The organism is Moritella sp. 5, assembly GCF_018219455.1.
Taxonomy (GTDB): Bacteria; Pseudomonadota; Gammaproteobacteria; order Enterobacterales; family Moritellaceae; genus Moritella.
This window is the reverse complement of record NZ_CP056122.1, coordinates 3,228,296-3,285,966: the sequence shown is the minus strand read 5'-3', so window position 1 is coordinate 3,285,966 and position 57,671 is coordinate 3,228,296. Positions and strand designations below refer to the sequence as shown.

Here is a 57,671-nt window from a genome sequence, read left to right as displayed (position 1 = left end):
GCTGTGATGTGTTAGAAAAGAATCCTAATAGTAAAATTCTTATTATTGTCCCTAACCCTCTTTTAGATAACTGGGTTCGTGAGTTTAGTTTTTTTGCTCCGAGTATTACTCCTTATCTACATTATGGTAATCAACGAAGAGGTGTGGCTTCTGCATTCGATAATAGCAACGTGATTATTACACCATACACAACGATGTCTTCAGATATAACGATGTTTGAAGACATGTACTTTGACCTAGCACTGTTTGATGAGGCTAGTATGTTAAAGAACCCTAAATCTGGTCGTTCACTTTCCGCTAGACGTTTAGATATTGGTGTTACTGTCGCAATGTCGGGTACTCCTGTTGAAAATAGTCTGATGGATGCATGGGCATTAACAGATCTAGTATTTAAAGGTTTCCTTGGTTCTGAAAGCAATTTCAAAAATACCTATGTTCATTCAGATATATCTGAAACATTAGATAAGAATTTGGAAGAGTTGGAAAATAGCCTTCGACAAATTACATTACGCCGAATGAAGAAAGATGTATTAAAGCAACTACCTGAAAAATTAGATATTCACAAAGCAGTATCGCTTGGTGAAAAAGAGGCTAATAGCTATGAATCGATCATTGATGAAATGAAGAGCGATGCTAGTAATGGTGGCGGTGGGATCCTTCCTTTAATTAACAAGCTTCAGCAGTTTACTGCTCATCCAGCACTGCTTGATTCATCGATCCGCCATGATGTGAGAACTCTCAAGTCTCATAGCGCTAAGTTTGAATTGTTAATTATTCTGCTTGATAAGATTGTGAACGCAAATGAAAAAGTGATTATCTTTGCCACGTTCCAGAAGACGATTGATTTAATAAAAGGTGCAATCAAAGAAAGGTATAAATTATTACCAGGGGTTATTGATGGTAGAACTCCTAATGCAGATCGCCAATCTTTGATTGATGATTTTTCTGCATCGAAAGGGTTTGATGTATTACTCTTGCATCCTAAAACTGCTGGTATGGGATTAAATATTACAGCTGCAACAAATGTAATTCATTACAGTCGGCAGTGGAATCCAGCTCTTGAAGAGCAAGCTACTGCTCGGGCATGGCGAAATGGTCAAGATAAGATTGTGAATGTTTATTACATGTACTACGCGAATACAATAGAAGAAAAGATTGATGAACGTATTCGCTTGAAGCAACAGCTTAGTGATCGCGTTGTTTCAGTGACAGATGATAAAGAAACAGACAAGCAAATCATGCTTGCATATTTGGAAGCGCTATAAATATGAATCAAAAGATAGAACTACCAGAGGAAGACGACTTCCGTCCATCTGCTGCTCGATTGGTTGAGAGCCTACGAGATACAGGCTATAGCAAAGAAGCTGCATTTGCCGACATCATTGATAATTCCATTGCAGCAAATGCTACTCGAATTGAAGTTGAGCTTCAATATATGATGGGGGAGTTTAGGGTTATTATCACTGATAATGGTGATGGTATGTCAGAGGATGGGTTGAGAAGTGCGATGCGATATGGCTCTCCGAGACGAAATAACCCGAAATCTTTAGGCAAGTTTGGTATGGGGCTTAAAACCGCATCGACCGCATTTTGTCGTCGTCTAGTCGTATTGTCCCAGCAGAATAACAACAATGTTGGTCGCGCGTGGGATATAGATAAAATTATTGCCTCTGATCGGTGGGAACTTGAAACTCCTGATGCTGATGAGTATTACGATGACTTTGAGGCTCTCTCTGAATTCTCTGAAACCAATGGAACTATGATTATTTGGGAAAACATAGACCGTTTAGTAAAATTGGGCAGTGATAAGCAAATGCGGGATCAGATAAAGTCTCTCGGTAAAGAACTGTCTTTGGAATTAAGTGCGGTATTCTTTAAATTTTTGGAAACTAAAGAAGTTACCATTTCAATGAAGGTTGGGGATGCCCCTGCGGTAAACCTAAAAGGTTGGGACCCACTCTGTTCTGACTTGAATAAATCAAGTGATGGTATACGTTCCCGAGTGCTGAAGGAAAAATCGGTACCTATTGAAGTAGAAGGTAAAACTTTACCATTTACAGTTAAAGGGGCTATTATTCCATCTCAGAACGATCTTGATTCGAATGAAAGAGATTACGTCCGTTATAGCCTTGATAATCAAGGGCTCTATATCTACCGAGAGGGGCGCCTTATTTGGCATGACGGCTGGCCCCAGCGAATGTATAAAAAGGAAAGTAAGATTACTCGTCTTAGAGTTGAGCTTAACTTTGACCATAAACTCGATGATGTTTTTAGCATCGATTTTCGAAAGAGCCGAGTCATAATTCCAGTTGATATTCGAGAAGAACTTAAAAGATTGATTGCCCCTTGGAGACAGGAACTGCTCAAAGGTCAGAATCGTTTAGTGGCGGCAAATACAAAGCGTGCTCACGGTCCTGCGGATAAGGCTATCGATAAACATAAGAAACATACTAAAAACTCAGAGATCAAAGTGGACGGTGACACGGTAACTATCCGCAATCAAAACCAAATGAAGCCTACAGAAATTGAAGGTATTCGAGTTTATGAGGATAAAACTGTTCGAGTACATGAAGAGGACTCCTTACTCGGGGATGAATTGTGGGAGCCTTCATGTGACGATGAGGGAAATACTTGTGTAACGCTGGGTAAATCACATCCTTATTTCCATAAAATGTATAACGTTTGTAAAGATAATGACGAAGCGACGAAGGCTCTCGATATGTTGCTATGGAGTTTATCTAACGCTGAACATGGTGAGTATTCAGAAACTAACCAACATACTTTAAAAGGGTTCCGACAAAAAGTAAGCCAAACATTACGCTATCTGAGTATTGAGCTACCAGATGCAGAGGAAGACGAATGAGTTATCAATACGATCTATCAGACTTTAAGCGTTATTTAAATAATAAAAATGCTAAATATCGAGTTGATGGACTGATCTTTTGGCAGAATCGAATTCCCTTGCCTATCGATTTATTTAACCGTATTTTCAACGAATCAGATCAGATTGTGATTGATTATGTCTACCAAGTAGTAGCAAGTTCTGTTGTATTTAGTGAGCGTTTATCTTTCGAAAATACCTTCAGTATTACTGTAGTAGAGCTCCCTAATAAGGACTTAAAGAAACAGGCTTTAGTGCTAGATGCTTGGTTACAAGAGCGTTTACCTACAAATTCTACCGTCATTCGTATGGCATATGAAGTAGCTGATATATTAGGGCTTGATGGTTTTGAATTCTCTAGTAATAAAGTCGCAGAAGCACTTCAACATCAAGGTAAGAAATATGCTCGAATTTTTATGCCGCGTGAGGTAAAGAAAGAGTTTGATGCGATATCTGGTTGCAACGCAGTCGGGCAAGACAATACGGATATGTTTGGCAATATCATTGCCGACCGTTATAACATTTATCGTTCAGGCTTCAGTGACGCTTTAGTAATTATATTTAACGCGCTTTTAGAGTTTCGTATCTTGTGCTCTGGTCGCGGGGTTCATTTGCAACAGATCCGTGTTATTCCTCCGATGATTGATGATATAGATGTTCGAGTTGGAAAAACATCAGATGGCTCACTTTGGGAACCTGGCTATGAGGATGACCATTACATTACTCTAAATCGTGAACATCCTTTAGTTCGTCATCTATCTGAAGAAGAGTCTAAGCCGTTAGCTGAAGTCCTGTTTTTTCTTGGTGAGTTTGAGAATGGACAGTTTTCTGAAACAAATAAAAAACTGATTGAAAATCTGCGCCAAGAGGTTTCACGCAGCTTATGGATTAAGCACGACTAATAACAAACAGCCGTTCATATAGCGGCTAAATTTTTCAAGATAGAGATACTCATGCTTTCAGAATTAAATATGGTTGGTAATTGGTTCAAAAATGAACCAGAAAATGGATGGCGATTTGATGAAGTTGAGTTTGATGATGAGGCTAAACGTGCTATTGAAGATCTCGATCTAGATATTGAAGTATTCGCATACTCAGCGCGGGTCGATGTCGCTAGCAACAGCAATCATTGCTATATACCAAGCCATTACTTCTTATATGCTCTAAAACTTCTGCCTTTGGTGGTTTTAATAGATAAGTACATGTGTATTTTCGATGAAGTTGCGGCAACTTTAACATCGGCTAATGATTTTGATGCGTTGGTCAATAGTGGGGCTCCTTCTAATATTGTAACTTCTAGGTTAGACACCTATAGTTGTGATAATTTTTTTAATGTATTCCGCGATAAATCTTATAGACTTGAAGCAAAGAATATAATAAATAAGGATGGGCCAGTAAATAAAAAGTATCGGTCAACAGATGACTTTGCTCGATCAATTATGCTGAAAGCTTTACCTGTGCCAGATGCTAGTTCTGGAATGCTGGGTAAGTTAATATATGCTTTTTCAAAGAATCTTAATTCATATCAGACTTTGTTTAATAAGTACTGCTCCAATATTCCCTATTTATTTAATTCATCTAACGGTGATGAACTGATTTTAATGATCTTTTCTTGCTTGGGTTGGCAAGGTAAACTAGAGTCATTGTTAGGTAATGATCCTACGGCTAGGCTCATAGTTTGGGAGGATGTTACTGACGCATTTCTTTTGAGTCCTACCCCTGTATCAGGCAATACACAATACATCGACAAACCAGTTCACTATTCAGTGTTACTAAAAAAGTATGTTCATATTAAGAAAGGTTTGTTAGATTCGGATGAGCTAATCGTAATAATATCCAAACTTATCTCGCATCTTTGGCCAAGCATGTCTATTCATAAAGGTGATGGGGAGTTTTTATTTAGATCATCTGGTCTTTCAACTACTAGTGCGCTTGTTTTTGAAGGTGCAACTAACAAGATATTTTACGGAGCACCAGGAACAGGAAAGAGCCACAAAATTCTTACCGAAGAATGTAAAGATGCAGAGAAAGTAGTTACTGTTTTTCACCCAGACACACAATACAACGATTTTGTTGGTGCACTGAAGCCCATGATGGAAAAAGATAGTAACGGTAATGCGGTTGTTACTTACCAGTTTCGTCCTGGTCCATTTACCAATGCTTTAGTTAAAGCAAAATCTCAACCAGACAAGCACATTTGCTTAGTCATTGAAGAGATTAATCGTGCTCCAGCAGCTGCTGTGTTTGGGGAGCTTTTTCAGTTGCTAGATAGAAATGAAAATGGAGCTAGTACTTATAAAGTTGATGCTGCAGACCCAGATATGCTCATGCATATCAACGAGCAGTTGCGAACGGCGGGTGTATCTGAGTTAACGCTGCTTGAAATACCTGCTAACTTGTCGATTATTGCAACTATGAACAGTAGTGACCAAGCTGTTATGCCGCTTGATACCGCGTTTAAGCGTCGTTGGAGTTTTGAGTACTTGGAAATCGATTTCACGAACCCAGCAGTTCCTAAAACTACAATTGAACTCCGAACTAAAAATGGGTTGTTCTCAATTGAATGGCCAGCCTTAGCTGAGATCATCAATGACGAGCTAAGTGAAAAAGGTATTACAGAGGATCGTTTAATTGGACCATTTTTCTTAAATCCTAAAGAGCTCGGTAACTCTACTTCGGCTAAAGATGCAATAAACGGCAAGTTATTTGTCTACCTTTGGGACGACGTATTACGTCACTTGGGTCACCATAACGTGTTTTCTTCAGCATATAAAACATTTGGTAAGCTTTCGAGAGCTTTTATTAAAAATTGGGCTGTATTTAGTCCATCAATTGAAAAAGAAATTGAAGTGAAAGGAACAAAAATAGAGGTAGTTGAGGCATCAAAAGATGGAACAGAGTAATATCCTCTATTTATCTGATCGTTCTTTTTTATCAGATAAAACTATTCCAACTTCTTTACTAGATGAGATGCGTTTTTTAGGTCTTATTGCACCTGATATGCTAAAAATTAATTTTTGTGGTGTGGTATCTTATTGTGATGGTTTAGCTGTTTTTTTACCGAGAAATCATAATTCTTCACTGGAAAGAAGTGGTGCAGCTGGTCACCATCTTCTTCAAGCGTTATTGAAATATTACCAAAGTAAAGACAGCGGTATTTATGCTCAAGAAGGTGGGGAAGAAGTGATCGGTGGTCGATCACTTTCTTTAGGTATCTCACTGCTTAATGATTATCGTGCTAATGGCTTATATGTACGTAGGCTCAAAGAACGTACTATTAATGCTGGTAAGGTTAATTGGTCAAGGACTATAACTCGAAGTACGTCTTATCCAGCAGCAAATGGACCAATGTATTTTGACTTGTCTACTTCTCGCTCCCGCTATATTTCAAACTGTGAGACAGCAAAGATTCATGCTCAAGTCATAACAGAGTTATTTGATGATTATGGCTTACTATGGTTAGGGTTATCTAGTTATTTTGATGAACGTCTTGAGTTGATGCCAAAGCCGCTCGGTAGCACTGAAGTTCAAATTGCATATCTGCAGCGTGAACTACAAGTGAGCTATTCTGAACGGGATATTTTTTTAATCAAAGGACTTATCCAATATCTCCGAGTTAAGAAAGGCTCTAATACAAATAACGTACTAATCGGTGTTCGCAAGTTTCATAACCTTTGGGAATCGATGTTGGATGAGTGCCTAATTGGCAAATACCCTATAAATAATAAGTTACCTGTTCCTGTCTATCAAACTGCAGATGATGGGTTTATTTCAGTAGCTCAGAAAGGGCAAAGAACGGATACAGTACTCAAACATCCCGAAGAACATAGGATTGCAGTTGTAGATGCTAAGTACTATGAAGCTAGCTCACCAAGGACTGCGCCTGGTTGGCCTGATTTAGTAAAACAATTTTATTATCAGAAAGCATTGTGCCTTTTAGAGGGGGATAGCGCGGTGGTATCCAACCATTTTATATTCCCTGGGAGTAAAAAGCAGCTTGAAGCAGCCCATGTTGCAGAACGCGAAGTCACAGTAAAATCAAAAGATGATTGTTTAAAAGAGTACTCAATGATTCATTGCCATTACCAAGACCCTATAGAGTTACTAAAAGCTTATGTGAAAGGTGAAAAGTTGACTAAGTTAACAGACGAAATCTTTGAGCTTAATAAAAAAGGCACATAATCTGGCTTTTAGTCATAGAGTAAAATAGCGCTCTAGCTCCCCCCGAATGCGGACATGCTTATTACTAGCAAGTTAGCCCGTATTCTCCACGGGGAAACTGTCAAACCTATGCTTTATCAGTTGAGGTAAAGTATCGTCGATATAAAGCGTAGAAACGACTTTTTTCTCATCGACTGTCCAGTACATGTGACCATGATTATTCAAGGTGACCGAGACTGTATTCACACCTTGCTTAAAATGCGTTGCTGGCAAATGAACGTCTAGCCCATAAACACGCTGTATTTTAATTCCGTTAATATATAAATGAGCGTGGCCTTCGATAAAGCCTGTCTCTTGATCGCGTGTAGCCGACATTAATTCAGACATACTCACCACTCCTTCTGGCGGTGGCATTAGCTGGTAGCGTGCGAGTTGCAAATGCAAGTTATACCCAGACATAGTATCTTTGGTTAATGATAAACTCAGTGCTGGTTTAGGCGCATTACTCGGTGCCGCAATGGGTAAATGTGAATGGTCCATTGTCATCTTCATCATGCTACTTTGTTTATTGGATTCGGTCTGAGCACTCACGTTATTCGTTATAACGGTTAGCGTCATCAGTGCCAAAATAAAATGTTTTTTCATCATATTCACCTTTTCTCTGTGGTGAAAGTGGTATTCAGGCCCACTTCCACCGCTCATATTATTAACGTCTTGGAGGCGGAGACATACCACCCGAAGCGCTACACTGGCTTATTGAATTACTCGCGAGTTGGCCTTTAAAATTGGGACCTATGGTATACGGGAATGCGGGTTCCAGCTTACCATTCTGCGCTTGTGTTAAGGTGATATGGTAGTGATAGCCTTTACCATCATGAGTATCGTGACCGTTGTTCTGGTCAAGCTGAGCCCCTTCAACAGTTGCACCTGCGTAGTAGTGATCTTCATAGAAGTAACCATCGGTTGCAGCGAGTGTGTTACCAGATAAAGTCGTTACGTTTTCGCCGATATCCGGGCCGTTCGACACAGCTTTAACGCCTTTGGATACATCATAAGGGTCTACTAATACACAGCTTCGTTGACCTTCGGTATCACAACCGCCTTGGCTGGCATTTGCACCATAATCACGTACTTTCCAACCACTCACTGCCAGTGTGTTCTCACTTTCGTAAGGACCGTAAAGCGGATAACCATCAGCGGCAAACCCATAAATAGGAGAGTGAGTACTGCCATCGTCGCCCACTAAATTCGCTAAACAGCTAGTATAGAAGTGATGATGATAATCACCCGCGGCAGCATGACCGCCACAAATATCTACGTCGTACTGTTCTGCTACAGGGGCTAAGGTATACCAAAGGTTGTCACCTTCACTCATGCCATCACCCCAGTTATAAATACTAGTGCCATTGACCATCAGGCCAATTTTCCCCAGTCCTGTTTCGCAACTTTCTTCACCGTCTTCAATGTTAGATGGTTCTACCGGAAAGTAGGCTTGTTTGTCTTGCTGGGTCGGACACCCAGGACCTGGCGGCCAATAACCTTCGCCACCTGTCGTCGAGCAGTTTTCTTGGCTGCTGTTATAGCCAATGTCTTCACCAAAGGTAACCACTTGTCCTTCAACCGCAAAGGTGCTGCCTGTTAGAAAGTCGGAATTGGCTCTTGGTCGTTGATTCAGTTGTTCAACCATAACCTGGGTCATTGTTACGTCGTATTTAGGTATCCCGGTTGTTTCAACATAAACATAACCAACGTCTAAGTTGTTTTCATCTAGATTTACTATTTCAGCGACTTGTACATTTTCGAGCGTGCTTCCTGTATCTGAGTAAATATAATTGGATGTTGTTTCATTGTTCATTATCCAATTTTCAGTTTGGGCAGAGTCAGCGGGAACACTGGTATCTGCAGCATCTGTAACCTCAACAGAGTCCCTCGTATCGCCTTCGCCACAAGCGGTCAGCCCTAAAATAGGGAACATAAATAAGGTTATCATCGATTTTTTCATGCGTTCTCCTGCTAACTGTATACTGTTGTTGATGTTTGATAGGTGGCAGGTTAGCAAAGAGTAGGTGAATTTTAGGTGAACGCAGCCCTATGGAAGGGGATAATAAGAGCTGCGTAAAGAACTGATTCTAAAAATAAAACGTATGATTAATCACGTTTTTGTTTACTTGGTATTTCGTCCTTAGTGAGAAAACCATCTTTGTTCTTATCTAGTCGCTTAAAGTCCTCTTTTAATGGACCTCTTGCTTCGCTGAACGAGATTTTGCCATCGCCATTTGTGTCCATCATTGTTAATGGAGACTTGTTCATCGGCATCTCAGATGTCGACTCAGTGCTCATGTTCTCTATTGTCATGGCTGCTCGTGCTTGATATTCAGGGGCCTCATTAAACGTCACGTCACCACCACTCACGCAGCGAACCATATTGTTTATGCGGATAGAATCACCTTGAGGGCCTTTACCTTGTGGATATTGGTTCGCATCGCCAACTTTAGGGTCGCTTCGTTGTGACCCCGCGCCATGTACGTCTAACCATTGGCCATTCATAAAGCCTGTTGCACGGCCAAATGAAACATACGTCGCGTTTTCGCCATCTTTCAGGTTAACGTGTGTTGTGCTGCTCCAGTAGTTGGCATAATCTTTTTTGCCACCTTCATTGGTGATCGCAGTGCTATTAAATAATGGGTCTATCGCGGCAGACGCAGAGGTGTCTGGAGAGCGCGTGTAATCCACAATCGATTGCAGTTCTTTTACATTTGGTAAGCGCCAATTGTTATTACCTGATACCGATAAGCTTTCACAATAGCCAAGTGCATCGCTAAAGTTCATTGTCGTTGCGCTGTCATTTTGCTGCCATACTAGGCTTGTTGCTTGGTCAACAATAGTGCCATCTTCGCCTTTGACAAAGTCATTCTTGCCGTAGTCTGGGTTGTCTCGTACAGCAAGTACATAGAAGGTTTTAACACTGCCGTCTGGCATGCTTGTTCCATAGCCTTTAATGCGTCCGTCAATAAAGTTAACACCAAAAACAGTGTCATCACCGTGCATGGTTGTTGACACATATTTCGTGCTGGTGACAAATTGGCTATCAATCAAGCGCTCACCAGATTTGGTATCACCGGTATTAACACCAAATATTTCGTGATCAATAAAGGGAATAAGTTGAGATTTACCCGTGTTTAATTTCACACCACTCGGGTCTTGTCCATCAAACAAGGTCAGGGAATAAAGCTCTTTAATGGTCGGTAGTCGCCAATCGCTGTAGCCTGCTAGTTTTAGATTTTTAATATAGTTAACAGCTTCTTCGAAGGTGAGCTTATCTTGGGCATTGATTTTACCGTCACCGTTTATATCGGTTGTTTGTGACCACATAAGACCTGTCACCTGATCAGACACAGTACCATTGTCGTGTTTTATGTAGCTTGGCTGGTTGCCTTGGTATTGTGCATCCTGACCAAACATCGCTTCTGTTGCTGACGGACATTCCTCTTGATCTGTAGTACCGAAACACTGTGATTGATTGGTATCGACGATTGCATATGATGGGCTAACTTGCTTGCCATCGATACTCGCAACTGCGGTGTTGATATTGCATAAAGCGGTCACAACCGAAAGGGCGATGAGGGTGAGTTTAGATGCTTTTGACTTGATCATATCGTCTCCAAATATTACTTAACGTGCGTTGTTGCTGATGAGGCATCCTAACAATCGATAGGTGAAGTTTAGGTTAAGACCTCTAAGGTGGGTTATACAGTAATGATGAAGTTAACAAATTAAGGGTGAATTTTAAGTGAATGGACGATTTTCGTGTAAGTTATACTAAACCTGAGAGGGCATTAGGATTTAAACAAAAGGGAGTGCTTAGTGGTTGTACTTGTGGTCGAAGATAATAGCGCGTTAGCTGCCAACATGATTGAGTTTCTAGAAGCGCATGGTTTTGAATGTGATTATGCAGGGAATGGTAATTTAGGCTTGAGCTTGGCAATGAGTCAGCCATTTAACGCCATCGTGCTCGATATTATGTTGCCAGGCAAAGATGGTATGAGTATCTGCACAGCGTTAAGAGAAGCGGGTATTAACACGCCGATCCTAATGCTGACCGCAAGAGATACCTTAGATGATAAATTACAAGGATTCCAAGCTGGCACCGATGATTATTTAGTTAAGCCTTTTGACTTGCCCGAACTGGTTGCACGCCTGCAAGTACTGACTAAACGTATTAGTAAGCGCGATGTAAAATTGAGTGTTGGTGATTTGGTGATGGATGTTAATTTAAGAAAAGTCACCCGTGCAGGTCAGGTTATTGAGCTAAATAAAGCCTGTTGGCAAATATTAGAAGTGTTATTAAAAACCAGCCCCAAAGTCGTTACCCGCCAACAAATAGAGCACATTATTTGGCCGGACCAATTGCCTGATTCTGATGTGCTTAAATCCCATATATATAAATTACGACAGCTGGTGGATAAGCCATTCGATAAGCCGTTGATTCAAACGGTGAGGGGCGTTGGGCTTGTATTAAACGGTGGGCAAGATGAAGCATAGAAATAGCTTAAAATATCAGTTTAAGAAACAGTTAGCGATCAGCATAGGTTTACTGGTTATTGTGTTTTCATTCTTACTGTATCAGCTTTTTTTTGTTGCGGTTGGTACCACTATGCATCGTACTATGATGCCGATGGCTAGCCATTATGCTAAGCAGGTTGAGCTAAACCAAAACGTGCCGTTACCTAGGGATGGTGCTTATTCTGTTTTTGTTGGTCGCGAGTCGATTCCCAGCGAGATAGCCAGTTTGTTTGATATTGATGGCATGAAGGACTTTGGTCTTTCAGTGAATGATGGTGATCAACTGGTCAAGCTTTCTCGTCCTGACGCTGTCTATTTTTTGCTTGTTCACCCGATAACGAATTCCACAGACAAACTTTATTTACTTTATAACGACACGCCTCAAAAGGGGTTAGCGGGTGCTTCAAAACGAGCACCGTTATTAAATGTGCCATTTTCCATCATCTTTATTACCTTGTTAGCCATATTTTTAGTGTATTGGGTAGCGCGGCGTTTAATCAGTAAGGTGTTGAACCCATTGCATGAGCTGTCTGTGATGGCAAAAAGCCTTGATGAGAGTAACCCGGAACTGTCGTTTGCGGTCATGAATGATAAGACTGAAATTGGTGAAGTGGCGAATACATTGCACCAGACTATGGGGCGTATCCATCAATACCATCAAAGGGAGAAGCAGTTTTTACAAAACGCCAGTCATGAGTTACGCACGCCCATTGCTGTGGTGTCTTCTGCCTTAGATATTATTGATTTAAGAACGGCCCAAGGTAAGACAAATGTTGCTGATCAATACATGCATATTCGACGCGCCAATAAAAATATGGCGGAGATGACCGAAGCGCTGTTATTACTAAGCCGGAAAAGTGGTACGCCAACGCAGCTAGAAACAGTAAATCTTGAGCAATTAGCTACAGTGATTATTGATGAACACAAGTATTTGTTGAAAGGAAAAGACGTTGACGTTGAGCTTGTCGTTGATGACAGCCCATCACGTGAATTACCTTTGTCACTGTGTCGAATTGTGTTGAGTAACCTGATACGTAATGCATTTGAGCATACTTTATCAGGCATAGTGCGGGTGCAGCTTTCGGGTCTTATTGTGTCAATTACGAATACGAGTGCTGGTTTAGCTGATTATGAGCAAAATGCTACTGAACGTGGCGTGTCTCAGGGGCAAGGGTTTGGCATTGGTTTAGATATAGTCCAAAAAATTGTAGCGCAGCAAGAATGGCAGCTTCATCTTTCGTCAGACAATAATGACGGTAGCCAAGTCGTTGTTTATTTCGAACCGCGTCATTGACCTAACACCCAGTCATAAGGCAAACTCACAGCCAGTATCATCTAACACTGATTTAATAGGAAAAAACATGAGCGGAACGAACAGATCGGATATCAAAAAGGGTTTAGCGGTATCGATTGTACTGAAACAAGACCAACGCAGTGGTAACTTGACCGACGGGATCGTGAAAGACATTCTCACTAATTCACCAAATCATCCCCACGGTATTAAAGTGCGTTTAGAAAGTGGTGATGTGGGACGTGTTAAAGTGATTAACGACTAATCAAACGTACTGATTTAACTATATATATTTAGAATACCTATTATGCTAATCTACCTCAGTCCCCACGCATTCAAATCTGAGGTTAAGATTAGCTATGCACACCAACTTTTATGACGTTCATGCTCAACAACTTGCCGATCAATACTTATCAAAATCCTTCGAAGAAGTGCATGCCGCATGGGCTGAATTTTTACCGCCAATTCTAAACAAATCTAACGCGCGTATTCTTGACTTAGGTGCTGGGGCGGGGCGTGATAGTCGATATCTCGCTGAGCAAGGACAAGTAAGCGACATTAGTATTGTTGCTGTCGAGCCTGCTAAGTTATTAGCCGAAATAGGCCAGCAACAAACGCAGGGGTTGAATGTTAAATGGGTTGAAGATTCTCTACCCGCTCTGGATGTTGTCAGTCGCCAAGAAGTCAGTTTTGATCTTATCCTGCTTAGTGCTGTGTGGATGCATATCCCGAAAAGCGAGCGACCGCGTGCAATCCGAAAACTAGCCAACTTACTCAAACCCGGCGCTAAATTAGTTATCTCGCTACGTCATGGCCCCAGTGGTGATGAACGTAAAATGCATGATGTCAGTACTGAAGAGTTAGAACTACTTGCTAAGACCGTTGGTTTATCTGTCGTGCTTAAAACAGAGCATGATAGCGACAAGCTTGGACGTGATAGCGTTCATTGGCAAACCGTAGTATTGCAATTGCCTGATGATGGCTCAGGTGCATTTCCTTTTATTCGTCATGTGGCATTGAATGATGGTAAAGCTGCAACGCACAAGCTGGCATTAATGCGAGTATTGTTGCGTATTGCCGACGGTCATCCTGGCGCTGTTATTCGCCGTGAAGATACCGCGCAGGGTATGAGAGTTATATTACCAGTAGGGCTGGTGGCTTTATATTGGTGTCATCAATACAAGATACTGATTGATGATCATGGCTTATATCAGACCCCCAATAAAAAACCTAATATGGGTTTTATGAAAGACGATGGCTGGCACAAGTTAACGCATCGTTCTGCTACAGATTATCGTATCGGCCATCTTTTTGTTGGTGAAGATGCTATCGCACTGCACCGAACATTATCCGCAGCAGTCAGCAACATTAAAGAAATGCCGTGTAAACACATCACCTTGCCGAACAGTGACATCAATGTATTTGAAGTCGATAGTAAAACGGTACGCGCTAAAGACAGTTTGTTTTTAGATATGGCGTCTTTATCTCAATGGGGCGAACTGTCATTGCCTGAAACAATATGGAATGCTTTTAGTCGTTACGCTTGCTGGGTTGAACCTGTTCTTGTCAGTGAGTGGATGAAAACCATGAAGGGATATCAGGGTAACAAGAACCCTGAACAACAGCTGGCAATAGCAAATTCACTGGATTGGTTAGAAGCCAAGCGTTCTACTGTTGAGAGCCGTAAACGTTTGGAATTATTACAACAGACACAAAGCCTGCAATGTGTCTGGTCTGGCAAAGTTTTAAAACAAGAGTTCGCAATAGATCACTGTATGCCGTTTGCGCGCTGGCCGAATAACGATCTGTGGAACCTGTTACCGAGTGATAGCAAAGTGAATGGTCAGAAAAGTGATAGCTTGCCGACTGCTAAAAAGCTTAAAGACGCTAAATTACGTATTACAGATTGGTGGCAACAAGCTTGGACAAATGATAATACGCAGTCGACTCGTTTCTTTGCCGAAGCGAATATAGCTTTACCGGGATTAACGACGAACAATACGTCTATCGATGATCTTTTTGAAGCGCTGGAATTACAACGCGGGCGATTAAAAGAAATGCAGCAACTGAGGGAGTGGGGTTGATAATTAGACGTATTTATAAGGGGGTACTTTTATTTTGTGTTTTTGACTGCCATCACAAGATGGCATAGTGTAATTAGGCTACAATAACGCCTTTGCTGACACCATCGAAGCACAAGTGAAAAAGGGCAATCGCGTGTTGATAACCTCACGCAAGGCATCTTAGTGAAAGCTTTTCGTGGTGAACTCGTCCCGCAAGATCCGAATGATGAATTGGCGGATAAACTGCTTGAGCGTATTGCGCAAGCCCGTAAAGACGCGGATGCTTTAGCCAAGACAGTAAAGAAAGCTGCCACAGTTAAGAAAAAAGCAGCGAAGAAGTAACGGAATAATCACTAATAATGATGTAAAGGGAGCACTTGTGTTCCCTTTTTAATGAGAGAAGGGAATATGAGTCAGCTGATTAACCAAATAGAAGCGTTGGGTTTTAGAAGAAAAGGAATATGTAAGCCTGAGCACCTCAATACATTAGTGAGTAAATTTGAAAAGAGTCCCGTAGCGAGTCCATTATTCAAGAAGTATATGTTTGATATTTTATCAAACATATCAGCTTTGTATGAAAATAAAACTTATTCAACAGAGTCAGAAAAATTAAAGTTTTATATTAATGATAAATGGTTTTTTTTAGCTATCCCTCAGAAAAATGGCTGTAAAATAACTATCTCATTACGTGCAGACATTCTGTCAATATATCCTCAGTTTGAATCCATGGTGACTAAATCATATGCGAAACCGAAGCTTAATGATAAAGGCGAAAAGAATGATAATTTTACTTTTGAGTTAGGAGGTGAAGCCGTCGAAGAAGCAATAATCGATTTTGCTGATGTGCTTAACGGTCGTGTAGACAATAAAATGATGGAAGAAACGGAATCTCAAGGAACAAGCATGAATTCTGATAACGATATTGTAACTAGTCCTTTAAACCAAATCCTTTATGGTCCCCCTGGTACTGGTAAAACATACCACTCGATTGACGCAGCCGTTAAAGCCGCAGAGCCTCAGTATTATGCAAGTTTAAAAATAGATATAATTACTGGTACTACAGATAAACAGCGTGAAGAATTAACGAACAAATATAAAGAGCTGTCTGATGCAGGGCGCATTCGGTTTGTCACGTTTCATCAAAGTTATGGCTATGAAGAGTTTGTTGAAGGCATTAGCGCCAAAACAGAGCAAGGACAAGTTAGTTACAAAATTAAATCGGGTGTATTTAAACAAATAGCTGAAGATGCATCTCTATCTAAAGTAAACTTGAGCCATGAAATTAACCCTGATGGTCAGGTTTGGAAAATATCGATAAATGGTGTACATGCAAACCCACAAAAAAAATATTGTTTTGAGAATGATCTAGCTGCAATTGGTTGGGGGGATACCGGCGATTTATCTGTTCGTAAACGTAATGATTATTTCAATAAGTTAGTTTCACATGATCGGAATTCAATAACATCTTTCAGTGAAAGTATGGAAATTGGCGACTTAATTTTGTGCATAAATAGTAATAGCTCGATAGAAGCAATAGGTGTTGTTTCTGGAGAATACTTTTATAATGAAGATGGTTTACTGGGTCGACCTGATTTTAAACATTTTTTACCAGTAAAATGGTTAAAGCAAGGAATCAATATTGATTTTAAATCGCTAAATGGAAATAGAACATTTCATACACCGACATGTAACCACCTTAAACGATTAACTATTACCGCTGTACTTAATCACCTTATTGAACATCAAGTTACTATTGGTATAGATGAGCTTAAAAAACCAGTAGAAAACTATGTTTTGATTATTGATGAAATTAATCGAGGTAATATTTCAAAGATATTTGGTGAATTGATTACATTAATAGAACCATCAAAACGAAAAGGAAATCGTGAGGCATTGGATTTAATTTTACCTTGCTCATCCACGCCTTTTTCTGTACCAAATAACCTGCATATAATTGGCACTATGAACACTGCTGACCGTTCATTAGCAATGATGGATACCGCATTACGTCGCCGTTTTGATTTTATTGAAATGATGCCAAATACATCCCTGTTTTCTGATACGGATATGATTAAAGGTATCGACTTAGAAGCTCTTCTCGAAACCATGAATAAGCGCATTGAAGTATTATACGACCGTGAACACACATTAGGTCATGCTTTCTTTATGCCTGTTAAAGCGCTGGTGGATAAGAAAGATGAATCAGGTGCATTTCAAGAACTACAATCCGTATTTAAAAATAAAATCATTCCATTACTTGAGGAGTACTTCTTTGAAGATTGGAACAAGATCCGTTTAGTGCTAGGTGATAATCGTAAAGCTGAATCATTACGTTTTGTAACCGAAGAAAAGCAATCATACGACGAAATTTTTGGTGCTGGACATGGTCTAGATAGCTATGAGACTGAAAGCATCAGCTATACGCTTGCTTCATTTGATGGTGAAGAATCGGTGTGGGGTAAAGCAGCTGCATATATTGGTATTTACTCAAGTAAACCAGTAGAAGTAAACAAATCAGATAGTGAATCTGAGGCCGCTTAACAGTGATAAAACCCAAAAACAACGTCACTGTGTTTGAATACGGCTATATCAGTTCAGATAAAGAACCAGCTAAATCAAATCGCATAACGCAGATTTCAGATCCTGCGTTTTGTGAACTGAAAAAACTGTGTCTGTGTGATGAATCTGAAAGCCGTTTTCTGCGTCTAAAAAGCATCGATAATACCGAAGTGTTGCAGCTGAATAATTACGTCGGAGTGGTCTTGACGCGTGATGGTACTCAAATAGAAGTGCTGCCGAAAATAGGTAAAAAGGTCAAGTGTGATAATGCTGAGGATAAAAACGAAGCTAAATTAAAGGCTGAAGATAAAGCTCGAAATTCATTACTCATCATGCTTAAAACGCTGGGTAAGTTTCGCCATATACAAACCAATAGTGCTAATATCACCAAAGCTAAAATGCCATTACTGGAAGTATTTATTACCCAGTTTTTAGACTCGGTAAATACGCTTGTTAAACGCGGTCTTCGCAGTGACTATGTTAAGCAAGAAGACAACTTGTTTTACCTTAAGGGCAAGTTACAGGTAGGTAAACAGATCCGCCATAACGCAATTAACAAGCATAAGTTCTGTGTAGAATATGATGAGTTTTTACAAGATCGCCCAGTTAATCGTTTACTACATGCCGCATTACAAAAAGTCGCGAGCTATACACGCTCAGCCCGTAATCAAAAGTTATTACGCGAACTCACGTTTGTATTTAACGACATACCTATCAGCCGTAATCACAAGCAGGATTTTGCTCAAATCAAACTTGATCGTGGGATGTCGTATTATGAAAGTCCGTTAGCTTGGGCGCGATTAATACTCGAAGGGTTTTCACCGCTCACGATGAAAGAGTCCAACAGTGCATTTTCGTTATTATTCCCGATGGAAGCCGTGTTTGAATCTTATGTTGAAAGTGTTCTTAAGAAGCAAATACCTGATGGCTTGTTGTTACGCGGGCAAGTGAGAGCTGAATCGTTAGTTAGCCATAAAAATAAAGCAATGTTTAATCTCAAGCCTGATCTTGTTATCTACAAAGACGCACTTGTACATGCAGTACTTGATACCAAGTGGAAGTTAATTGATGGCAGTGATAAAGAGAAATACGGTATCTCCCAAGCAGACATGTACCAAATGTACGCTTACGGACATAAGTATTTAGATTGCGCTGGTAATATCTTCCTGATTTACCCGCAGCATGATGGTTTTACTAAGGCCGTTGAGCATAGCTTTGATTTTAGTGACAAGTTGAAGTTGTGGGTTGTCCCGTTTGTGATTGAAGAAGGGCGGGAGGAGTTGCTGCTACCGGATGGGATGGATGAAAACTTCGTAAGCTTATAAAACACTAATTTACCTATATGATGAAAACATAAGCAATAATTAACAGAATTTAAAATAGTGCTCGCAAGTGTAAATGTTGGATTGCTTATTGCCACAATGCTGGTTGATTTGGTCAATATTGAATTGTTTTTTGATTACTTATATAAGTATCTAGTTACTTGATTATAAATAAAAAATCGATACTTAAAGTGAGGTAGTTGGATTAGAATACACAGAATAATATACGTCCCAACTGAGAGACTTTGTTTTGATTTCAAATTTAAATGTTAGTGCAGATACGTACACACTTAACCCTCAGCAGTGGTTAACTTCTTTCTTGGCTCGACGAGCGCTGTTAAAACCAAACTATGAACCGCTGTTTAGCTATCAACTATCCCAAGATGAATACATTAGTTTAAAAAACTGTATTGTATCAACCGAGAAACTAGCTCAGTTTAACCGTAATCAGTTGTCTACTTATTGGTGTGGCGCTTTCACGTTATTTTGTGCCGAGTGGTTTCGTCGTGAATATACAAACGCTTGGAGCTGGGAGCCTATTTGGAAGGAGCTTGGCTTTGAGTTACTGCCTACTGAAGTGCGTAACTTCGTATCTACAGGGTTAGAAACTTATTGGAAACGCTCAGTCATCCAATTTGAAAATTCGAATAATAACTTCCTGGGTTCAGTTTTCAGTGAAGGTGGTTTACCATTAAAGCTACTGATTGATAGTAATAACAATTTTCAGCTTGTATTTCAGAACATACTAAAACGTTACAGTAGCGCTTTGTTGCTTGGTCATTCTATTAATGAGTTAGTCGGGCAGTGCATAGAGCCGCTACCTGAAGCATTCAAAGTTGAAACATCGATTAATCTAATCGCAGATATGGCTGAAAAGTTAATTCGATTAGCGAGTAGTTTTGAATTGGAAAAGCAGGATGATCCGTCTACATATTTGGATAACAAAAGTCCTCATTGGCGTTCGCAATTCCCATTACCGTTAAATGAAAAAGAAGGCGCAGATTTCCTTAATGGCTTATTACGCGTTGCAACGAATGAAGCTAAACTGCCTAAATATGCTAACTCGGCATTGGCGTGTACGCATTTATTGAGCATTGCTAATCAAGTAATAAAAACGCAGGTTCATCTTCCAAACAACATTAAATTTAATATTACCAAGCAGCAATTAAGTACAACGCGTGTGGAACTTGCTATTTTTGAAGGTGATACCCAAATTGCGCATTTAGGCACATTATATAGTCAATTTGACGGTGAGATGGTGACGTTAAGAATACCGCGCTCTGGTATGGAAATAAAACGACATACTGTCTCTAGTGAATTACATTTGGTTGTGATGCAATTAGGTCAAACATTAGATCGTAAATTGCTGCCTGTTAGCGCATTAGATATCGGTGAATCGCCTATTGGCTTTATCGAAAAAGACGGGGAGTGGCACTATGCCGGGCAGGCCAGTTTCTCGACTAAAGCGAATGAATTATTAGTTATTCTACCTGCTGATTCGAAATGTGAATTAGAAAATAGTCAGGCTGAATATTTAAATGAAAAATACCAATTACTCGATATCGTAAAATTTTCTGGTTCTCTTAAGGTAAGTACGCTTGAGGGCGGTAATTACGTCATCAAATCAAGTTCTTCGTTCGACTCAAGTAACTTTTTAACGTTAGTGGGGAACACGGTATTATGGCCGAGCAAACCATCATTAGTATTTACAGGATTGCCGTTATATAAGTGCAGTGATACAGAGCTGAATACGCATTTAAAAGACCTGTATTTATGTATAGGTAAGCGTAAAGCAAGCGAGCTTTTACCATTTGAGCAACTAGGCCGACACTCGGTGTCGTTGAAAAACACAAATAATGAAACTGTATTGCTGAAGCGAATCGGTATATTGCCTGCAGACTTCAAAATAGACATCGTCGCTGGTAGCAGACCGAATGAAGGGATGCTTAAGGTCAGCACTAAATCTAACTGCCAGAGTTCGGTCATTACGCCTAATGTTGAAGTCCAAATGGATAAGTTAGGCACATGTAATGAAATATCACTAAAGGTAGAAGGTACTCCTCCGGCGTTTATTACGCTAAGTGTATTGGTGTCGTCAATGAGTGATCCTATTCTATTAGACGTCCCATTTCCGGCTAAGGGCTGTATTGCTTTTAATGCAAGCGGTGAACCTTTAAGCAAAAAGGCGTCGATTGATGATCTCTTAGGTAGTCGACTGTATTTATTCACAGAGCAAGGGCGCTCGGTTCGCTATAAAGTCGAGTTAACCTTAAAGTTATCGGGCTCATTTAACAGTGCGCCACCTTGTTATCAATGGGATTACTTTGCTGCGGATAAGCCGATTGAAATCAATTTATATTCGTTAAAAGACCGAATAGAGCAGCTTATGTCATTGAGTCCACAGCTTGATTGCATTGTGGAACTGAAAATTACCGGTAACGAACGCCCGTTAATTATCAATATTCAAAAATACACCACTAAGTTAGATTTTAACTCTACACAAAATACCGTTGGTTTGTTTAGTGAATCAATTGTACAGCGTAATAATATTGAACCGCTGTTAATGCGTATTGCTGAACCAGATCGTAAGTTGACATACTTACAAAGCAAAGAGACGGAAGGGGTTAATACCGGTGAATTTGCATTACCTGATTATATCGATGCTGGTGGACCTTGGTTAGTAGTCCCTTCTAAAGATTCGAATGTGAACTTCAGAGCTAAGTTTATTCTTGGCGGTGCTGAGCAACTTGAATCGACAGAGAGTGTAAAAACCTTACAAAAAGCAGTTGTTGCTTACCATCCAAGATTCAACCCTAATGCAATTGCTGATGTTGTCGCATTAATGGCTGCGGATGCTGGGCACAGTGGTTGGCTATTTATGCAAAAACTATATTCAAATTATGGTCACTTACCGTTAGCTACTTTTGAAGTATGGAGTGAGATTACCCGAAACTCGAAAGCGCTTTGTCTGGCTGTATTAAGATTTGAGAGTGACCCCGCGTTCATTCTACGATTAGAAAATGAATTCCCTATTCTGTGGGAATTTGTTTTAGTGAATGATTGGCTGGCGGCTAAATCTTCATTAATGTCAATGTACACTAAAATGGGATTGCCACTACAAGTGGTAACTAGGCAGTGTAATAAATTTGTTGAACAGGTATGTGAACAGATACCGGCGTATTCTAATGAATACCTTGTCTACCTAACGACAGGAAAAATGCCCGCACCTTATCCTGCAGCATTTATGCAGCATGTTGTTCAAAACGAGTGGTATCAATCGTTATTACATAAACATAGTCATGGTAGTGAATGGCCAAATCAACTTGGTAATAAACTACAAAGTTGGTTTATGAATTATGCTGATTTTCCAATAGACATAAAAACGCATAATAATTTCCATAACAGTGTTGTTTACTTTCCTGTTTTTGCAGCCGCGGTTGCCGCTGGCGTAGTTGATGCCGAGAGTGTATTTAATGCTGGTCCTCAAGCTGTATTCCAACTTCGGTTACAGCGTGATTTTGACCGCGAATGGTTTGAGTCATTGTATTGTTATGCACTATTTCAATTTTTAAATAAGAGTATCTAATGAATAGTTTTTTTTCATCTTTAGTCAAGCAATCAACATCAAGAGCAAAAGAATCGACGTTAAGTATTCTTGGTATTTCTAACCCTAATTTAAGATCGCATCTGAGTGAACAGATGGGGGGCGATTGTGGTGAAGATAATGCATTTCTAGCACCACCTGTATTTGAACACACCTTTGGTTGGGAGTTCGCTGACCCGAAAATGTCAGACTTATCTGGCAATTTATTATCAGCTGATGTTGTTAATGCGCTGGACCATAAAGGCAACGACCGTTATCGCTTTGGGGCTGACTTTAATCCTTTTAAGCATCAGCTAAAGTCGTGGGAAGTACTACTCGATAAAACGCCTAAATCGGTTGTCGTCACGTCAGGTACAGGTTCGGGTAAAACTGAATGCTTTATGGTCCCTGTGATCGATGACCTTTATCGTGAGTATAAGCAAAAAAACGCAGACCTTGTCGGTGTACGCGCTATATTTTTATATCCTTTAAACGCGTTGATTAATTCACAGCAAGAACGTTTAGATGCATGGACAAAGCACTTTGATACCGGTGTTCGTTATTGTTTATATAATGGCAATACTGAAAATAAAGAAAGCAAAGTAAGGCAGAAGCAAAAAGAAAGACCGAATGAAGTGCTTTCTCGCGAGTTAATGCGTAAGCAACCTGCGCCGATATTAGTGACTAACGGCACAATGCTTGAATATATGCTTGTACGTCAGGTCGATTCTCCGATTATACAAAAGTCACGAGAAGAGCAGTCGTTACGTTGGATCATTCTTGACGAAGCGCATACCTATGTCGGCTCACAGGCGGCAGAATTAGCACTGCAATTGCGTCGCGTTTTACATGCATTTGGCGTGGAAGCTAAAAATGTCCGTTTCGTGGCTACATCAGCGACGATTGCCGATGAAAACGCAGAAGATCAGCTGAAAAAATATTTATCTGAATTAGCGGGAGTGTCTCAAGACCAAGTTGTCGTGATCGGGGGGAAACGGATTGTCGCTAAACTTGATCCTATGCAGCCTTGTGCTATCACGCTAGAAGAGCTTGAAGCTATGGAGCCTAGTGGCGAGGAGCCTAAAAGTGGTAAAGAAAAAGACCGACAATTAGACGTATCGAATAACCGTTTCAATGCGCTATCTAATTCTGTTTATGCAAGATCGCTAAGAGATACGATTGTAGAGAGTACAAAGCCGCTCACCATTGATGAAATCATTACGCAGATAAGTACTAAGTTGAATAATCCTCATGTATCACAGGATGTATTGTTACGCTGGCTTGATGTTGCGACTGGTACTAAAAAAGATGCTTCATCTGAAGCCTTCTTAAAAGTGCGCTCGCATTTCTTCCAACGTATGACACAAGGTTTATGGTGTTGCATTGATTCCAATTGTCCGAAGAAAGTGGGTTCACACTTACAGAAGAATTGGCCATTTGGTTTTGTGCATTCAACACAGCGCCAGCAGTGTGAGTGTGGGGCTCCTGTACTTGAATTAACATTCTGCCTGGAATGTAATGAACCGCATTTATTAGGACAAGACCGATTAGGCAAGTTAGTTCAATGGGATTCTAATGGTGGCGATGAATTTTCGTTGCAGCAGGATGTAGAAGATGAAGCGGACAAACCTGAAATACAAAATCATTCGCAGTCATCTAATTCACCACTGGTATTTAGTACTAAGCAAAATGCTGAATACAGCAATATTAAAATAGGAAATGATAAAACAATCGGAGCGCTAGCTGAAGGATACTCATTAGCACATAATTCGGCTGAAAAAACGAGTTGTGTAAAATGCGGTAATGCAGCTAACAATGGCTATCCTCCATTTCGTCGAGCCCTGTTAGGTTCCCCTTTTTATGTATCGAATGTTGTTCCTACATTACTTGAGTATTGTCCTGACTTTAAACCCGAAAAAGATAGTGATCTTGGCCCGCAAAGTTTACCTGGCCGAGGACGTCGCTTAATTACATTTACTGATAGTCGTCAAGGAACAGCGCGTATGGCGGTGCGAATGCAGCAGGAAGCCGAACGTTCTAAATTGAGGGGGTTGGTGTTTGAGATATTAAGAGAAGCTCAAAAAGATCAATCAAGTCCTAATTGCGACAAGGTTAAAGACGAAATTTCAGATCTTCGTATGTTTGCTGAGATGTTCCGCAGTAAGCAGGACTGGGATAAAGCAAAAGAATATGATCTGAAGGCGGATAAATTATCTGAAGTATCAATGGGGAGACTATCTTGGCGTGAAATGGTCATTCAATTAGCCAATAAAGCGGACATTAAAGGCAGTATTTTACAATACAATAAATACCTTGCTCCTGAAGTGTTTGATATCAATGACGGCCCTTTTAAGCTCGCTGAAATGATGTTGTTCCGTGAGTTTGCACGCCGACCGAAAAGACAAAACAGTTCAGAAACTCAAGCGTTAACAAAAGTTAATTATATTGGATTAGATAAAGTTAAGTCGTGTCCTGATTCATGGGGGAACTATGGATTTGAGCTTCAAGATTGGCATGATTTTATTAAAGTTGCGCTTGATTTTTATATCCGTGAAAACACATTTATTCAACTCGAAGATAATTGGAAAAAGTGGATTGGAAATAAATTTTCATCTAAAACATTACGTAATCCAGAATCGAAAGAAGACAATGAAGGTCGCGTTAAAAAATGGCCACAGATAAATAAAAAGGGTGTGCAAGGTCGTTTAGCTAAAATGCTAGCCTTGGCGAGTAAGATTGATTTAAGTTCAAATGAAGGTGTTGATATCGTCAATTCATGGCTTAAGTCTGCATGGATGGACCTTACTGTAACTTGTCGAATTTTAAAGTTAGATGGCAATCAGTTTTATTTAGAACGTAACAATCTAGAATTTTCATTGGTTGATTCCGTGTTTGTTTGCCCTGTGACCAACAAACTGTTTGATACAACATTTAAATCGTTAACACCTTACTTACCAAGAAAGTTAGATGTTGATGGTGATTACACATGCCTGCAAGTTGATTACCCGCAAATTTGGGACTTTGGTTCGACACAGGAAGATTATGCGCCGGGTATCAAGTTAACTCGTGCGCAGGTTAGTGGTAGTCCTGAGGTTCAGGCATTACGTAAAAACAACCTTTGGACAGATATCAATGATCGCGCAGTCGAAGGTGGTTTTTACTATCGCACCGCAGAGCATTCAGCACAGCAATCATCTGAACGTTTAGACAGTTATGAAGCTATGTTCAAGCAAGGTAAAATTAACGTCTTAAACTGCTCGACAACGATGGAAATGGGCGTTGATATTGGTGGCATTTCAGCTGTTGTAATGAATAACGTACCGCCGCATCCAGCCAATTATTTACAGCGTGCAGGTCGGGCAGGGCGTAGTAAAGAATCAAGGGCAATCGCATATACCTTATGTAAAAATAACCCACATGATCAGCAGGTATTTACTAATCCAAAATGGGCTTTTGAAACGGTAATTCCCGCACCTTATGTCGCGTTTAATTCAATTCGATTGGTGCAGCGACATGTAAACTCAATGCTCCTTTCTATTTTTTTACGAGAAGAAGTCGGAACAACAAGCACTGAAAAAACGACGTTAAATCTTGAATGGTTTTATGTATCAGATGAACAGTCTATATGTGAAAAATTTAAAGCCTGGATACTGGCAGATGCCAATAACTGGAACCGAGATCTTAAAGCGCTTGTACGCGGTACAGCTTTGGCACATGAAACGCCTGAACACTTGAGGTCATCTGCAGTTAAAGTGATTTCAACATTAGAAAAAATATGGTTGGCTGAATTTAACTATTTGAATGTAGAAAAAACCAAAGCATTAAAAGAAAGCCCGTATGAATACCGTCTTAAACTTGAACTATCACGTTTAACTAAAGAGTACTTATTACGTGAACTAGCTTCAAAGTCCTTCTTACCCGGATATGGCTTTCCGACAGATGTTGTTAACTTTGATAATAATAATATTGAAGATTACATTCGTGAAAAAAATAACAAATCTAAGAATACAAAAGACAGAGAAGATAACGTTTCAAGAGTTCGAGGTTTACCAAGTCGAAATCTTGCCGTTGCTATTCGAGAATATGCGCCAGGCGCTGAAATTGTATTAGATGGGCGTGTTTTCCGTTCTGGCGGTATCGCCCTAAATTGGCTTAATATTGCTAATAATGATGCAAAAGAAGCGCAGAAATTTGACTTAGCCTGGCGTTGTGATCATTGTGGGCAAACTGGGTTCATGGACAGCGTATCTATAGCTCAAGATCAGGTTCATTGTGACAATTTGGAATGTGGACAACAAATATCACCTAAAAACCAACGACGTGTACTGCAACCTACGGGCTTTGTGACTAATTTTCATGAATCGCCATCAAATGATATTACAGCACAGAAATATTTGCCTGTTGAGCCAGCATGGGTATCTGTATCAGGAGACAAACTTAATTTACCTAATCTTGATATGGGTTATATGGTGTCAGGTGCTAACGGCACTATATTCCATCATACCTCGGGTGAATTTGGTAAAGGTTATGCGTTGTGTATGACTTGCGGTAAAGCTGAATCATTAGATTACAATGGTGACTATCCAAAGCATTTCTCCCCATTCGTTGAACATAAACCGTTAAAAGCGGGTAAGAAAGACAAGAATGAAAGTTCTACTGCGAATTGTGAAGGTTCTGCAAATCTAATGAGAGATGTCCATTTAGGTTGCCATTCAAAAACAGATGTATTCGAACTGGTATTAAAACACCCGAAGGCGAATGAATATATTGCTGAAAACTCCGATAATGGGCGCAGTATTGCAATGACGTTAGCGGTTTCATTAAGAGCTGCACTGGCCAAGATATTAGGTATTTCAACATCTGAGTTGGGCTACGCGTGTCGACCTGCTATCGTCGCTGACGGTCAGACCGCTATGGTTATTCAGCTATTTGATATTATTGGTGGTGGCGCAGGTTTTGCAAGTTCAGCGCCTCAATATATTCAACAGCTTATTGAAGCAATGGTTAATAATTTACATTGTTCTAAATGTGGTTCTAGCTGTGGAGACTGCTTACTTGATTCTAACTCTCGCCACGATGTTGATAAGTTGAACCGACTTGTCGCACTCGAGTGGCTTGGTGTTAATTTTTTAGATTTTAATGCTTCATCAGACGCCATTAAACTTTTAGATAACGGGAAGTACTATTCTGGGTCGATCGCAGAAAACATCCAGTATCATTTAGATCACGGTGTTGATGCGTTGACGTTATGGTTAAGTGCTGATGTACCTGAGTGGGATCTAAGCTCACCACAATTTAAGAAAACAATTGTGCGTTACTTAACTCAAAATGAAAAAGTGGTGAACCTTGTTCTGCCTAATGCTGAATTGAGTATTGAGCATGCTGAAGAGTTTAAAATACTAAAAGACCTAGGCGCTAATTTTTATACCGATAAGGCGGCTAAGAATGAGTTTCTTGTTCAGCTAATCAAACCGTCTGGTGTTATTACATTAGCTAATAAAGCGAATAATGTTAACTGTCCAGGCATTGATTGGCATCGATCTTTAGGTACTGTTGTTTCTAGTGATTCTTATTCTTTGGCGGAGTTAACTTTACTCGGGACTTCGAATTGGAGTTCAGAGGTTAACGTTGGGGCTCTTGACGTTGAGATTATTGGTGAGTTAAATGGCAAGTTAAATAGTTTTGGCTTAGCGTTTTGGACAAAGTTACTTAAAGATGATGAGCAATTATTAACGTTATTAAAAGCAGATAAGCTAGCAACAATACATTACACAGACCGTTATTTGCAAAGTCCTGCTGCATTGCTGTTAATTTCACAGCTCATTGCTAGTATGTGTTTGATTGTTAAATCGGCGCCTAAAATTGAACTTGAAATGTTGTTTGATAGCAAAGATAAGCAAGGCTACTTACTTCATCATGACTGGCAGAATTATGATGATTTTAAAGAAGCTTACGAATATTGGTTTGAGTATAAGGCCAATGTTAAGCCAAATCTAACTATGCATCAAAAACGTAGTGATATTGCGCATAGAAGAAAGCTGACGTTGCAATTTGAGTCAGGTAAAGCAGTGACGTTTAGATTCGATCAAGGTGTCGGTTACTGGCGCTTAAATTCACCGTCGTCAACGGTTAAGTATCAATTTAATGCCGATATTTTTGAGCAGTTGTCATCTCTAAAAGAGTTTGAATCTGATTTAATGGTGAAAAATAGCGAAAACTGGTCAACAGATATTAGCTATAAATTAGAGTGAAAATGTAATCGGGATATACATAAATAAAAATGTGTATTGATGTGTATTGATGGGTTGTTAGTGACATGACGGCCCATCGGCAGAGACTTAATAAATATCAAAAAAAGTTATGTATTATAATGATTTATATTGTTTTTTTTATAACCTGATTGTATTATCCTCGAACTTTATCCTATAGATGTGGCCTCATGAACAGCTTGTTATCGTCAGCACTCAGTAACGTATCAGCAAATACACTTACTAATTTTTTCTTCTTATTAATGTTAATCGCACTAAGTGCCGCCTTAATTTGTCACTTTACTCGAAAAAGTGATTCTTATGTGGCGTTTGCGCCAAACCTTCTCACATCACTCGGTATTCTCGGTACATTTAGCGGTATTGTTATCGGATTACTTGATTTTAATCCTAAAGATATCGACGGTAGTATTGAAGTATTACTTGCCGGATTAAAGACTGCGTTTATGACAAGTCTTGTGGGCATGGCATCTTCTATTATTGTTAAATCAATAACGACAATTACTTTTAGAAGTGAAAAAGAAGATAACACAGAACTGAATGAAATTGGCCCTGAAGAGATTCATGCCGCGATTGTCGCGCAACATAAATACTCACAAGAACAAACTGAAGCAATGGTTGATTTAAAGCAATCAATTGTTGGTGAAGGGGACAAAACAATTGTTAGTCAATTGACATTACTTCGCTCTGATACAAATGATAACGCGAAGCAGTCTAACCAATCTCTATCTTCAATTAATGACATCATGGGTAAAATCCATGCTCAACAAGAAGATCAAGCTATTAAGTTTGAACAGTTTAAAGATCGCTTATGGATTCAATTACAAGATTTTGCAGATGTATTATCTAAATCAGCAACCGAGCAGGTTATTGAAGCCTTAAAGCAAGTGATTGTTGAGTTTAATGACAAGCTAACTGAACAGTTTGGCGATAACTTCAAACGCCTTGATGAATCGGTGAAAAAGCTTGTTGTTTGGCAAGATAACTACAAAACACAGTTATCTGAAATGACTGAGCAATATAAGTTAGGCGTAACGTCAATTACTCAAACAGAAAGTTCAGTTGCCTCAATCAGCGAGCAGGCTCAATCGATCCCAACGTCCATGAGCGATTTAAAAACGATCATGGAAGCCAATGGCTCACAACTTAAAGAACTTGAAAGCCACTTGAATGTGTTTGTTGAAATGCGTGATAAAGCTGTTGAAGCAGTACCTGAAATGAAAGCGCATTTAGACGCGACAATGAATGATATATCGGGTTCTGTTGAACTCGCTTCAAAGCATTACAGTGACATGTTATCTCAGTCTGACGAGTTTATGCGTACGCATTCAGCGGCTCAAAAAGAACTACAAGAAAACTTCGTTCAAGTATCCAAAGAAGGTATCGAACATGTTAAAACAGGCTTGATGTCAGGTGCCGAGTCTATTTCTGGAGAACTTAATCAAGGTGCAAAAGTTCTGTCGAGCGAGCTAACGACCCAAGCAAGACAAATCACTGAGCATTCTCAAGACTTATCTAATAACTTGGTTATTAGCTCCGGTAGTATCCAAACCGCAAGTAGCCATCTAGTTAAAGAAACAGATAGCATGCAAAGTTTCTTAAAAGATGCAACGCAAGAGATGAATGCTGAAATGCGTTCTCTTGTTGAAAATATTAAGAAGGAAGTTACTCATATAAATGGTAGTTTTGAGTCAATCAATAATGAGTTAAATACCAATACTAAGCAGGTACAGAGTGACGTTATAGCATCAATTAATAAACTGCAAGATCGTCTTGGTTCATGCTTAGAAGAAGTATTCCAAGAGCAGACGCGTAAAGTAAGCCAAACATTTGAATCACTAGAAGACCAAATTGGTGCAACAGTTGGACAAACAGGTAAGGCTGTAGAGAAGCAAGTTGGTGTGCTTGATGAAGCAATGCAGAAAGAAGTGAATAAAGTGATGCAAGAAATGGGTAATGCGTTAGCGACAATCGCCGGTCAATTTACACAGGATTATCGTGAATTAACCAATGAAATGCATAAGATCACTCGTGCGAATAGGGCTGCTTAATTATGCCTATGAGTAAGGTTTTTGGAAAACGTTCGAAATCTGTAGTTCATGATGAGGACCATTGGATATCTGTATCTGATTTAATGGCCGGATTAATGATGGTATTCATGTTCATCTCTATTTCACTGATGCGTGATGCCATGATCGAACGTGATAAAATTAAAGAAGTTGCGGTGACTTATCAGGAAAATCAACAAGCGATATACAATGCGCTACTTGATGAGTTTAAAGCAGATATGGATGAATGGGGGGCTGAAATTGACCAGAATACACTTAGCTTTAACTTCAATTCACCAGAAGTGTTATTTTCTTTAGGTCGAAGCGATATTAAGCCCGCGTTTAAGACTATTTTGAATGATTTCTTACCACGTTATTTAGCGACGCTGGATAAGTTTAAAGATAATATTGATGAAGTGCGTATTGAAGGACATACATCAAGCCGTTGGAATCATGATTCAAGCGAGAATGAAGCGTATTTTAACAATATGAAATTGTCACAAGGACGAACAAGAGCAGTGCTAGCTTATAGTAACTCCATAGATTCAACCTTACCTTATCGTGATTGGATGAGGCGCTATATTGCTGCAGTAGGCTTTTCATCTTCAAAGCTTATCCTGAATAAGGATGGTACTGAAAATAGCCAGAAATCTCAACGTGTAAGCTTCCGTGTTATCAGCAATGCTGAAACTCAAATTCGCAAGATTTTAGGTAGTTAATCATGAAACTATCTGTAAATTTTAGTGGGTTAGAAAATGCCGTTAAGACGATGGGTGCGAGTAAAAGGACTGATTTTAAATTAGACCTAGAGCTCACAGGTATAGACCCTATTGATGTTGGATTAGAGCTGGGTATCTCTGTTGAACTTAAAGATGTCATTATTAGCTCAGGTTTATTGAGTTATAAAGGGCGTCAGGTATTAGTGTATATCGAAGATCATGGTGCCGGTGTCGGTGGTGTTATTAGCGGTAGTTCAAGTGGTAATAAGTATCATATTTCGGACTGTAGTACGTTACAAGGGATGCGCCGCCAAGGACGTTACGATCGTTATGTCGTAACAAATAATATAACGGGTGAATTTAAAGTCTCTGGCTATAACTATCATAATTCAGCTTCAGTTGAAGGGCTTGCCAAGTTAAGCGTTTGCAAAAATTGCCTTACAAAATTGAACTATCGAAATTACACCAACTTTACTGAAAAAAATAAGGTTTTCAGTGAGTTTTCTATGGAATCATTTTTTTCAACGTATAGTTCTTACTTCCCACATATGCCGACTACCAAATCAGGAGAGCGTGATAATGCTTATACGGATGACTGGACAACGGTTTCAGCTAAGTATAAATACTCGAAAGAGTATAACTGTGAATCGTGTGATGTACATTTAAGAAATCACAAACACCTGCTTCATACCCACCATATTAACGGCGTTAAGTCAGAGAACCGATTAACGAATTTAAAGGCCCTCTGTATTGATTGTCATAGTAAACAAGCGAAACATGGGCATATGAATGTTAGCCATGGTGACCGAAAACTAATTACCCGTTTACGTCATGAGCAAAATAAAGATAATGCTGTTTCTTGGGACGATATCTTCCAACTAGCAGACCCTGCCATGCATGGATTTTTATATGCCTGTAAGCAGAACCATGGTCCCTTACCTGAAGTCGGTTATATGCTTGTTAACGAGGGGATTCCTGTTGCAGAGCTCGAGATCGCTTGGCCAAAGGCAAACATTGGTTTTGTTATTGCTGAAGAAGATAAATTCCAGGCCACTGAATGTGGTTGGGATATTCGCTCATCTCAAGAAGGTTTGGATGATATTCGCAGCTTAGTGCATTACTTAGGGCGTAATAAATGAACGTAGATGAAGTACTCAATCGTATCATTACGATAAATCATGCGTGGAAGTTATCTCGAGAGGAATTTGGCAGCAGTAATGCAATAACTAAAGCATTACGCGATCAAAAATCATCCTGGCAAGCGAGCTTGTTACGTGATTATCCTGAAATGAGTTATTTGAAGGTTGATACCGATAATAGTACCGCAGATGAAATTCTTTATAGCGTAAGGCTTAAGAGGTCGATCGTTATTGATGGTGTAACTCGAACTGACGCCGAGCATTTACCTGAAAGAATCGCGAAAGAACTATTTTACGAACTCGAAATTGAAGCCCTACTTAAAAATAATGAGAATATACATGTTTAATATAGAATCCGCTGTGACCTTTTTTATCATCGCTGTCGTTATTATTTTATTTTTTAGTTGCCTACTTAAAGAATTAAAGAGTACAACGAAAATCACATCTGACTTTGCAGCATTGAAAGAATTCATTAATACGCTTAATGAACGTGAGTCATTGGATAGCCGAGGTTTATCAATTACAGATAAGAACTGGTTAATTGAGAACATTATCTGTGAGCATGACCAAGATAAGATCACACCTGTAAAAGAAGGGTATAGAGTGTTGGCAAAAGGGCCTGTTGCATCCCTTATACCTGACTATGTAGATGGTAAATATAAGTCTATTCCTGCCTTACTTACAAGTATCGGTATTACTGGTACTTTTCTGGGTATTACGTTCGGTCTATCGCAGTTTGATTCGAGCTCATTTGACTCCGCATCATTACTTGTTTCAGCGGCATCACTACTAGATGGTATGAAAACCGCCTTTTATACTTCATTAGCTGGTTTGTTTTGTTCCGCGGTATTTATGATTCTATTGAATATCAGTGCGGGTAGAATCCTGAGAGCGAAAGATGAACTTTCACTGACATTGTCTTCTGTGGTATTAGAAGTTAGCCCTATTACATATCTGAGAAACCTATCGACAACCGCTGAAGGTAATAGCTTAGATGCTGATGATTTAGCTAGTAAGTTAGGGAAAGAAATTTCGGTGGCTATATCTTCCGCATTAGATGCTAAATTTTCACCGATAGTAGATAAACTGGGTGATGCGACAGACGCTATGTCTGAAGGTAATAATAATATACAAGATGGTTTTGATAATTTAGCTCAGCAATTTACAGCAGTTTCAGAATCGTTAGACGGTGATAAGTTAGCGAATAGTGTATCTCAATCAATTAAGACGGTAATGACAGAAGAGGTTACCCCTGTATTGAGTAGTATTAAAGATGAGCTTAAGCAGCTGAAAGATATTAAAGAGCAAAGCCAGCAAGAGTTAGCTGAACTACTTATTAATAAAATGCGTGATGATTTAATTGCTCCTGTAACTGTTGAATTGAAAAAAACGGCAGATGCAGTGTCTGCAAGTAATACAGTAACTGACCAATTAAATAAGAATGTTGAATCTGTATTGGTGAACTTATCTGAATCTATCTCTACGATTAACGTTTTCCAAAAAGAAACAATGCAGAAACTACAAGAATTTGCATTGTCACTAACTACAATCCTAAATACCTTTAAGCAAGATACTCAAGGTGCGATGACTGACATTACTGCAGGTGTTAAAGATGCGTTAGACCACAGTGTTGAAGGCATGGCATTACAACGTCAAGCATTTGATGAGAGTACGAAAAATGCATCTGGTGCATTTAAAGATATGGAAACATCATTGACAAAAGCATTAGATGACCGTCAGGTAATGGAACATAAGTTGTTTGATAATATCGAATCGCGTATGAATACAATTTTAACTAAATCTAATGAAGCATTCTCTCAGCAAACATCGGTACTAACAGATGCAGGTAATGCAGCTAGTAAGTTGATGGATGATGCAAGAGAGAACTTAGTTGCTGGCTTAGGTGATATTGACAGTAAGATCCATAGCATGTCGAATGCTGTTCAGGTTGAACTTGAAGCATTCAGAAAGCAGTATCAGACAAATCTAAATGAGTTTTTCGAACAGCAAAATACGTCACTTGAACAAACACTTGGAAAACAGGCTGATAAGCTATCGAGTGTTGTTGATCAATTTAAAGATACGTTCGAGAGTGAATATAAGACCCGTCATAACTTACTTGATAACCTAACCTCTCAGCATGAAAACTTACAGAAGTCGGCTAAAACCATCGAAAAAATGGCCAAAGCAGTCGGTTTACACGAAGCTGCGAAAATGTCGGAGCTACAAGATGCAGCTGCAACAATTGGTAAGCAAGTTGGTCATCTGAAAAAAGAGTACACACAAGCCAGTATCGCTTTTAAAGAAGTGACTGAAGATATGCCAAAAGCGATGGCTAATTATTTTGAACGTGCAAATAGTAGTTTTGAAACTTTCTTTAATGATTTTGATAGTTCAGCAAGTGCTATCCATAACCGTTTAGTACAAGCTGCTGACTTCTTAATTGAAGCTAAAATCCAAGAGCGGGAATTAGACCGTAATGGAGCTACGATTTCATGAATCGAGGTATGCCAATAAGAAAAACGAGCGAAGTTGACGATTCAGGTGCCTGGTTATCAATTGGTGACTTGATGTCTGGATTGTTAATGATTTTTGCATTGCTATTAATTAGTGCGTTAGTGCAAATTTCTGATGTTAATGAGAAAAGCCAAAACAATCGCGTAATCATTATTAAAGGAATTAATAATAGCTTAGCGTCAGCTGGTATCGATGTTCAAGCGGATCCTGAAACGGGGGATATTTCCATTCTAGATTCTGTTTTGTTCGGTCATGATGATTATAAACTTAAGCAATCTGGTAAAGACTTTTTAAACTCATTTGTGCCACTGTATGGTGATGTTATTTTTCAGTCCGTTGAAGTATCAGAAGAAGTCGTTCGTATTGTTATTGAGGGCCATACAAGTAAAGAGGGGAGCTTTAATTATAATATGAAGCTGAGCTTATTACGTGCAAATAGTGTATCTGAGTATATACGTTCAATGCGATTTCAAGATAAACCGGCATTTTTTGATAAGGTGTTGATTTCGGGTCGCGGTCCTTTAGATGCAAATATTAATAAAGTGAGTGCTGAAGATCGAAAGGTTAAATTTAGATTACAATTTAAAGGCCAGCAATTCCTAACGTCATTAGGTACTGAGGTCACGAGTGTTGAATAGAAGTGGTATCTCATTCTCGTTACCAAAGCTACCTAAAAAGACAAAGTTAAGAAGGGTTGAACATAGCTCAAATTCAGCTGTTAATGCTTGTTTAGAAGGGCGTGTTATCGCTTCTTTTCCTCCTCGTTCTTTGGGGCAGATATTAAAGATTATAGAGAATGGAGCGGCTGAAGCAATAACGATAATGGAGTGGTTACATGTTTTTAAAACGTCGGATGATTGGCGTTTTAATGATAAAAACGATGAAGTTAGGGCATGCTTATTGATCTGGGAAGAGATATCTAAAAATAGTAGTGTTAGTCAGATTGCCTTTTTCAAATCCGCATTAGCCATAGATTTAAATGACAATAGTTTCCCTTTACCGTTAATTGATACCGCAAATATTGCCAAGCCTTACCTTAATGATTTAGATAAGCAAAAAGTCGATTGGATCCAAGCTTTACGCAGTAGTAATTATCAACAATGCGCAGGTTTCGTATATAGTTCTCGATTTACTGTTAAGCAGTGCATTCATTGGCTTGGATTACCTGATGCAACGAGTTACATAAATCAGATATTTTCTTTATTAGTTAGCAGTTTGGACTCTGAAATGTCTGTAGCTGATGAGGAATGGTTACTTGAGTGTATTGTTGAATTACCCTCTACTGAATTAGTGATTCAAGTCTGTGAGCAGATACTATCAAGTGGTTTGCATACTTTTAAAAGTGATTCATTAAATAAGTGGTTTAGAGATCATTGCTTACCACATAGTAACCCGAGTTATTTTTTCAAACTAAATGATAAATCAAAAATTAAATTAAAAGAGTTCTATAAGCTTAGTGAGTTTTACAAATTTAAAGACCTTATTGAGTTAATTACTCGACCTGCTAATGCTAGATCATTAAAAATAACAGATGAAGAAATTAAGCAGCTAAGGGGGAGGTCTGAATTTTGGTCTAACTATAGTGAGCGCTTCATTCAAGTTAGATGTTTTGTATCTCATGGTACTGATAGTTTATTAAAATTTAGTACACCGTCGTCGACACATTATGAAGTATTAAATGATGCAGTTCATGATGAAAGCGAAGTCTGTATTTTCGAATTAAGTAATCAAATTATTGTTGAGATATTTAGAGGCGCATTAAGTGAGGTCCGTTTCTTTGATAAAAGTGAGCGGAATATTAAGCGTTTATTGATTGATAAAGACTTATCAATCTCTGATATTAGAAATATGGTTCAAGATGGATATCATGATCACACTGTATTGTGGCAATACTTCTGTGAGAGATTACTACGTAAAGAGTTTAATATAATACCAAATGATGGTATTGAATATTTGTCTGGATTATCAAGGGTTATAGGTCGTTACTCTCATGGTATGACGGTACCTTTAGCTACGCCATCTAATTCACTCTTACTCCAAAGGAAAGAGCAACTTGAAATTTGGCATGATGCTTTTTGGAATCGCGAGTTCAAAACAGAGAAGTATCAAAATGCGACTAAAGAAGACTTAAGTTCTAAACGCCAAGTGAATAAGATATTAATGTTGAAATCACTAGGTCAAAAAATAGATTATGAAAGTGAATTCCTTACTTTAGCTAATGAAGGTAACAAAGATGCTAAATTCGAATTAGCTAAAAAGTACTTATCTAAGCCGATGACTGCGAAAAAAGGGCAAGATTACTTAATTCAATCGGCCAACATGGGGCATGCTGAAGCAATCGGATTAGCTAAAAAATATAACATCAAGGTAGATGTACAGGTTAAACCTACGGTAGAAATAAAAACTAAAAATAAATTCAAAACACGTGATTATGACCCTAAGCTAATAGTAAAAGTAATTGATGAGTTATTGGAACAAAATAAACCTGTTATAGCTGGTAGCTTACTATTTAACTCTATATCGGATTTGTTATCAGTGATGACTGTAAAAACTGCAGGCGAAACGTTTAATAATCCATTAAAGATATTGAGTAAGCTAAATAATGATGATCTTTGCAGTCTTATTAGCATATCCATGGTTAAAAATGACATCATCAATTTGAAAAAAGTAGCCGCATTTTTAAGTAACAGTCGTGAGTTTGTCTATATTAATAAAATTGATGAAATAAATAAGTTCCTAGAATCCTCAAAGAATGAAAGTTCTGTTGCCACATGTACAGAAGATAGGGAGTTTTTACTACTTTCAGCAGGTGAACTGATGAAAAAAATGAAAGCGTTTGAAGTCGGTGATAATTATGAAGGGTTGAAGTCCATTCTAAGTGAGCTTCGTGTTAGAAAACCATCAAAAGCAATACGAACAATTGAAGCCAGTATTATAAATATATTAGATGATGTGGATGTCGGGTAATATTAATCTTTAGGTTGAACATACAATGAATAAGTTAAATACCTGACTCACCCCCAAGTATTATGTCTGTATTCAGCGTCATTCAATTTTTTTGTGGCAACACTCTTTAAGCGGGCAATGCTGACATTGAGGGATCTTGGTGCAGTAGCGAGCTGTTGCTTTAAGCATAGCGCTTTAGGTCGTTTTGTTGAAATCAGGAATGCCGCATACATCGAAGATATGCTAATAAAGATTTAAATTACGCCATAATATTGTTAATTTAGCGGCTGATATGGATATTGTCGTAGTACATGCAGACAAATCGATTAGTTTAACCATTCATTAATGCGTGTAAGATTCTTATTAGGATATTTTTTAGTGAAAAGTTTATTTGAAAGCAAACTTAATATAGCGAAAGACATCGAACCAAATGACGTATTAGTAAACCAAGTTCTGGATCAGATAAAAGGACTCTTACCTTCACATAGTCATGACGAGTTTATGGTCAGAGAGTCATCTTCAATAACATTAGCAACAGTGCGAGAAGGCGAGTCCCCTTGTATTCTTGTTATTAATGGTTACCTCTCGAAAGAGGGGAGAGACATTTCAGACTGGCTAAGTGTTGTTGATGAACTGTATCCTAAAAGCAAAATCATTCATGTGCGCTGGAATGCGGGTAATTTTACCGACATCGCGCGTGATGACAGTAAAATGACTGGTGATGTGAAAGATACAGATGCAGATAAATGGTTGGCGGCTGCAAGGCTGGCAAGAGATATGAATCCTGTCGATTTTGCAGCTCTGGTTGGTGAGATTGTCACGGATAAATTCGTCGGACACTGGAAAAAATCGTTTAACGAAACATTGCATGCAGGGCATGATTTAGCGAAAGCAATACAAGATGACGAGCAATTACAGGGTGCAATCTTAATGGGTTATTCATTAGGTGCGGTCGTTGCTTGTCAGGCATTGAATAACCTTGATGCAAATAAAGTCACCGCTTGCTATCTTTTGGCGGGGGCTGTGTCTGCTGAAGCAGAGCAATGGACACCTATCTTAGAAAAACACCCGGATCTGCGTCTGATCAATTGCTACAGCGATAATGATGATGTATTAAAGAGTGCATACGGTGCAGGGACGATACTTGATAATAAGCCTGCAGGGCTAACTGAAATAGAAAACAGTAATATGGAGCAAGTCGTGAATTTAAATGTAACTGAATTTTCATCTGGGCATATGAACATTAAAAATGAAAAAGTCGGTAAAGCATTGGCAGGAATTCTTAAGCCTTAATATGTGAATGATTTTACGCTCTATAGCTTATATAGAGCGTGAGCTGAAAATTGGTTTGAGATTAGCTTATTTGATCAACAACGTCGAGTGGGGTTAGTAAGACCTATTGAAACCGCCATCCAATAGTATATTCTGACCAGTCATGTGATTAGATAAGGGACCCATCAAAGCTAGGATTGCGCTAGTCACATCGTCAACAGATGCATACTTTTGTAGCGGAATATTCGATACTTCGTCTTCCATCAATTTTTCAAAACTGAGATTATTGGCTTTTGCCTTTGCATGCATTTTATTTGTGTAACTTTCAGTCATTACACCCCCCAATGAAATAGTATTTACAGATATTCTGTTAGAGGCTAACGAAAGTGCCATCGTTTTCGCTTGTCCCAGCCAAGCACTTCTTAGGCAATTATTGAGTGAGTAATTTGTAAGTGCTGTTTTGGAGCTAAGACCGGAAATAAATACGATTTTACAACCTGAGTTTATAGCCGATTTTTCGACTAATTTTCTTATTAATCTTAACGGTAAAATAAAGTATTTTTCATATAACTCCCGCCAGACTTCATCATCAGGAAATACCTCAGAAGATGCTGGAATTCGTGGAATTATAAAGACGACACCATCAAAACCATCTCCGCTTGTTGCAAGTTCAGCACATTTGTCTATCGAATCAGAACTGAAAAAGTCTAGCTTTGCAGATGTAACACAGCCTTGTCTATTTACGACCAAGGATTTGTGTAGTTCCGATAATTTTTTTTCATCACGACCGGTTATGAATAAATTGGTTTTTGGACTTATTGCTTTAGAAACTTCTGAACCCATATTACTGGTTGCACATGTAATTAAGACATTTTTCATGATTTATTATTTTCCAGAGTAAAGTCTTTCTAATAGAGATTGTTCAAATTTTTTCCCTATTTCGAGTAAAGAATTGTTATTTTTTAAGTTTAAAGAAAGGTAATATCTATCTGTCTTAGTATCTGTTGTCAAAGTGCTATAGTCTTTAATTATCTCAGTATTAACTATTGTTGACCGATTAAGACGAATAAAATCTAATGGGAAAGATTTTTCTAGTTCAGCAAGAGTACACCTCAAACGCTCAAATGTACCATTTGTATATAATATATTGGTGTATGGGTGCTCATATGAAGCATACAAAACATTTTTGTTGATAGCGAAGACACGCTTATTTCTTTCAACAATTTTGTTAATGTTGATCATTTTTAATTGATAACAGCAGACTTCTTCTTCAAGTTTTTTTAAAATATCGCTTTCTTGACTTTCAGCTATCTCAGTTTTTGAGTTAGTACTATCTTGGTGTTTGTTTTTCATTATAACAAAAAATAAAAGCGTTTCAATAAAGGTAATTATAAACACATAATACCAATATAACTCTGAACGCGAGTAAAATGGTATATTATCAGATTCAGCTATATACCAACTCGCGCTCCCTAGGTTGAGCATGCCGATTGTCAAGTTTTCTTTTTCTGAAGTTATAGACCCTCGGTGTTTAGTTGTTAATAAATACAATGTATATCCTTTAGAGCAATAGGTATGAGATACTGCGTCCTCGTTTGAAAAGCTTTTTAAATTGATAGCTATGCATATTGCTGACATCGAATTATTTTCATCATTAAATTCAATTAATCTCTTGATATTTGTTGTTATACTTTCAATGTTGAATGTATATACTCCATCCAGAAATGCTTCAGATCTAACCCAAGACTTCATTGTTCCCAAAAAAACACGTTGGCTTACTTCTTGCTCTCCAGCTTTGTTATTTAACGAATATAAAATTAAATTCGAACAAAAAATTAAGAGGGAAACAAAAAGAATATTTTTTTTATATGTGATTTTAATCATTTTAACGAATCATCTAATTTAGCCTGACTATCCTTAATATGATAAATGTACATATTTTTTTTATTATATCCGTTCTTATCAAAATTAAATTTTTGTCCATCCATAACGGTTACATAATCACTGTTTTTAAGAATTTTTATTATGGACATAGGGCTATCTGCTTTCTTTAGGTTATCCATCTCAGACAAAACAAAATTTATTAAATCAAATGAATACGCACTAAGAAATGAGCTTTGTTTTTCACCGCAGTAAGTTTTAACTATAGGGATAAATCTTTTCTTGTTTGGTCCTTTTACTTTGTGATCCCAATTTTTTAAGTATTGAAGTGTGACTTTATCTGAAGTCGTTCCGATAATGCTAAAAAACTCTTTTCTAGCACCAATTGAGTCTGGACCCAATATGTGAATTTTTTTATCTCTTTGGGTAAGGGCTGTATATAAAATAGCAATATCTGGATTATATAGGAAAGCGGAAACAACCTCACCATCTTCAATCTGTGAAGCTATTCCTTTGATATTTTGGCGAGTAAAGGAGTGTTGAATAATCTCTGCATTTGGGTTGTCGGTAAGTATCCTCGCGCTAAAAATCTTCGAAATTGATTTCGAGGATTTGTTTGAGCTGTTGGTAACCACGTGGATCTTACTATCGGGATATTCCTTTTGATACAAATCGGCAAGTAGATTGGCTTGATACTGATTTGAAGGCATTGTAGATAGACCATAGCTGTTCTTCGCAATGATTGATACAGAGGTTGCGGTAGTAACAAAAGGAATTTTAGCTTCCGTAAATATTCTACTCGCAATCATTGCCTCACGTGAAATAAGTGGAATTAAAACTAAATCAACATTTGATTCTATCAGTGATAAAGCGGCCTTAGCAGTCCCGACCACAGTTCGAAAATTTTCTACAAATATAAAGTTTACCTTCTTACCCATTTGACTGTAATTGTCAGTGACATATTTTAGAATACACATTTTTTCATTATTTGATGTGCTAGTTAGATTGTTTTTTTGACCTAGAATTATACCAACGGTAAAACTTTCTGTTGATTCTCTTGTTAGGGCAGAGCAGGGCAGCGATAGTCCCAGTAAAAATAATACTGCAAGTCGATACATATTTCGGAAGTAATGTAACAGTAGAGCTTTTTTGTTAACTAAATTCATTTTAAATTTTCAACTTCTGTTAATGGGATTAACCATCTTGGCTGTATCTAAGTGCATGTACTTTATGGGTTATTTCAGACTTTTACTATACACCTAACGATCTTGGTTAACAATCTTTTAATATGCCATTTTGTTAATGTAAAAAATGATTAATATAGTTGCGGCTGTATTTTATGACTTCAAAAGCATACTGAATCAATATGCTTTCATGTAATGGAAAGTCGTTTAGTTGTGAAAACATAGAAGACTGATAAGAACCTCTGATATAGATTTAACCTGAGGCTTTTATTTAGTAGATAGATTAATGGAAGGATATATTTAACATGGAATTATATGGTTACGACTATAAAAGCTGTAGTGTTGGCGACTATTATGGTTATGCAAAGCTGTGTTCTATTAGCACTGGCAATTACGCTCAAGAATTGTTTATTGAATCTTCAGCGAATAAATAAGTAGGGTGTGATACATGGACGTTGAATTAATTAAATCATACAAAGCATTGATAGTGTCAGTGTTACGTACGACAAAAAATAATGACTGCAATATTTTGTCGGAAGTTGAAGATAAATTTCTATTGCTCGATCCGAAATGTAGAAACAAAGTTGGTGGAGTAAGCCTGACTAGATTCCCTGATACTATCTTTCCTGTTCTAATCTTAGAGCGTGATGATGATGATAATTGCAAAGTAAGACCGTTATCCAATTTGGGCTGTGTTGATAAATTATCGAAACCAAGTGGTAATTATATTATGGGTGATGATAGCCGCTTCACTTTTTTTATCGCTCGACACCCCATTCCAATTTATGAAATAAGTGAAATAAAAAAATGACTTTCATCGCACTTACGTGGAATCGGGCAGACTTTGCATACGTTTTTAGTTGTGGGACTCATCAAGGTTATTGGCGCGGTGATATCAGTAAAAGCAAGACATCAAAATTACCGTCAAGAATTGACTGTTAACATTCTAAAAACACAATTAATACCAGTATAAACTCAAATAGGACATATGAAATGGAAAATTTATTGAATGCAATAAAAACGGAGCTGCAATGTTTAGATGCCGCTAAGTTAAAGGATCTTTCGGCGCGGTTTAACGTTAAATATTCTGCGGATGGTAGTGCCGAGGTGATGATTGACAACGAGATTGTTGCCGTTTGTGGTCGTAGCCGCATTGGCTATTAATTAATTTAATAGGGAGATTTGGGGCCTTAGGATATTAGCTATGACAAGCACATTATCCATGTGCTTGTTTCTTCATTATCACCGTTCGGTTCAAATTATGCGGCGTGTACGCTTTCCATAAAGCTTAACAATTTTGCTGTAATGACAGCTGGTTGTTCAAGGTTCGAAATATGTCCAGCATCTTTAACCACAAGCAGTTCACTATCCGAGATCGCATCTTGCATTAGGTGCGACTCTAATGGCGGGCGAGCAACATCTTGTTCACCGACAATAATCAATGTTGGTAACGCGAATTTTTCGATATCTTCAAATGCATCACGGCGTGTAATAAACATGCGACCCATTTTGGTGATTTGTTTAGTGCGTTCACCTTCCAAGCTAACAAGGTAGTTACGTAACCTTGCGACTAACTCTGGGTTTACTTCTGCTGCATTTTGCGCAAAGAACATTGGCGTAATGATATCCAGCAATGGTGCAGGAACCTGTTGTGCGTCATCAATTGCACTAAGCATGCCTAAGTATTTGGTACGCATAATTTCAGACTCAAGTCCTACGAAGCTATCCATTAATACTAATGATTTAACACGTTCTGGCGCAATAATAGTTAATTCAGCGCCCCACATACCGCCAATAGACAGACCGATAATCGAAAAATCATTAATAGCCAAGTGATCCATCAACGCCAGTACATCGCGTGCGTAATCTTGCAGGCGGATTGTTTTTTCTGGCGCGTAGTCCGATTTACCATGAGCCCATAGGTCAGGAACAATACAGCGATAATGTTGGCTTAATGCATCAAGCTGAGGTGCCCACATTTCACTATCCCACAAATAGCTGTGACCCAAAATAAGCACAGGGCCTTGACCCTTGTCGATATAGTGCATTGTTTTATTGTCAATCGTAAACGTATTCATTTTATCTCCTTTGACGAAAAATACTGTCCTTTAGGGCGGTGATGTAAGTCATCATTAAAGCGTAATAGTAGCAGTATAATGTATTGATACATATAAGATCAGTGTAAATATTGAGTTACTCAATACACACACCTTCTTGTACCAGTTTTTTGCATATTGACAGCAACTGATCACATTCACTACTGCTTAGTGGTGAGTAGAATTCTGCAATTGACGCATGCAGCATAATATCTGCATTTGTTTTGGTCGTGAGGCCGTCGGCAGTAAGGGCGAGATAGCGGGCTTTTTTATTTTCATCACTTTTGTGTACTTCAATAAGCCCACGTTTAATGCAGTTATCAACTAAACGTTTGGTTACCGAACGTTCTCGGTGCAGTGCGGTTGATAGGGTTTGTTGCGGTACTTTACCCAGATAATCTAATACCCGTAATGCGCCTAACATCTCTAGTGTTATATCAAATTCGGTAGTGAGTTTTTGATTCGAAATTGTGCGGAACTGCTTATAAGCGAGTCCCATCATAAAGGCTACATTCTCATTTAATTCTGGGATTAGGGTGATTTGCTTGCTCATGTTTGTCTCGTGAAATGGTTAACCGATAACCAATAAATAAGATAGTCAACGTGATAAAGAGTTGCCACGCACGTAAAAACGTATTGTCTAAACCAAAGCTATTGTTGCCCATATAAAGTTGGATTGGCAGTATCGTCGCTAATAACGTATCGGCATGAACACCACTGGTAAACCCGGTTGTTGATAGCATACTGCTCGTCAGTATAAAGATAATGCTACCAAGTGATAATGCATAAAATCCGAGCGTACTTTGATGGCCAGCCATCAGAAAGATAAATATACCAGCAATAGCACAACCTGCAATTTGAGTGATAAAACGCTGCTCTACAAGCTCAATGAACGTGCCGCGATTAAACTGAATCGCTGCTGCAATCACAGGTACCATGCAAAACGTAGCGGGTAACATATCCACAATCAGCAACAAGGCTAAACCAGAACCGATTAAAGCTAAAGAGACCAATCTGTGGCCGTACGTTACTGGCTGGGGTTTAAACTGAGGTAGTTTACCCAATTTAGATACAGGAAACAAAGTAATCATCAACTTTGTCACTGCAGCCGAAATCGCCATTGCGGCAAAGCATTCACGGAGCATACCTGGCATATCAAAATGACCGCTTTGCGAAAATATCACCATCAATACCCAGTGAAAACAAGGTAGTATCATTTTAGCTAATTTAATCGGTGTATCAGCCCGACGTCGTAGCTGATCGAAAAAGAGTAAACTGATCGTCCAAACGATAAAGGGATGACCATAAAATAGCTCACTGACAAAGACGGCCAGTGCCGCAGATATAAGCGAGGGGGCGAGAGCCCGTGACATCGCCAGCCAAGAGAAGTCTCTACCTTTGGTAATTAACATGGTTGGATATAAAGCCAGATAAACTGGGGTATTAAAGTTAAGTATTTTACCCAACACCATACACAAGGTAATTGTGAAGGTGATCCGCAGCGCCTCTTGCAGGTTACTTTTCGGCTTGAGTGACCGAGACATTAATAAATATATCTAAAATAAGAAACAAAGGTGATCCAGCTGTAACCGATAGCGGACAGCAGGCTATTACTATTTTGTACGATAACACTGGCTTTTGCGCCTGACATTAATGCGGTATCAATTCCCTCAACTTGTATACGAGTACGTATTTTTTGTTGTTCGCGGATCCAACGATTATCATTCTTCACCGTTGATAGTTGATTTGTTAAATTAGAGGCATCATAAATGGCGCTATCTTGGTTTAACAATGTGCCATTAAATACCTGCCCCGGGATAGCATCAAATACGACCGCGACTTTAGTACCTGTACCCAGCAAGCTCATTCCTTTTTCATTAAAATCAGCGCCAAGCCAACTACTGGACTCATTAACTAAAAATAACGCCACCGAGCCCTTTGCCACATAACTACCCACCTGCAATTGCAGGTTACTTACTGTACCTTGGCTTTTGGCTTTTACGTCAGTATTAGCAAGCGCAAGTTTGGCTTGATCGAGTTTGGCTATGGCAAACTCAATCTCTGCAGTATCGTTGTGATCTGAAAGCGTCGATTTAATACGTTGGATCTCTGCCTTTGCAATTGCCACTGCACTTTTAGACAGATTAAAACTGAGTTGTACATCTTCAACGTCTTGCTGAGTAATAAGGCCTTTATTAAACAGTGATTGATAACGTTGTAACTTGGTATGTGCATTGTTAGATTCAGCTTGACGCTGATTTAGGGTTTGCACTGCTGATGTCAATGTTTGTAACTTCGACGAGTTGGCTTCTTGTGCCAAATGTAGTTCCGCTTCAGCTTGGCGCACTGCTAGCTTATACGCTGCTTTGTCTAAAGAAAATAAACGCTCGCCAGTATGCACCTGTTGGCCGTTCTCGACATAGACTTGAGTGATTACACCTGTTACTTCAGGCGCAATATTGGCCACATTTTTATGCAAACTCGCTTGAGTCGTAAAAGGAAGAACATTGTCAGAGGTGACCAAAAATGCAGAAAAGCCAATGGTAATCGCCAAAACGGCATAGATAATAGATTTATAAACGATATGTTTCACTTTTGTTGCTCATACAACTAAATAGGACGTTTGATTATACATCCTTTTGTTGCAGGAGCAACAAAAAGTAAAGCGGGTATAGAAAAAGAGTGAATGAGTGAAATAAGACATTAGGAGGGGAGGCGTATCGCTGATCTGGCGATACGAAATCGTGATTAAGTATTATTGTCGCTATTGTCGTCGAATAAAATTACTCTAATCCGGGGAAGTGACTGAGGGCGAGATCGGCGATGTTCTGTAATTCTGCTGCACTGATGCAGTTCGTTGCCTGAATCGTCATACCCTGAATAATTGTTGCTAAGTATTGAGCAAGTGATTCTGCACTGTACGCCGTGGTCAAATCCCCTTGTTGTTGGGCAACTTCCAAGCGTATTTTTAATTCGTGTTGATGATTCCGGCGGCGATCAATCAATGCTTGTCTTACTGATTTACAGGCATCACTCCCCGTTAACGCACTTTGAATAAGCATGCAGCCTTGTGGGTTAGTGTGATCAGCTAAACTTTGCGCCGCACCATTGAGCATGGCTGTAATAACCGCTTTGGCCGTCGCTTCTTCTAATGCGGGGCGGAAATAACTACAAGGTCTTTGTTCATATAAATCAACTGCTTTAAGGAACAATCCTTCTTTATTACCAAATGTTGAATACAGGCTTGGCTTGTTGATCCCCATTGCTTGTGTGAGATCACTGAGTGACGCACCTTCATAACCTTTAGCCCAAAATACCGCTAATGCCTTCTCTAAGACGTCATCAACATCGAAGCCTTTAGGGCGACCAACGCAACTTGTTTTAGACATATTTTTTAGACCTTTTATTACCTTTATTTATGCGCATAGGATAGACAGAGTGTTGTCTTCTGTCCAGTGTCTTTACAGACGAAAACTATTGACTCTATTTGAAAAATATATAACATACCGATCGGTACATAATAATTTGTACCGGTCGGTACGTTACAGTTCATATCAATTGGTATGTAACGATAGACCAATGCAGTGCAATAAGCGCGATATCGACTGACACTAATTATCTTGATTTGCTGATTGCAAAACAGTGTAACGAAGGGACACCATCACATGAGAACAAGCAATATATTCCGCACATTCATGATCACTAGCTTAACAGCGCTGGTATTAACCGCATGTGGTAGTGAACAATCGCCACAATCCCAAAGTCGACCAGCACCCAAAGTGAGTGTTGCTAAGGTGATAAACGAGCCTGTCACGGAATGGGATGAATTTACTGGCCGCTTAGAAGCACCTGAACAGGTCACCTTGATCCCTCGGGTGTCTGGTTATATCAATTCAGTGAATTTTGATGAAGGGGCCTTAGTGAAAAAAGGCGCTATTTTATTTCAAATCGATCCTAGTGTTTTTGCGGCAGAAGTACAGCGCTTAAAAGCGAAATTAAGCAGTGCGACAGTGGCAGAGACGTTGGCGAAGAATGATTATCAACGCGCGTTTAAATTATATAAGAAAAACGCTGTGTCAGAAGAGTTAATTGATACTCGCCAAGCGAATATGCATCAAACCACGGCGGAAGTCGCCTCGGTTAAAGCCGCGCTAATGAGTGCCGAACTCGATCTTGCTTATACCCATGTTAAAGCGCCGATTTCGGGACGTGTGTCTTATGCCAGTGTGACGACGGGCAACTATGTGACCGCGGGAAAAACACAGTTAACCAGTCTTGTATCAACCGCGCATATGTATGCCTATTTTGATGTTGATGAACAGACTTACCTTAAATATGTGCAGTTAACGGCGCAGCATAAACGTAATGATCAACGTTCTGATGGTAACCCGGTATTTATGGGGCTGGCGAATGAAAGCGATTTTACTCATACCGGTGTGATTGATTTTGTTGATAATGCGGTTAACCGTAACACGGGTACGATCCGAGTCAGAGCACGCTTTGCGAATCTAGACAATGATTTGTTACCGGGACTATTTACTCGATTACGTATTGCAGGCAGTGCAACTTACAGTGGTATTTTGATTGACGACAAAGCCATTGGTACTGACTTAAACAACAAATTTGTGTTAGTGGTCGGTGCTGACAATAAACTGCAATACCGTGGTATTTCACTGGGTGAAAAAGTGCAAGGCCTGCGGATCGTGACACAAGGTTTATCTGCTGAAGACAAGATTGTGGTAAATGGACTGCAAAAAGTACGTCCAAATATGGTAATCGAACCGAATATGGTTGAGATGGCCACACCCGATAGTTTATCGGCATTACGCCATGATCAAGCAGTATTAGAGCAAGCGCGCGAATTAGTATTAACACGAGTAGCGAGATAAATATGTTTTCTCAATTTTTCATTAAAAGACCCATTTTTGCAGCGGTGATCTCATTGCTGTTTTTTATCTCGGGGGCGATATCCGTTGGTTTAATGCCGATCACTGAATATCCCGAGGTGGTACCACCAACCGTGGTTGTATCGGCAAGTTATCCGGGGGCGAATCCTAAAGTGATTGCCGAAACGGTCGCGTCACCCTTAGAGCAAGCCATTAACGGGGTGGAAAACATGTTGTACATGTCTTCACAAGCCACCTCGGATGGTCTGTTAAAATTAACGGTTACGTTTGAGATCGGCACCGATGTTGATAAGGCGCAAAGCCAGGTTCAAAGTCGTGTTGACCGTGCGGCACCGCGATTACCTGAAGAGGTACAGCGTTTAGGGGTTGTCACAGAAAAGTCATCACCGGATTTAACCATGGTGGTGCATTTAACTGCGCCTGATAACCGTTATGACATGTTGTATTTATCTAACTATGCAGCATTAAATGTAAAAGATGAATTAGCGCGTATCGAAGGTGTCGGCGCGGTAAACTTGTTTGGAGCGAGCGAATACAGTTTACGTATTTGGTTAGATCCCAATAAAGTGGCTTCGTTGGGACTTGCACCAGCAGATATTATAAAAGCGGTACGTGAACAGAATAAACAAGCGGCAGCCGGTAGTTTAGGTGCGCAGCCAAGTGGTGCAGATTTTCAGTTACTGATTAATGTGAAAGGGCGTTTATCGACGCAAGAAGAATTTGAAGACATTATTATTCGTGTTGGCGAGCAGGGCGAGATCATCCACTTAAAAGATGTCGCGCGTGTTGAGCTTGGTGCGCAAACGTATGCACTGCGTTCATTACTTGATAATAAAGAAGCAATTGCGATGGGGGTGTTCCAAGCATCTGGCTCTAATGCAATTCAGATATCGGATGATGTACGCGCTACCATGGCTCGTTTGTCACAGAACTTCCCAGATGGTCTAGAATATTCAATTGTTTATGACCCAACGGTATTTGTACGTGGTTCGATTGAAGCGGTAGTGAAAACCTTGTTTGAAGCGGTACTACTTGTGGTGTTAGTGGTCGTGTTGTTTTTACAAACATGGCGTGCTTCTATCATTCCATTAGTTGCGGTGCCTGTGTCGTTAGTCGGTACGTTTGCATTCATGTATATCATGGGTTTTTCATTAAACGCTTTATCCTTATTTGGGTTGGTGTTAGCCATTGGTATCGTTGTGGATGACGCCATTGTGGTGGTTGAAAACGTCGAACGTAATATTGAAGAGGGTCTTGACCCTGTTGCGGCAACGCAAAAAGCCATGAAAGAAGTAACCGGACCGATTGTGGCAACGACGTTAGTACTCGCTGCGGTATTTATTCCTACTGCATTCATGAGTGGTTTAACAGGGCAATTCTATAAGCAATTTGCGTTAACGATCACTATCTCGACCTTTATTTCGGCCATTAATTCACTGACATTAAGCCCAGCATTGTCGGCGTTATTGTTAAAAGGCCGCGATGAGCCGAAAGACAGATTAACCCGTGTGATGGACAAACTATTAGGTGGTTGGTTATTTACCCCGTTTAACCGTTTGTTTAATCGTGCCTCGGAACGCTATACCTGGTTGGTGCGTAAAGTCATTCGTTTTGGCGGTATTATCGGTATCTTGTATTTTGGTTTAGTGGCGTTAACGGGTGTGCAATTTTCGCAAACACCGACTGGTTACGTACCAGGACAAGACAAGCAATACTTGGTGGCTTTTGCCCAATTACCTGACGCTGCATCGTTAGATCGTACCGATGCGGTGATCCGTAGAATGTCCGATATTGCCCTTGATCATCCAGGGGTATTACATTCGGTGGCATTTCCTGGATTAAGTATTAACGGTTTCACTAACAGCCCTAACTCAGGTATTGTTTTTGTTACCTTGGATAAGTTTGAAAATCGAACAACGGCTGATTTGAGTGCGAATGCCATAGCCCAACAACTGAACGCAAAATTTGCCGGTATTGAAGATGCTTTTATTGCCATCTTCCCCCCACCGCCAGTACAAGGGCTTGGGACGATTGGCGGTTTCCGATTACAAATTCAGGACAAAGCCAATTTAGGGTATGAAGCCTTGTATAAAGCAACGCAAGCAGTGCAATATAAAGCGTGGGCAACACCCGAACTGGCCGGGGTATTTTCAAGTTATCAAATCAATGTACCACAACTTGATTTAGATATTGACCGTACTAAAGCCAAGCAACAAGGGGTATCTTTGGACCAGGTATTCCAAACCTTGCAAACCTATATGGGCTCGAGTTACGTGAATGATTTTAACTTGTTTGGCCGAACCTACCAGGTGAAGATGCAAGCCGATGAATCCTTCCGACAAACACCGGAACAAGTGAGTCAGTTTAAAGTACCTAATCAACAGGGTGATATGGTGCCATTGGGTTCATTTATTACCATTACGCAGTCATCAGGCCCCGATCGTGTGATGCGCTATAACGGTTATACTACCGCCGAAATTAATGGGGGACCAGCATCGGGTTTCAGCAGTGGTCAGGCGCAAGCGGCGATTGAAAAGATCCTCGATGAGACCTTACCGATTGGTATGAGCTATGAGTGGACTGAAATTACGTACCAGCAGATCATCGCAGGTGATACTGGCATGTTCGTGTTCCCATTGATTATCTTGTTAGTATTCTTGGTATTAGCAGCGCAATATGAAAGCTTGAGTTTACCATTGGCGATCATCTTGATTATCCCGATGACGATATTATCTGCAATCAGTGGGGTACTTCTGTATGGCGGTGATAACAACATCTTTACTCAAATAGGCTTGATTGTATTAGTCGGACTGGCCACTAAAAATGCGATTTTGATTGTTGAGTTTGCCAAAGAAAAGCAGGACTCGGGTATGGATACGATGGATGCAATTTTAGAATCTGCAAGGTTACGTTTACGGCCTATCTTGATGACGTCGTTCGCTTTTATCATGGGTGTTGTGCCTATGGTGTTGTCAACGGGTGCAGGCTCAGAAATGCGTCAGGCAATGGGCGTTGCTGTGTTCTCTGGTATGATAGGTGTGACCGTATTCGGTTTAATTCTGACTCCGTTGTTCTATTACGCGTTAGCAAAACGCGGTAAGCGGAGTAGCATCGAAAATAATACAGCGTTAATAATATAAGAAGGGTAAGTCGTTATGAGAAGGTATTTGTTGGTATTGGTGCTGACATTATTGAGTGGAAGTGTATTTGCTAGTACCAAGTATGCTGTTGAAGTAAAGATTGAGGATGGTGGAAAGCTCATGGTGTTTCCTCGGTTTGAATTGTCAGAAGGTCTGTGGGCTGGCTCTAAAAATCAAAACTGTCGATATAAAGGTAAGTTAACCAAACACGTTGATGGTTTGCTTCTTAACGGTTCTCTGCAGTGCACATCTCCTGAAGGGGACTTTAGTTATAATACTCCCGATTTCGTGTTAGAGCCGAAAGGTGGTAAGGCGAGTATAGAAATGGGTGATAATGAAGAAAACGTGTGGAAGTACGCTATTGATGTGACGGTACTAAACCAGATGTAATAGTACTATTTTACTTCTATATAATGACTACCTATGATTGATGTAAACATTATATCAATCATAGGTATAGAGCCTTTGGTTACCAACATTCGTTAGTTTTTTACATTATCCACTTCCACCAAATAAACACCACTAAGAAGCTGAACAGATAAATCAAACCCGCCCATGAAAGCACTTTCATGCTAGTGGTGAGTTTTAACGCTTCTGGTAGCTCTGCTTGTGTCACTAAACGATAGTTAATCAATGCAAATATCGGGGTCGTCATAAATGCCAACACCATCGCAAAATTCAGCATAGCCATTAATGATGACGTAAAGAATAATAAGATAGCCAATGCACAAGCACTGATTGCAACCATCCACACTTGGTGATATTTACGTTGATCAAGTGGTTGCTTGGTGATTAACAAGTGCGACTCTGCTAATGCGCGCGAGTAGCCATCAATGACGGTGATCGTACTGCCAAATATACAAAAGAAGGCTACTAGTGCGATTAAGTTACCTGACCACTCACCAATCGTTTGTGCATACATGCTCACCAACTGATGTGAAAAGCCAATACCTGAATTTTTTAATTCAACCCCATTACCATGGAGTACCAGTGCGCCGAGCATCACAAAAGCAACAGCAAGTAATGCGGTACCTATATAGCCGATATTAAAATCAAATAATGCTGAATCTGGCGTTACCCGTTGTTCTTTTTGCTGGTTCTTCAGCCACAGCGAGGTAATACTTGAAATCTCAATCGGTGCTGGCATCCAACCCATCATTATTACGATAAAGCCAATCGCTGATACTTGCCAAGGAGAAGGGCTAACATAATCAGCAGGAGCAACCGCACCTTGATTCAGCGCTATCACCACAGCTGCCACGGTCGCAACAACCAGTACGGCCATTATCAGTTTAGAAAGCTTATCAAGTGCTTTAAAATGACCCGCAAGTAAGATGGCGAGGCATACCGCTAGCACAATTGCTGCAAGTGTGGTTAACGGCAGTGACCAGGGTAAAAAGTAACCGAGTAGGCTGGCACTAAAGAGTAACAGTGCCGAGGTATTCACAATCCCAGAAATGACATTGAGCCCAGTATAAAGCCATAAATAACCCTTACCTAATTCGCTATAGCCTTGAATCAAGCTTTTATTGGTCCCTAATGTGTATTGTATTCCTGCACGAAAAAAGGGATATTTGAATAAATTTACTAGTAAAATTAATCCAATTAGTTGCCAGCCATAGGTTGCGCCTGCCTTTGTTGATGCAACTAAGTGAGAGCCGCCGACGGCCGCGGTTGCCATCATAATTCCTGGACCTAAAGATTTGATTCTTTGTTGCCATACACTTGTTGTCGCTGGTAGCGTTGTTTGCATTATCACATCCTGTTGATTTTAATGTCATTGTTGTTAGTGTAACGGATTTAAAGCGTTATCGGTGTCATTATTATTGAAATAATAATACAGTTATCACTATTTCAAATTATTTAGTGGGTTGTGTAAATGTTCTGAAATAATATATTAGGGTATATTGCAAGAGGAATAGCTAAAAATCGTTACCTATATCATACATACTGTTGACTATGTGATTATTCCTGTCACTGTCGCTAATGTATAGGTTAAAATCAGCAGCATTATGCTAGTGGCAACGCCATTATCTTAAGTTGCTCAATGTCATAATAATACTGTAGGGTCGTGGATAAGTTTTGTGATGAGAATGAATTGTGGGTACCAGTTATTTGGATAGGTATATTTACCGAATAATTATATAAGCTGTTGCTGTTTTCATATTTTAAAGATGTTTATTAGTATATTGCATTTTAAACTGTTGTCATAAGCGGCATGTTGCGGTCGTTATTTGAGCATTGGTAAGCGAAAGTATGTGGGCGTAGAGTTATAGTTTTATACATGTTAATTTGTTTTAATAATAATTCTATAAACTGGCAATGTCTTTAATGAATGGAAATTGAGTGGTTATTCTTCTCACTGAAAAGTTACCTAGAAGTAGCTAAGTAGAAGTATTATTTTATTTATTATTGAGGTGTTTTAAACAAATGAGCGATATAATGGGAACTGGTCCGCATACCAGTAAAGTTAGGGATGATAAAGGCGAAGACTTGAGTAAACATAGTCGGTTTTTACGTAAAATCGCTTGGTTAGTTGAGATTATCGTTGTATTTATCGGTCTTTGTATTTCAATATCATTAATGTCAAGTGGTAATGATTTGTCCAGTACATTCACATTAGCTGCGCCTTTTGTGATGATCTCGTTGGTGGAATTAACCAAGATCCCTTTTGTGATCGGACTTTGGCATTCACGTAAATCATTCGTTATGTACCTGTTGATCATTAGTTTCTTGTGTCTGATCACATTTGAAACCTTACTTAATGGTTTTGAACGCGCTTTTTCATCGATTAATAGCCAAATTAACCTCAGTGAAATTGAGATCAGTAAAATTGAAAACCAGATTAAAATTAATGAAGAAAATATTGAAATTGCATTGCAAGACTACAATATTAAAACCCAACAAATTGACAACGATACCACTAAGGTCAATTCAAACTATAAATCGCAATACGCCAGTGAAGTAAGACGTAATAAGCGCTTATCAAAAAACATTCCACAGTTAAGTCGTGCTCTAGCAGCAAAAAGAGAAGAGTTAATTCAGCTTAAAGTTGAAAAGTCAGAGCTGCTACAAGAACTATCACAGAAGAAAGAGCAGCGCTTTAAGTCATCGATGGAACGTACTCAAGGTAACGCTGATTTAGTTCAATCCGAACGTAACCGTTTATTGGCTCAGCTTGATAAGCTGAATGCCGACAAGGTTGTTGCGTTAGATGATTCGAATTTCTTTACTTCAGCAGCAGTGAAAAAAGATTACGATGAAAAGATCCGCCGTGTTGAAACTCAGCTTAACAAAATTAATAACAACACCATAATTGTTAAGGACAACAGCCCTGATTTAGAGTCTGTTCAATTCCTTGACGATTATTATTCGGACTTACTTGGATTGAAAGATGACATGATCCAGCAGAAAAACGAAGAGGTGAAGCAACTTCGTCGTAGCTATAAAAATGCGGTGAGTGCGAGTAATAGTAATTTAGCGGTTAAACAAAGAGAACTGGCTAAGGATAAAACCACAGCGTTGCGTAACTTAGAGATTAAGCGTGATCAAGCAGATGTTCAGTTCTTAAATGAGAAAGACTACATCAAAGATATTAAGCAAATGAATATGAAGTTACGTTATGATATTCGTGTGATTGAAATAGAAGCGAACACACTGGCGTTATCTAATCAGGTTTATCGTATGGCTTCTTATATTGATAATGTTGACCATTATAAAGAAGTGAAAACGGAAACCTTAACGCTTGTTGGTTTGGTCTGGTTTGGTTCGTTAGCCTTAATCGGTTCGATCACGGGTATTGCGTTGACTTTATCTGGATTACACCTGAGTAGCCTTGCAAGAAAGCGTGACAAAAAAACAAAGGTATATTTTGATAGCGAAGCATAAGTAATACGACTAAACGTTATTGATATAAACGAAACCTGCACAATTAATATGAATTGTGCAGGTTTTTTTATTTTTAATGGGTTGGATTAATCGGGCATTACAGGGGTTAGATGAGTAGGTTGTTTGTTGAACAATACTGTCAATTAAGCATCACTTTTTTCTTGTCTATTATTAACATGATGCCTATAAAGAGATGATTATCTATTTTAAAGCGTAATGTTGAACAGGCCGTGCATTTTTATCCCATAATATTCTAATGAGTTGAGGGTATGAAAGGGGAATAATCATGATCCAACCGACGCACGGCAATGATGACATTTCAAACATCACGGTGTTATCATTTATTGAACCACATCCATTATTCGTTGATATTGCGAATAATGACGATATCGATATGCAATTCATTACGGCGCAAGATGTAATCGCGCATGATGTCAATTTACTGCAATCAGATTTGATTGTTGCTATTTATCAGCAAAAAAATGTCAATCAACTTGGTTATCTTTCTCGACGTAAAATTATTGAGGATAATTATATTGCGACTATTTGGTTGAATATCGATGAGCTTGATAAACGGGATAGTTTAACCGCATTACGGTTTATTAATCATATGGCGACAGTGCTGAATAAAAATCAGCTGCTTAAATTTAATATCAGTGATATTTCGTCATTGGTGTCACATTCTAAATCACTCCGTTTTTTTGAAACATCTTGCGAAGAGAACCTATTGAATCTTGCTGCCAACGATACGATAGCGGATTCTGCCGCGATGATTATTGTAACGAAAGATCCCATTTCAATACGAAAAATAAACGCAGGGTTTGAGGTTATAAACGAGGTTTTTGAGCACAAGGTGCCTTGTTTTTACGGGGTGCATATGTCGCCGAAGTACAATGCTAAGCACACTTATCTGTATCTCGTTGGTGAGCGCTAAAGTTATCGCTATCAAGAGGCCAAATTAGTAGGTGTCTATAATAAACACCTACTAATAATTTAAGCCGATAATATAGTGATGTTAATGGATTCCTAACTCAAATCTCGTCGCTGGCTTTTGAGGCGTCGGAGCTGTGATTGTGGTTAAAAAGGCTTGTAATGCTTCAGCTTCCGTAACCGTTAGATTTAATGGCCTAATTTTCTTTGATAATACCGGATAAGTGGGGTCATACTTATCCCAACCAAAGGGTGCATTATCTGCCATACCAGCTGAATACATTGAGATAACACCTTCCATCGTATCGAGTAAAC

At 39.2% G+C, this 57,671-nt stretch carries 42 protein-coding genes (2 of these 42 running past the window's edge); 29 read left to right on the top strand and 13 right to left on the bottom strand.

The window, feature by feature from the left end; all coding sequences use genetic code 11:
- The 5 genes in view from HWV01_RS14585 to HWV01_RS14565 are tightly spaced (at most 51 nt apart) and all read left to right on the top strand, a layout consistent with a single transcriptional unit that may run on beyond the window.
- Positions 1 to 1,265 carry the 3' portion of a DEAD/DEAH box helicase gene (locus HWV01_RS14585; RefSeq protein ID WP_211672234.1) on the top strand. Its footprint begins 580 nt before the window's first position, so 1,265 of the gene's 1,845 nt are visible here — the last part of the coding sequence; its start codon lies beyond the left edge, outside the window; its stop codon occupies positions 1,263 to 1,265.
- Between the two features lie 2 nt (positions 1,266 to 1,267).
- Positions 1,268 to 2,863, top strand: coding sequence for an ATP-binding protein (locus tag HWV01_RS14580; RefSeq protein WP_211672233.1), 1,596 nt, complete (start codon positions 1,268 to 1,270; stop codon positions 2,861 to 2,863).
- Positions 2,860 to 3,783 (top strand): hypothetical protein, encoded by a 924-nt coding sequence (locus tag HWV01_RS14575; protein ID WP_211672232.1) that lies wholly within the window; start codon positions 2,860 to 2,862, stop codon positions 3,781 to 3,783. Before HWV01_RS14580 ends, HWV01_RS14575 begins: the two co-directional genes overlap by 4 nt.
- 51 nt (positions 3,784 to 3,834) lie before the next feature.
- A complete protein-coding gene (locus tag HWV01_RS14570) occupies positions 3,835 to 5,784 on the top strand; it encodes an McrB family protein (RefSeq protein ID WP_211672231.1) in 1,950 nt (649 codons plus the stop codon).
- Positions 5,771 to 7,063, top strand: coding sequence for an LlaJI family restriction endonuclease (locus tag HWV01_RS14565; protein WP_211672230.1), 1,293 nt, complete (start codon positions 5,771 to 5,773; stop codon positions 7,061 to 7,063). Before HWV01_RS14570 ends, HWV01_RS14565 begins: the two co-directional genes overlap by 14 nt.
- A gap of 72 nt (positions 7,064 to 7,135) precedes the next feature.
- On the opposite strand, the gene HWV01_RS14560 is transcribed toward HWV01_RS14565, so the two are convergent.
- From HWV01_RS14560 to HWV01_RS14550, 3 genes are all read right to left on the bottom strand, one after another.
- Positions 7,136 to 7,690, bottom strand: a complete 555-nt coding sequence (locus HWV01_RS14560) for a hypothetical protein (RefSeq protein WP_211672229.1) — start codon at positions 7,688 to 7,690, stop codon at positions 7,136 to 7,138.
- Between the two features lie 58 nt (positions 7,691 to 7,748).
- Complete coding sequence (locus tag HWV01_RS14555) at positions 7,749 to 9,044, bottom strand: YHYH protein (protein WP_211672228.1); 1,296 nt, start codon at positions 9,042 to 9,044, stop codon at positions 7,749 to 7,751.
- A gap of 146 nt (positions 9,045 to 9,190) precedes the next feature.
- Entirely contained in the window at positions 9,191 to 10,696 is a 1,506-nt protein-coding gene (locus HWV01_RS14550; protein ID WP_211672227.1) for a DUF1566 domain-containing protein, read from the bottom strand.
- 210 nt (positions 10,697 to 10,906) lie between these two features.
- Here HWV01_RS14550 and HWV01_RS14545 point away from each other — a divergent pair, with 210 nt between their 5' ends.
- The 17 genes from HWV01_RS14545 (at position 10,907) to HWV01_RS14465 (ending at position 39,351) form a co-directional block, all read left to right on the top strand.
- Positions 10,907 to 11,584, top strand: a complete 678-nt coding sequence (locus HWV01_RS14545; protein WP_211672226.1) for a response regulator transcription factor — start codon at positions 10,907 to 10,909, stop codon at positions 11,582 to 11,584.
- The gene (locus tag HWV01_RS14540; RefSeq protein ID WP_211672225.1) at positions 11,574 to 12,899 is read left to right on the top strand and encodes a HAMP domain-containing sensor histidine kinase; all 1,326 of its coding nucleotides are present in this window, start codon (positions 11,574 to 11,576) and stop codon (positions 12,897 to 12,899) included. The genes HWV01_RS14545 and HWV01_RS14540 overlap by 11 nt, the downstream gene beginning before the upstream one ends.
- A 67-nt stretch (positions 12,900 to 12,966) precedes the next feature.
- Entirely contained in the window at positions 12,967 to 13,161 is a 195-nt protein-coding gene (locus tag HWV01_RS14535) for a YwbE family protein (RefSeq protein WP_006030573.1), read from the top strand.
- 94 nt (positions 13,162 to 13,255) lie between these two features.
- Positions 13,256 to 14,980: a methyltransferase domain-containing protein gene (locus HWV01_RS14530; protein WP_211672224.1), complete on the top strand. Its 1,725-nt coding sequence runs from the start codon at positions 13,256 to 13,258 to the stop codon at positions 14,978 to 14,980.
- A gap of 162 nt (positions 14,981 to 15,142) precedes the next feature.
- Positions 15,143 to 15,301 carry a hypothetical protein gene (locus tag HWV01_RS14525; RefSeq protein ID WP_211672223.1) on the top strand — a complete coding sequence of 53 codons (159 nt, stop codon included), beginning with the start codon at positions 15,143 to 15,145 and terminating at the stop codon, positions 15,299 to 15,301.
- 66 nt (positions 15,302 to 15,367) lie between these two features.
- Complete coding sequence (locus HWV01_RS22405) at positions 15,368 to 17,500, top strand: AAA family ATPase (protein WP_249185329.1); 2,133 nt, start codon at positions 15,368 to 15,370, stop codon at positions 17,498 to 17,500.
- A 2-nt stretch (positions 17,501 to 17,502) separates the two neighbouring features.
- Entirely contained in the window at positions 17,503 to 18,843 is a 1,341-nt protein-coding gene (locus tag HWV01_RS14515) for an McrC family protein (protein WP_211672222.1), read from the top strand.
- A 247-nt stretch (positions 18,844 to 19,090) separates the two neighbouring features.
- The gene (locus tag HWV01_RS14510) at positions 19,091 to 22,426 is read left to right on the top strand and encodes an STY4851/ECs_5259 family protein (RefSeq protein WP_211672221.1); all 3,336 of its coding nucleotides are present in this window, start codon (positions 19,091 to 19,093) and stop codon (positions 22,424 to 22,426) included.
- Positions 22,426 to 28,674, top strand: a complete 6,249-nt coding sequence (locus tag HWV01_RS14505; RefSeq protein WP_211672220.1) for a DEAD/DEAH box helicase — start codon at positions 22,426 to 22,428, stop codon at positions 28,672 to 28,674. The genes HWV01_RS14510 and HWV01_RS14505 overlap by 1 nt, the downstream gene beginning before the upstream one ends.
- A 188-nt stretch (positions 28,675 to 28,862) precedes the next feature.
- Entirely contained in the window at positions 28,863 to 30,740 is a 1,878-nt protein-coding gene (locus HWV01_RS14500; protein ID WP_211672219.1) for a hypothetical protein, read from the top strand.
- Positions 30,741 to 30,742: 2 nt separating this feature from the next.
- Positions 30,743 to 31,456: an OmpA family protein gene (locus tag HWV01_RS14495; RefSeq protein WP_249185328.1), complete on the top strand. Its 714-nt coding sequence runs from the start codon at positions 30,743 to 30,745 to the stop codon at positions 31,454 to 31,456.
- Between the two features lie 2 nt (positions 31,457 to 31,458).
- Positions 31,459 to 32,595 (top strand): HNH endonuclease, encoded by a 1,137-nt coding sequence (locus HWV01_RS14490; protein WP_211672218.1) that lies wholly within the window; start codon positions 31,459 to 31,461, stop codon positions 32,593 to 32,595.
- Complete coding sequence (locus HWV01_RS14485) at positions 32,592 to 32,942, top strand: hypothetical protein (protein WP_211672217.1); 351 nt, start codon at positions 32,592 to 32,594, stop codon at positions 32,940 to 32,942. The genes HWV01_RS14490 and HWV01_RS14485 overlap by 4 nt, the downstream gene beginning before the upstream one ends.
- Positions 32,935 to 35,094 (top strand): hypothetical protein, encoded by a 2,160-nt coding sequence (locus tag HWV01_RS14480; RefSeq protein WP_211672216.1) that lies wholly within the window; start codon positions 32,935 to 32,937, stop codon positions 35,092 to 35,094. The genes HWV01_RS14485 and HWV01_RS14480 overlap by 8 nt, the downstream gene beginning before the upstream one ends.
- A complete protein-coding gene (locus HWV01_RS14475; RefSeq protein WP_211672215.1) occupies positions 35,091 to 35,750 on the top strand; it encodes an OmpA family protein in 660 nt (219 codons plus the stop codon). The genes HWV01_RS14480 and HWV01_RS14475 overlap by 4 nt, the downstream gene beginning before the upstream one ends.
- The gene (locus HWV01_RS14470; protein WP_211672214.1) at positions 35,740 to 38,079 is read left to right on the top strand and encodes an EH signature domain-containing protein; all 2,340 of its coding nucleotides are present in this window, start codon (positions 35,740 to 35,742) and stop codon (positions 38,077 to 38,079) included. The genes HWV01_RS14475 and HWV01_RS14470 overlap by 11 nt, the downstream gene beginning before the upstream one ends.
- A 357-nt stretch (positions 38,080 to 38,436) precedes the next feature.
- The gene (locus HWV01_RS14465) at positions 38,437 to 39,351 is read left to right on the top strand and encodes a DUF726 domain-containing protein (protein WP_211672213.1); all 915 of its coding nucleotides are present in this window, start codon (positions 38,437 to 38,439) and stop codon (positions 39,349 to 39,351) included.
- A gap of 93 nt (positions 39,352 to 39,444) precedes the next feature.
- Here the strand turns inward: HWV01_RS14465 and HWV01_RS14460 are convergent, their stop codons facing one another.
- From HWV01_RS14460 to HWV01_RS14450, 3 genes are read right to left on the bottom strand one after another with little or no spacing between them, the layout of a single operon-like run.
- Positions 39,445 to 40,209, bottom strand: a complete 765-nt coding sequence (locus HWV01_RS14460) for an SDR family oxidoreductase (protein WP_211672212.1) — start codon at positions 40,207 to 40,209, stop codon at positions 39,445 to 39,447.
- A gap of 6 nt (positions 40,210 to 40,215) precedes the next feature.
- Positions 40,216 to 41,214: a LytTR family DNA-binding domain-containing protein gene (locus tag HWV01_RS14455; protein ID WP_211672211.1), complete on the bottom strand. Its 999-nt coding sequence runs from the start codon at positions 41,212 to 41,214 to the stop codon at positions 40,216 to 40,218.
- Positions 41,211 to 42,377, bottom strand: coding sequence for an ABC transporter substrate-binding protein (locus HWV01_RS14450; protein WP_211672210.1), 1,167 nt, complete (start codon positions 42,375 to 42,377; stop codon positions 41,211 to 41,213). The genes HWV01_RS14455 and HWV01_RS14450 overlap by 4 nt, the downstream gene beginning before the upstream one ends.
- Positions 42,378 to 42,843: 466 nt before the next feature.
- On the opposite strand from HWV01_RS14450, the gene HWV01_RS14445 reads away from it, so the two are divergent.
- Positions 42,844 to 43,206: a hypothetical protein gene (locus HWV01_RS14445; RefSeq protein ID WP_211672209.1), complete on the top strand. Its 363-nt coding sequence runs from the start codon at positions 42,844 to 42,846 to the stop codon at positions 43,204 to 43,206.
- Between the two features lie 182 nt (positions 43,207 to 43,388).
- Positions 43,389 to 43,559: a hypothetical protein gene (locus tag HWV01_RS14440; protein ID WP_211672208.1), complete on the top strand. Its 171-nt coding sequence runs from the start codon at positions 43,389 to 43,391 to the stop codon at positions 43,557 to 43,559.
- Positions 43,560 to 43,654: 95 nt separating this feature from the next.
- Here HWV01_RS14440 and HWV01_RS14435 read toward each other — a convergent pair whose 3' ends face one another.
- From HWV01_RS14435 to HWV01_RS14415, 5 genes are all read right to left on the bottom strand, one after another.
- Positions 43,655 to 44,473: an alpha/beta fold hydrolase gene (locus HWV01_RS14435; RefSeq protein ID WP_211672207.1), complete on the bottom strand. Its 819-nt coding sequence runs from the start codon at positions 44,471 to 44,473 to the stop codon at positions 43,655 to 43,657.
- A 115-nt stretch (positions 44,474 to 44,588) separates the two neighbouring features.
- Positions 44,589 to 45,044 (bottom strand): MarR family winged helix-turn-helix transcriptional regulator, encoded by a 456-nt coding sequence (locus tag HWV01_RS14430; protein WP_211672206.1) that lies wholly within the window; start codon positions 45,042 to 45,044, stop codon positions 44,589 to 44,591.
- The gene (locus HWV01_RS14425) at positions 45,007 to 46,035 is read right to left on the bottom strand and encodes a DUF2955 domain-containing protein (protein WP_211672205.1); all 1,029 of its coding nucleotides are present in this window, start codon (positions 46,033 to 46,035) and stop codon (positions 45,007 to 45,009) included. The genes HWV01_RS14430 and HWV01_RS14425 overlap by 38 nt, the downstream gene beginning before the upstream one ends.
- Positions 46,035 to 47,084: an HlyD family secretion protein gene (locus tag HWV01_RS14420; protein WP_211672204.1), complete on the bottom strand. Its 1,050-nt coding sequence runs from the start codon at positions 47,082 to 47,084 to the stop codon at positions 46,035 to 46,037. The genes HWV01_RS14425 and HWV01_RS14420 overlap by 1 nt, the downstream gene beginning before the upstream one ends.
- Before the next feature lie 190 nt (positions 47,085 to 47,274).
- A complete protein-coding gene (locus HWV01_RS14415; RefSeq protein WP_211672203.1) occupies positions 47,275 to 47,880 on the bottom strand; it encodes a TetR/AcrR family transcriptional regulator in 606 nt (201 codons plus the stop codon).
- A gap of 276 nt (positions 47,881 to 48,156) precedes the next feature.
- Between HWV01_RS14415 and HWV01_RS14410 the strand changes: the two genes are divergently transcribed.
- The 3 genes from HWV01_RS14410 to HWV01_RS14400 are packed head-to-tail and all read left to right on the top strand — an operon-like array spanning position 48,157 to position 52,928.
- The gene (locus HWV01_RS14410; protein WP_211672202.1) at positions 48,157 to 49,380 is read left to right on the top strand and encodes an efflux RND transporter periplasmic adaptor subunit; all 1,224 of its coding nucleotides are present in this window, start codon (positions 48,157 to 48,159) and stop codon (positions 49,378 to 49,380) included.
- Positions 49,381 to 49,382: 2 nt separating this feature from the next.
- Positions 49,383 to 52,538 (top strand): efflux RND transporter permease subunit, encoded by a 3,156-nt coding sequence (locus HWV01_RS14405; protein WP_211672201.1) that lies wholly within the window; start codon positions 49,383 to 49,385, stop codon positions 52,536 to 52,538.
- Between the two features lie 15 nt (positions 52,539 to 52,553).
- A complete protein-coding gene (locus HWV01_RS14400; protein ID WP_211672200.1) occupies positions 52,554 to 52,928 on the top strand; it encodes a hypothetical protein in 375 nt (124 codons plus the stop codon).
- 100 nt (positions 52,929 to 53,028) lie between these two features.
- Here the strand turns inward: HWV01_RS14400 and HWV01_RS14395 are convergent, their stop codons facing one another.
- Positions 53,029 to 54,291 (bottom strand): NRAMP family divalent metal transporter, encoded by a 1,263-nt coding sequence (locus HWV01_RS14395; protein WP_211672199.1) that lies wholly within the window; start codon positions 54,289 to 54,291, stop codon positions 53,029 to 53,031.
- 677 nt (positions 54,292 to 54,968) lie between these two features.
- Here HWV01_RS14395 and HWV01_RS14390 point away from each other — a divergent pair.
- Both HWV01_RS14390 and HWV01_RS14385 read left to right on the top strand, forming a co-directional pair.
- Positions 54,969 to 56,426, top strand: coding sequence for a hypothetical protein (locus HWV01_RS14390; RefSeq protein WP_211672198.1), 1,458 nt, complete (start codon positions 54,969 to 54,971; stop codon positions 56,424 to 56,426).
- A gap of 286 nt (positions 56,427 to 56,712) precedes the next feature.
- Entirely contained in the window at positions 56,713 to 57,360 is a 648-nt protein-coding gene (locus HWV01_RS14385) for a hypothetical protein (RefSeq protein WP_211672197.1), read from the top strand.
- An 81-nt stretch (positions 57,361 to 57,441) separates the two neighbouring features.
- Here the strand turns inward: HWV01_RS14385 and HWV01_RS14380 are convergent, their stop codons facing one another.
- Positions 57,442 to 57,671 carry the end of a cytochrome c peroxidase gene (locus tag HWV01_RS14380; protein WP_211672196.1) on the bottom strand. The gene runs 2,416 nt beyond the window's last position, so 230 of the gene's 2,646 nt are visible here — the last part of the coding sequence; its start codon lies beyond the right edge, outside the window — the gene reads right to left on this strand; its stop codon occupies positions 57,442 to 57,444.

Bases quoted from the DNA above. Each gene is read 5' to 3' on its own strand.
- HWV01_RS14580 (WP_211672233.1), top strand. From the start codon at position 1,268: ATGAATCAAAAGATAGAACTACCAGAGGAAGACGACTTCCGTCCATCT.
- HWV01_RS14575 (WP_211672232.1), top strand. From the start codon at position 2,860: ATGAGTTATCAATACGATCTATCAGACTTTAAGCGTTATTTAAATAAT.
- HWV01_RS14570 (WP_211672231.1), top strand. From the start codon at position 3,835: ATGCTTTCAGAATTAAATATGGTTGGTAATTGGTTCAAAAATGAACCA.
- HWV01_RS14565 (WP_211672230.1), top strand. From the start codon at position 5,771: ATGGAACAGAGTAATATCCTCTATTTATCTGATCGTTCTTTTTTATCA.
- HWV01_RS14560 (WP_211672229.1), bottom strand. From the start codon at position 7,690: ATGATGAAAAAACATTTTATTTTGGCACTGATGACGCTAACCGTTATA.
- HWV01_RS14555 (WP_211672228.1), bottom strand. From the start codon at position 9,044: ATGAAAAAATCGATGATAACCTTATTTATGTTCCCTATTTTAGGGCTG.
- HWV01_RS14550 (WP_211672227.1), bottom strand. From the start codon at position 10,696: ATGATCAAGTCAAAAGCATCTAAACTCACCCTCATCGCCCTTTCGGTT.
- HWV01_RS14540 (WP_211672225.1), top strand. From the start codon at position 11,574: ATGAAGCATAGAAATAGCTTAAAATATCAGTTTAAGAAACAGTTAGCG.
- HWV01_RS14535 (WP_006030573.1), top strand. From the start codon at position 12,967: ATGAGCGGAACGAACAGATCGGATATCAAAAAGGGTTTAGCGGTATCG.
- HWV01_RS14530 (WP_211672224.1), top strand. From the start codon at position 13,256: ATGCACACCAACTTTTATGACGTTCATGCTCAACAACTTGCCGATCAA.
- HWV01_RS22405 (WP_249185329.1), top strand. From the start codon at position 15,368: ATGAGTCAGCTGATTAACCAAATAGAAGCGTTGGGTTTTAGAAGAAAA.
- HWV01_RS14505 (WP_211672220.1), top strand. From the start codon at position 22,426: ATGAATAGTTTTTTTTCATCTTTAGTCAAGCAATCAACATCAAGAGCA.
- HWV01_RS14500 (WP_211672219.1), top strand. From the start codon at position 28,863: ATGAACAGCTTGTTATCGTCAGCACTCAGTAACGTATCAGCAAATACA.
- HWV01_RS14495 (WP_249185328.1), top strand. From the start codon at position 30,743: ATGCCTATGAGTAAGGTTTTTGGAAAACGTTCGAAATCTGTAGTTCAT.
- HWV01_RS14490 (WP_211672218.1), top strand. From the start codon at position 31,459: ATGAAACTATCTGTAAATTTTAGTGGGTTAGAAAATGCCGTTAAGACG.
- HWV01_RS14485 (WP_211672217.1), top strand. From the start codon at position 32,592: ATGAACGTAGATGAAGTACTCAATCGTATCATTACGATAAATCATGCG.
- HWV01_RS14480 (WP_211672216.1), top strand. From the start codon at position 32,935: ATGTTTAATATAGAATCCGCTGTGACCTTTTTTATCATCGCTGTCGTT.
- HWV01_RS14475 (WP_211672215.1), top strand. From the start codon at position 35,091: ATGAATCGAGGTATGCCAATAAGAAAAACGAGCGAAGTTGACGATTCA.
- HWV01_RS14460 (WP_211672212.1), bottom strand. From the start codon at position 40,209: ATGAAAAATGTCTTAATTACATGTGCAACCAGTAATATGGGTTCAGAA.
- HWV01_RS14455 (WP_211672211.1), bottom strand. From the start codon at position 41,214: ATGATTAAAATCACATATAAAAAAAATATTCTTTTTGTTTCCCTCTTA.
- HWV01_RS14450 (WP_211672210.1), bottom strand. From the start codon at position 42,377: ATGAATTTAGTTAACAAAAAAGCTCTACTGTTACATTACTTCCGAAAT.
- HWV01_RS14445 (WP_211672209.1), top strand. From the start codon at position 42,844: ATGGACGTTGAATTAATTAAATCATACAAAGCATTGATAGTGTCAGTG.
- HWV01_RS14440 (WP_211672208.1), top strand. From the start codon at position 43,389: ATGGAAAATTTATTGAATGCAATAAAAACGGAGCTGCAATGTTTAGAT.
- HWV01_RS14435 (WP_211672207.1), bottom strand. From the start codon at position 44,473: ATGAATACGTTTACGATTGACAATAAAACAATGCACTATATCGACAAG.
- HWV01_RS14430 (WP_211672206.1), bottom strand. From the start codon at position 45,044: ATGAGCAAGCAAATCACCCTAATCCCAGAATTAAATGAGAATGTAGCC.
- HWV01_RS14425 (WP_211672205.1), bottom strand. From the start codon at position 46,035: ATGTCTCGGTCACTCAAGCCGAAAAGTAACCTGCAAGAGGCGCTGCGG.
- HWV01_RS14415 (WP_211672203.1), bottom strand. From the start codon at position 47,880: ATGTCTAAAACAAGTTGCGTTGGTCGCCCTAAAGGCTTCGATGTTGAT.
- HWV01_RS14410 (WP_211672202.1), top strand. From the start codon at position 48,157: ATGAGAACAAGCAATATATTCCGCACATTCATGATCACTAGCTTAACA.
- HWV01_RS14405 (WP_211672201.1), top strand. From the start codon at position 49,383: ATGTTTTCTCAATTTTTCATTAAAAGACCCATTTTTGCAGCGGTGATC.
- HWV01_RS14400 (WP_211672200.1), top strand. From the start codon at position 52,554: ATGAGAAGGTATTTGTTGGTATTGGTGCTGACATTATTGAGTGGAAGT.
- HWV01_RS14395 (WP_211672199.1), bottom strand. From the start codon at position 54,291: ATGCAAACAACGCTACCAGCGACAACAAGTGTATGGCAACAAAGAATC.
- HWV01_RS14390 (WP_211672198.1), top strand. From the start codon at position 54,969: ATGAGCGATATAATGGGAACTGGTCCGCATACCAGTAAAGTTAGGGAT.
- HWV01_RS14385 (WP_211672197.1), top strand. From the start codon at position 56,713: ATGATCCAACCGACGCACGGCAATGATGACATTTCAAACATCACGGTG.